Here is a 55,525-nt window from a genome sequence, read left to right on the forward strand (position 1 = left end):
GCGTCGGCCTCGACGTACGCGCGCCAGAGGAACACCGTGTCCTCGATGACGGTCGGGTAGTCCCACGTCACCTCGGCTTCGAGGGACTGCCTGATGGCCAAACCGCCGCCCCACGCGTACAGCGGGACAGTGATGGACGGGAACGCTCGCTGTTCGGCTTGGAACCCGATCCGGGTCACCTCCGCCAAGTAGGTGAGGAGGCTCGACGTCCGGCGCGGGTGTTCGCTGAGTTGGACGATGTCCGCGTCCGGAAGCCCGGCGAACTCCATGACGTGACTGTCCTCGTCGAGGTAGAGCACGAACTCCGCCTCACAGTCGAGGGTCCGTCTGGCCCACTCGAGTGCCCGCCCCTTGTTCGTCGCGGAGCACTCGAAGGAATCGGGGACGACGGCGACCTCCGACCCGGCGATATCCATCGGCTCCTCGGCGACGACGTACCGATCGGTGAGTTCCTCGGGCAACCGATCGACCGACCGCTGGACGACCGACTCGGCGTCGATGGTCAGGAACCGGACTTGGACGTCGTCGCTGCCGTACACCCGCTCGGGGTCCTCGTAGCGCCAGCCGTAGACGGCGATTTCGAACAGCCAGTAGAGGCCGCCGGCGATGTAGAGGCTCATCACGGACCAGAGGAGCGTCGTCGCGACGAGATCGGGCCCCAACGCCTCCCACGGCCCCTGCAGAGGGAGGTCTCCCCCGACCGCCACCGCGCCCTGTACCGGGACGGGGTGAGCAACCGGGGCTTCGGCGAGCGACGTACCCACGATAAATGTGGCTCAGGAAAGATGATGTATATAACTTGTTCCTAATACGACTCATTCCGGGCTGAATTTACGGTATACTGTCGATAACCGATAATCGACGGGGAGAACGCCGAACGGCGGGCGCGGATCGATCCGAGCCGATCAGGAGAGGTCCGACCACGCGCCCCAGAACCGCTGGAGCGCGGTGAGGTGGCCGACCACCGCGAACAGGGCGAGCAGCAGTTCCACGGCGCCGAGGCCGGCGACGAGTTCACCCGGCAGGGCGAAGGCGACGACGCCGACGAGTCCCACGAGCGCGAGGCGGTCCGCACGGCCGAGCAGGCCGCCGTACTCCCGACCCAACCCCACGGCCTGGATCTGCGTGCCGAGGTAGGAGGTGAGCAGGACGCCCGTCACCGCCAGCAGGCCGAGCGCGTAGGCGTCGGCGCCCGCGGCGAGGCCGGCGATGATCAGCACGTCGGCGTAGCGGTCGAGTACGTGGTCGAGCAGGTCCCCGCCCTTCGAGTCGGTGCCGAGCGTCCGGGCGAGCGCGCCGTCGACGAGGTCAAGCCAGCCGTTGGCGAACACGAAGAAACTGGCCGCGAGGTAGAGCCACGCCGGCCCCGACGCGCCGCCGACGTAGAACGCGCCGGCGGCAGCGCCGGCGAAGCCGAACGCGATCACGCTCACGCCGTCGGGAGTCAGCCCCAGCGCCTCGGCGGCGTCGACGAACGGCACGAGCATCCGGTCTGCGACCTCGCGGAAGCGGTGGAGCATCTACAGCGCCCCCGTGAAGTCGACGGTGCCGGCCGACGGCTCGCGCTCGCCCCGGAGGACGGCGACGGCGTCGTCGACGACGGTCTCGACCGGCCGGTCGGTGGTGTCGATCTCGTAGACGCGGTCCTCGCCGTACTGCCGGACGGACTCGCTGAGTACGATGTCGAGGGCCTCGCTCTCGGCGTTCTCGGCGGCCTTGGCCTCCGCCTCGCCGCGCTCGGTCAGTCGGTCCGCCAGTTCGTCGGGGTGACAGCGCAGCACGATGGCCGCGTCGGCCTCGAAGTGGTGGGCGAGGTGGGAGTCGAGCAACCCCGACCAGTCGCCGAGGTGCTCGCGGATCGCATCGAGGTCGGCGACGAGCGAGCCGCGCTGCTCGTCTTCGCCCTCGTGGAGCCCCTCCTCGCGGATCAGGTCGTTGAGGTGATGGACCTCGATCCCGAGGCGCTCGCCGAGGCGCTCGGCGACGGTCGTCTTGCCGGTCCCCGGCGTCCCCGTGAGGACGATCCGGTCGAAGGAGAGGTCGGCGTCGCCGCCGTCGCCGCCGTCGCTCCCGCTCATGCGGTCGCCCCCAGCTCCGCGAGGACCTCGTTCAGCGTCTCGACGGCCCGCCGGGTTTCCGCCTCGGTGCCACAGGAGATCCGGACACAGCCGGGGAGGCCGAAGGAGGTGCAGTCCCGGATGATGACGCCCTCCCCCTGGGCGGCCTCGGCGACGGCGCTCCCGTCGCCCACCTCACAGAGGACGAAGTTGGCCTCGCTGGCGAACGTCGGCGCGTCGAGGTGCTCGTGGATGTGCTCGCGTGCCCACTCGGCGCTGGAGACGGACTTCTCGACGTGTTCGTCGTCGTCGAGTGCGGCGAGGGCGGCCCGGAGCGCGGCCTCGCTGGCGGCGAAGGGCGTCGAGACCTTCGCGTAGGCGTCGCCCCACGCCGAGGGGACGAGCGCGTAGCCGATCCGCAGGCCGGCCAGGCCGTAGGCCTTCGAGAACGTCCGAAGGACCGCGAGGTTGTCGGAGGAGTCGAGGAGGCCGGCGGCGGAGTCGACGTCGGCGAACTCCCCGTAGGCCTCGTCGACGACCACGAGCGAGTCGTCGTCGACACCCGAGAGGAGCGCCTCGATCTCCTCGTGAGCCATCGTCGCGCCCGTGGGGTTGTGCGGCGAGGTGACGAAGACGATCCGTTCGCCGTCGTAGGCGTCGAGAACTGCGTCGGCGGTCATGGCGAACCCGTCGGCCTTCGAGAGTTCGTAGGCGTGGACGTCGCCGTGGTGGTAGCGCGCGCTCATCCCGTAGTAGGAGAAGCCGGGCTCGGGAACGAGCACCGGGTCCTCGGGGTCCAGCATCGCCCGCGAGAGGTAGTCGATGGCGCCGTCCGCGCCGGGGCCGACCCAGACCTGTTCGGTGCCGAGGTCCCACTTCTCGGCCAGTCGGGCCGTGAGGTCGGTGTGGGCGGCCTTCGGGTAGACCGAGATGTCCTCGGCGGCGCCCCGGACCGCGTCGATGGCCGCGGGGCTGGCGCCGTGTGGGTTCTCGTTCGAGGAGAGTTTCACCAAGTCCGCGGGGTCGAGGCCGAGGTCGCGGGCGACCTCCTCGATCCCCCGTCCGGGGACGTACTCGGTGTGGGCGGAGAGGTCCCGTGGTTGCATGGCGCGACGTTCACGGTGATGGGGGATAAGGCTCCCGCCCTCGTTCGGCGGCGTCGGCCCGGAGCGCGGTATCGCGGTGCGACGTCGGTTGTCCTCGGGCCGTCAGTCGGCGCGCTCCTCGATGAGGCGCGTCTCGACGGCCGCCTGCACGACCTCGGAGACGTCGCCGAGGCTGTTTGAGTTGTTCGCCACCACGCCGTTGAGCAGTGCTTCGTGGTCCCGCAGGCCGGCGACGACCAGCGAGTCCTCCTCGGGCACGTCGTAGGCGTCGGCGACCGCTTCGACCACCACGTCACCCTGATCCTGGTCCTCGTCGGCGACGATGTCGAGCAGACCGCCGAAGATGTCGTCGGCCTCGACCTCGATCTTGCGCTTGAGCGTGCCGGGGGACTCCACGTCGCCGCCGAGCAGGCCCGCGAGGTAGCCCTTCACCGAGCCGACGATGTACTCGTCGAGGTTGTCCTCGCCGATCTGTTCGGCTCGGCGTGCCGCGAAGGCACGGACGAACCGGTCCATCTCGATCTCCAGCGAGGATCGCTCGTCAACGTCGGTCGCGCGGGTCTCGACCGGGCTGTCGTCCTCGTCTGCCTCGTCGTCGGCCTCGGCGTCCGACGCGTCGGCTTCCTCGGCGTCGTCGCTTTCGTCGCTTGCGTCGGTACCCTCGGGGGCGTCGTCGGCGAGCGCGTCGGCGTCGGTACCGCTCGACTCGTCGCTCTCGTCGTCGGCGTCGGCGCCGTTGCCGGTCAGCCCCGAACTCACGTCGTCCTCGTCGGCCTCGGTGTCGGCCGAATCGGTCCGGGAATTACGCCGACCGCGGCTGCCCGTCCCCTTCCCGCCCGCGCCGAGCGTGTTGATCCGACCCTCGATGTCGCGTCGCCGATCGTTGCCGCCAGTGTCAGTCATGAGTAGCACCTCGATTGGGAGCGAGAAAAAGTCAGCGGAGGATGCCCCGGGGGCGGCCCGGGCGAGCGATCAGTCCTCGCGGAGTTCGGCCGCCCGGGAGCGTGCCCGTTCGACGACCGCCGGGCGGGCCGTGAACTCGATTTCGACCCGGTCACCCTTGTAGGTGGCACTCGCCCGGCCCCGTTCGTGGGCCCACGCGAGGAACGACTGCGTCTCCCCCGTGTTGGGCAGGTCGAACGTCGCGTCGGCGTCGGGCAACGCGTCGGCGACGGCCTCGCGGAGGCTGTCGGTACCGTCCCCCGCGAGCGCGCTGACGGCGAGCGGGTCGCCGACCCGGTCGTCGGTCACGTCCGCGACGGCCGCGCGTCGAGCGTCGAGGGCGGCGTCGTCAACGAGGTCGGCTTTGTTGAGCACGACCAAGAGCTCCCCCCGCGGGTCGTCGAGTTCCGCGAGCGAGACCCGGAGTTTCTCGCGCAGTTCCGCGAGCGGGTCGCTTGCGTCGACGACGAGAAGTGCGAGGTCGCTGTCCGCGACTGCATCGAGCGTGGTGCTGAAGGCCGCCACGAGGTCGTGCGGGATGCCGTCGACGAGGCCGACGGTGTCGGTCAGGAGCACCCGCCTGCCGTCGACGCTCGCCCGGCGCGTCGTGGTGTCGAGGGTCTTGAACAGCGAATCCTCGACCGTGGCCGCGCCGTCGAGGTCCTCGTGGTCGGGCGCCAGTTCCTCGACCGAGAGGTCCTCGGCGAGTCGGTGCAGCAGCGTCGACTTCCCCGCGTTGGTGTAGCCGGCGATGGCCACGAGGTCGAACCCCTGTTCGCGGCGGTCGGCCCGGCGCTCGCCCGCCCGGTCGGCGACTTCGTCGAGTTTGTTCTCGACGGTCCGGATGCGCTTTTCGAGGTCGACCAACCGGGAGCCGGTCTCGGCGGCCTTCTGCATGTGGGTCCGCTCCTCGGTCTGGCGGACCCGCGGGAGTTCGTACCGGAGCTTCGCGAGTTTGACCTGTAGCCGGGCGGCCTTCCCGCCGGCGCCGGCCTCGAAGATGTCGAGGACGAGTCGGTGGCGGTCGATGATCCGCGTCCCGTCGGGGAGCAGTTCGGTCAGGGAGCTGTACTGGCCGGGGGTGAGTTCGGTGTCGAACAGGGCCGCGTCGGCACCCGTCTCAGCCACTCTCCGGGCCAGTTCGTCGGCCTTCCCGCTCCCGAGGTTGTAGCGGTTGTCCTCGCGGCGGCGCTGGGTGACGGCCCCGACGACGGCGTAGTCCGCCGCGGCGGCGAGCCGTTCGATCTCGGTCGTGTCGGGCTGTTCATCGCGCTTGCGGGCGACGACGATGGCGGTTCGGCCAGCGTCGCTGGTCGGCTGGTCGTCGTCGATGGTCCGGTGGTCGTCCGTCCTTGTGTCAGTCGTCCGTGTGTCGTCCGCGTGGGCGTCGCTGGTCGTGTCGTCGTTCGTCGTCGGTTCGTCGGTTGCCGATCCGTCGGCTGGTGTGTCTTGCAACGTTGGTGAAGGTGGGTCCCCCGGCGTCGGCGGGCGACGACGGCGGCGACGCCTGCGGCCGACGGGAGACCCGAGGCTGTCTGGAAACGGTGCCTCAGTGGGTCTCCCGCCGTCGCTCACGGCGCGGCCGGGTGGCCACGCGTCCAGGGCTCTCGCCTCCCGGCCGTCGTGTGAGCGTCGCGGGCTCAGTAGGAAACGAGCTCCATCGGCTACGCGCTACTGGATCGGCATCCCGGAAAAAAAAAGTTCGGTCGGTGTGGGGTCGAGTCGCTTACTCGTCGTCTTCGAGCTCGTCGACGATCTCCTCGGCGTCCACGTCGGCGTCCTCGAGGTCGGCCTCGATGTCCTCGATCTCCTCTTCGATGGCTTCGGCACCGCCCATGCCACCCATCATGCCGCCCATGCCACCCATCATGCCGCCGGCGCTGCCGTCGAAGACCTCCTCGACGACGACGCGGTCGAGCTCCAGACGGTCCATCAGGTCCTGAGCGACCTGCTGCTTCTGGAACATCCACTGCTGGTTCATCTGCATCTGCTGGCTGGCCTCGATGTAGAGGGTGCGCTGCTCGACCTCCTCGGTCTCGGTGGTCTCCTCGCCGTCGTCGTCCTCGACGGTGACCTCCTCCTCGACGGTCTCGGTCTCGATGCGGAGCTCCGGCTCCATCTGGAGGTACATCCCCAGCAGGCCGGCGGCCTTCTCCTCGTCGTCGTCGACGACGTCGACGACCTCGTACTCGTACTCGAGCTCCTCACCCGCGAGCGGGTGGTTGAAGTCGACGCGGGCGCGGCCACCGATCACGGTCTCGACGTAGCCCTGCTCGCCGTCGATCTGGACCTGCGCGCCGGGGCGTCGGTTCTCCTCGTCCAGCTTCGAGGAGCTGACGGTACGGACCTGCTCCTGGTTGTACTCGCCGAAGCCGTCCTCGGCGGGGATGGTGACGGTGCCCTCGTCGCCGACCTCGCTGCCGAGCAGCGCGTCGTCGACGCCGGGGAACACGTGGCCCTCGCCGACGACGATGATGCGCGGCGAGAAGTCGTACTCGTCGTCGTCGATGCCGGCTTCCTCGGCGACGTCCTGTCGGGTCGTGTCGACGACGCGGTCGTCGCTCGTGGTGCGGACGGTGTAGTCGATACGGACGAAATCGCCCTCCTGAACTCCGGACTCGGTCTCGGCCTCGGCGTCGGCCTCGTTCTCACTCATACCCTTACCGTCTCGTGTTCCACTCTTAAGGACAACGTTTCGGGGCCAGACGGCGCCGAAACGGCTGGCCGACCCGCGGCCCGGGGGTCGGCCTCAATCCCGGCCGTAGCGCCCGGTCAGCGTCACCTCGTCGACGACTGCCCCCGACAGCGCGTCGTCCAGTTCCCCGCGGCCCGCGCCCGCGTCGAGGTCCAACGTCGTCCCCACGGCCGAGAGCCGGAAGCGGTAGCGGTGGGGCTCGTCGCCGACCGGCGGGCACGGTCCCATGTAGCCGATCTCGCCCGCGCTGTTGGTCCCCTGCCGGGCACCCTCCGCGAACGGCGGCCGTTCGGTCTTCGAGACGCTCCGGGGGATCGTCGTCGTGCTCACGGGGACGTTCCAGAGGAGCCAGTGGACGTACGGCTGATCGCCCGCGTCAGGATCGTCGACGACGAGGGCCAGCGTCTCGGCGTCGTCGGGGACGCCGTCTATCGTCAGTTCCGGGTTCACGTCGCCGCCCTCGCAGGTGTAGCGCGCCGGGATCGTGCCGCCGTCGGCAAACGCCGTCGCCGTCAGCGAGAAGCCCGAGTCGGCGGCCGCGCCGTCGCCGCCGCCACAGCCGGCCAGCCCGGCGGCGAACGCGACACTGGTTCCGGCGAGGTAGCGTCGTCGCTGCATGATCCCAGCTACTCACGCGCCCGGCAAGTGTTTTCAGGTTGGATCGTCAAGCGGTCGGCCGGCCGCGATGGGCCAGCCTTTTCGCCGGCGCTGTCGACTCCCGTTTCATGTACGAGGTCGAACTCAAGGTCGCTGCCGATCACGAGCGCGTTCGCGCCGCCCTCGACGACGCCGGCGCCGAGGCCGTCGACCGTATCCGGCAGGTCGACACCTACTACGACGCCCCACACCGGGAGTTCGCCGAGACCGACGAGGCGCTCCGACTGCGCGAGGAAACCGACCTCGACGGCGGGGAGACTACGGTCAAGATGACCTACAAGGGGCCGCTCGTCGAGGCGGCCTCGAAGACCCGCGAGGAACACGAGACCGCCGTCACGGACGGCGACGCCGCGGCGGGAATCCTCGACGGTCTCGGCTTCGAACCGGCGGCGACCGTCGAGAAGCAGCGCGAGCGGTTCGCCCTCGACGGCTACACGGTCACGCTCGACAGCGTCGACGGCGTCGGCGCGTTCGTCGAGGTCGAACGCGAGGCATCCGAGGACGCCGTCGAGTCGGTCCGCGAGGGGGCACAGGCACTTATGCGTGACCTCGGCCTCGACCCCGACGACCAGATCCGGACTTCCTACCTCGGTCTGCTACTGGATAATTCTTCGTAGTAATTTCTCACGGGGCGATCGTTTCCGAAGGTTATAGACCCCGCGACGGGGAAAGAGGAGCAATGACGCGGAACATCCAAGTTTCCGAACTCGACCGGCGGGCCGTCGAGGACCAGCAGGTCGAGATCGTCGAGCGGAAGGGGATCGGTCACCCCGACTCGATCTGCGACGGGATCGCCGAGAGCGTCTCGCGGGCACTCTCCCAGCTCTACCTCGAACGGGTCGGGAAGGTCCTCCACTACAACACCGACGAGACCCAACTCGCTGCGGGCCGAGCGGCGCCGAAGTACGGCGGCGGCGAAGTGATCGAGCCGATCTACATCCTCCTCGTTGGCCGTGCGACGAAGACCTACGAACACGAGGGCGAGGTCCTCGAACTCCCCGTGGACTCGACGGCGCTCGCGGCCGCCCGCGAGTACCTCGAGGAGAACATCCCGGAACTGGAGTACGGGACCGACGTGGTCATCGACGTGCGCCTCGGCGAGGGCAGCGGCGACCTGCAGGACGTGTTCGGCGAGGACGAGGTGCAGGTGCCCATGGCCAACGACACCTCCTACGGCGTCGGCCACGCGCCCCTGACCGAGACTGAAACGATCGTCAAGGAGATCGAGAACGGCCTCAACGGCGAGTACGCCGCCGAGAACCCCGAAGTCGGCCCGGACGTGAAGGTGATGGGCAAGCGCGAGGGCGACCGGATCGACGTGACCGTCGCGGTGGCGATGGTCGACGCCTACGTCGACGACCTCGACGCGTACAAGCGCGCCGTCGCCGAGGTGCGTGCGTACGCCGAGGAACTGGCCCACGAGTACACCGACCGCGAGGTCGGCGTCGAGGTCAACACAGCCGACGACTACGAGGAGGGCTCGGTCTACCTCACCGTCACCGGCACCTCCGCCGAGCAGGGTGACGACGGCTCCGTGGGCCGCGGGAACCGCGCGAACGGCCTCATCACGCCGAACCGACCGATGAGCATGGAGGCGACCTCGGGGAAGAACCCCGTCAACCACATCGGGAAGATCTACAACCTGCTCTCGACGGCGACCGCCGAGGCCGTCGTCGAGGACGTCGACGGGATCCGGGACCTCCAGATGCGTCTGCTCTCCCAGATCGGCCGCCCGATCGACGAGCCCCACGTCGCCGACGCCCAGATCGTCGTCGATGACGACATCGATGTCGCCGACATCGAGGACGACGTGACCGAGATCGTTGACGAGAAGCTGGCGAACGTCACCGAGATCACCCGCGAGGCGATCGAGGGAGAGATCTCGACGTTCTAGCCACCGCGCATTTATCTCGGGCGGTCGAGAGCCATCGGCATGGAAACGTTCGAACTGACCGCCAGACTCCTCGCGGGGGTCGGCCTCATCCTCGCGAACGGGTTCTTCGTCGCCATCGAGTTCGCGCTCACCCGGGCACGCCAGTTCTCGAAGGAGGAGTTCCTCGGGGACGGGGGGAACAAAGCCCTCGAACGCGCCTGGGAGATGACCAACGACTTGGAGCTCTACCTCACTACCTGCCAGGTCGGGATCACCGCCTCCAGCATCGCGGTCGGGATCGTCGCCGAACCCGCGCTGGCGGCCATCTTCGAGCCGGTGTTCGAGCCGGTGTTCGAGGGGACGATGTTCGCCAGCGCGGGGGCCGGCGCGGTGCTCGCGTTCCTGATCATCAACCTCGTCCACCTCACCCACGGCGAGCAGACGCCGACGTACCTCGGCGTCGAGCGCTCGCGGCTGGTCTGTCAGTACGGCGCGACCCCGCTGTACTGGTGTAACCGCCTGATCCTCCCGATCATCAAGCTCGGCGACTGGGTGGCGAAGGGGACGCTGCGCCTGTTCGGCGTCGAGATGACCGGCGCCTGGCTGGAGACAGAGGAGGACGCCATCGAGTCCCGCGCGGACCTCCACAAGCGACTCGGCTCGGTGCTCTCACGGGGCGACCTCTCGGAGGACCGCCGCGCGGAGATCATGAACGCCCTCACCATCGGCGACCGCGCCGTCGACGAGGTGATGGTCCCCGAGTCGGACATCGTCGCCCTCTCCACCGAGGCCGACACGGCGGAGAACTTCCGGCGGATGGAGGAACACCCCCACACGCGCTACCCGCTGATCGGCGAGGACCTGAGTGACTTCCGCGGCATCGTCTACTTCCCGATGCTCGCGCGCTACCGCGACGGTGTCGCCGAGGGCGAGATCGACTTCACGAACCTCTCGGCGCCGCCGATGACGCTCTCGGGAGACACGAGCGTCAGCGACGCCATCGACCAGTTCCAAGTCGAGAGCCAGGAACTCGCGCTCGTCGTCGAAGACGGCGAGGTCGTCGGGATGGTGACGGTGACGGACCTACTGGAGTCGATCACCGGGGAGATGGAGGACCCGCTGGACGCGGTCGACCCCGACCGTTAGGCGATGTCCCGGCTCGTGTCGACCTGCACTTCGCTGGAGAGTTCGAGTTTGATCGTCTCGCCCGGCAGGTCGTGGGCGCGGAACTTCGGCACCGAGAGCACGTGTTCGACCTGCGAGCCGTTGCGCTGTACCGCCACGTCGAGCACGAGGTCGCCGAAGGACTCGGTCACGTCACGCAGCGGCGAGCGCTCGGCGCTGGTCGCCGCGTGGAGGACGCCGACGCTCCCGGTACTGATCAGCGCGTCCTTGAGTTCGTTGAGGAAGGTGACGTAGCTGTCCGGATCGCCGGTTCGTTCGAGGGGATCGACGGTATCGACGACGATGCCGGCCTCTTCCTCGACCAGCGCGATGGCCTCGCGAACGTTCGCCAGCGGCTCGTCCAGGCCGGCGTACTTCACGCTGTAGCCCGGCGCACCGCCGTCGAGGACCTTCCCGAGCGTCTCACTGACCGCGTTCTCGTTGCGCCGTGTCGTGACGTACCGGGTCCGGCGCTCGCGCATCGTCGCGTGCAACAGCGCCTCGCTCTGGCTCGCCGGCGGCGCCAGCACGAGGACGATCGACCCGGGGTCGATCCCGCCGCCGATCTCCCGGTCGATCTCCGGCACGCCCGTCGACAGTCGCTCGCTCACGGTCGACGGACACGCGTAACTCGCAAAAGACTGTGGGCGAGGCCGGTACCGGAGCCGGGGGCGCCCGCGGAGGGAAACACCCATGCCCGCCGGCCGGCTAGGCCGCCCGTGCAGCCGTCACCGGATCTCGCAGTCGTTCGTTTCGGGGAGTTGGGCATCAAGAGCGGCAAGGTCCGCGGGCAGATGCTCGACCGCCTCGCCGACAACGTCCGCGCGATCCTCGACGACCGCGGCATCGCCGGCCGAGTCGAACGCCGCTGGTCGCGCATCCTGATCTGGCCCGAGGAGGGCGACACGGCGGACCGCTTCGGCGCCGACGAGGCCGCCCGCGCCGCCGCCGACGCGTTCGGCGTCGTCTCGACCCGGCCCGCAATCGCCGTCGCCCCCGAACGCGATGCCCTCGAAACCGCCGCCGTCTCGCTCGCCGGCGACCACCCCGAGGGCGCGACGTTCGCCGTCCGAGCCAACCGCGCCGGCTCGGCCGAAACCCACCCCTTCAGCAGTCAGGAGATCGAGCGCGAAGTCGGCGCCGCCGTCGGCGAAACCACCGGCGCTGACGTAGACCTCGACGACCCCGACGAGACTTACCGACTGGAGATCCGCGAGGAGGAGGCGTTCGTCTCCGTCGCCGAGTACGACGGCCCGGGCGGGCTCCCCGTCGGGACGCAAGGCAAGACGGTGCTGCTGTTCTCGGGCGGCCTCGACTCGCCCGTCGCGGCGTGGGAGCTGTTCAAACGCGGGCTGGAGGTCGTCCCGGTCTACCTCGATCTGGGCGCCTACGGCGGCGCCGACCACCTCGCCCGCGCGACCGAGACCGCCGAAGTCGTCGCCCGCTCGGCGCCCCACGTCGACGCCCGACTGCGGGTCGTCCCGGCGGGTGATCTGGTGAACGACCTCGTCGCCGCAACCGAGCCGACGCGGATGCTCTCGCTCCGGCGTGCGATGCTCCGGGTCGCCGAGGGCGTCGCCGACGACGTGGGCGCCCACTCGCTGGCGACCGGCGAGTCCGTCGGGCAGAAGTCCTCCCAGACCGGGCCGAACCTCCGGACGACCGACGCCGCCGCCGACCGCCCGGTCTACCGTCCGCTGCTCACGCGGGACAAGCCCGACATCGTGGAACAGGCCCGCGAGATCGGCACGTTCGTCGACGCGACGATGAACGTCGGCTGTGAGCGCGTCGCCCCGGACTACCCCGAGACGAACGCGACGATTTCGGGCGTCGAAGCCGCCGAGCCGGACGACCTGCTCTCGCGGGCCGAGGCGCTGGCCGAGGAGCGCTACGTCGTCGGCGAGAAGTGACCACCGTCTACTAGGTCTGGGGCCCTCCCGTCCCCCGGTTCGCCCCCACTCTTTTGGCCCGATCGGCCGTCCGTCGTGTCGAGCGATGAGCTACGAGTGGACGAACGTCCGGGCGCCGAAGGCGGCACAGTTGAACGCCGTCGAGTCTGCAGGCAGCATCGCCTTCGCGGCCGGCGCTCGCGGGCTGATGATGGAGCGGAGCGGGACGGGTGAGTGGCGGACGCTGTTCGAGACCGGTCCGCGGGGAAACGGGAGCAACCTTCTCGGCTGCGGGATGACCACCGACGACCGCCGTATCTGGTTCACCGGCGCCGGCGGGACGTTCGGGTACTACGACCGACGGTCCGAGGAGGTCGAGAACTACGCCACCCCCTACGACCTGACGGACGACCTCACGAGCGTCAGCGTGAGTGGCCCCGCAGGGAACGAGACGCTGCACGTCACGACCGACAGCGGCCGGGTGTTCCGGGCGTCGATGGACCAGAACGACCTCACCGTCGACGGCGTCGCCGTCCCGCGCGACGGCGCAACGATCAACGAGGTCGTCCGGATCGAACAGGACCACTACCTCGCCGACGACGCGGGCTACCTCCACTACTCACAGAACGGCAAGCGGTGGCGGAGCCACCGGCTCGCAGAGACGAGCGTCGTGGGGGTTGCGACCGCGGCCAACGGCCTCTGTGCGGTGACCGACAGTCACGGGGTTCACGTCGACATCTCCGTCTTCGGCGAGGAAGGCCGGCGCAAGCAGTTCCCGCCGGGGATCAGCGCGCCTAACGACGTCTCCGCCGGCGGGCGGACGTTCGTCGTCTGTGGCGACTCCGGCGGCGTCTCGACGATGTCGAACAAGGACGCTCCCTTCACCCCACAGGAGACGGGCAAGGACAAGTCCTACCGCGCGGTCGAACTGATGAGCGACGGGACCATCATCGCCGTCGGCGCCGAGGGGACGATCTCCGAAGGCCGGTTCCAGTAGGTTCGAGTTCCCGTATTTCCTGCCCCGGCCCTCTGAACTGACGGCACGGCCGGGTCCGGCGGCTTATCTCGACGACGGAGTCACCGAAGCCGGTACGGTCATCGAGGGGACGCCGACGAACTGATCGCCGGACCGCAACCCACTTCATCGGCGCCGTCGACCGCCCGGTAATGGCGCAGGTCTGTCTGTTGGGCACCCCCGAGAGTACCCTCCGCTACGAACTGCTCTCGCGGGAGACCGCCCGCGAGGCGCTCGCGACCTACGACCTGCGGGAGCCGTACGCGAACAGCCTCGCGCTCGACACCGTCTCCATCGGCGCCGCCGTCTCGCTGTTGAACGACCTGAACTGGTACCTCGTGCGCTTCACCCGGGCGGCGCTGGTGCAGTCGGACTCCGTCTCGGAGGGGGAGTGGCTCTCCCGGGACCTCGCGACGGCGATCCGTGACGGCGAGGTCGATCCGGACGCCACGGGGACGTTCCTCGAAGTCTACGGCGTCGAGGAGGGCCGGCCCGAGGACCCCGTCTTCGTCGAGCGCGAGGGGGAATGGACCCCCGAACGCGAGGGGTACGACGAGGTACTCGTGGTCCGGGTGACCGAAGGGGAGTTCGGCGGCTAGCCGACTCACGGACAGCCACTTCGACCGACAAACTGAGACCGCCGACCGCCGCTCGCGTTCTGTGGACTACTCCTCGCCGCGCCACGGGCAGTCCTCGGCCTCCTCGGCGTCGAACAGCCCCGTGGACATGTAGCGCTCGCCGCCGTCGGGGAATATCGTCACCACCAGCGGGTCCTCGACGCCCTCGTCGGCGAGTCGCTGGACGGTGCGCCGTGCGGCGACGTTGGCGGCGCCGCTCGACTGGCCCACCAGAATCCCCTCCTCACGGGCGAGACAGCGACACTCCCGCTCGGCGTCGTCGAGGGTGACGGCCTCGACCTCGTCGATGAGTTCCACGTCGAGGTTCGGCGAGACGAACCCGGGGCCCATCCCTTGGTAGTCGTCGTGGCCCGACTCCCCGGTCGAGAGGACGGCGTTCTCCGCGGGTTCGACGGCGACGACCTCCATCTCGGGGAACTCCTGGTCGAGTCGGCGGGCCGTGCCGGTGAGCGTGCCACCGGTGCCGACGCCGGCGACGAAGGCGTCGATCTCACGGTCGCCGACCTGGTCGAGGATTTCCGGCCCCGTGGTCTCGAAGTGCGCGCGGGGATTGGCGCCGTTCTCGAACTGCCGGACCTGCACGTACTCGCCGGTGGCTTCGAGTTCGTCGGCCCGGTCGCGGGCGTCGCTGATGTCGCCGTCGACGACCTCGATGTCGGCGCCGTAGGCCCGCATGATCCGCCGCCGCTCGGGCGACTTCGAGCCCGGAATCACGATCCGCACGTCGTAGCCCTTGACCGCGCCGACGAGGGCCAGTCCGATCCCGGTGTTGCCGCTCGTCGGTTCGACGATGGCGTCGCCCTCGCCGAGTTCACCGGCCTCCTCGGCGGCCTCGATCATGTACAGCGCCGGGCGGTCCTTCGCCGAGCCGCCGGGGTTCTTCGACTCCAGTTTGGCGGCGACGGTGCCGGTCGGCGACGCCACCTCGACCAGCGGCGTCCCGATGGTCTCCAGTACGTTCGCGTCCATCTGGTCCCGGGTAGCCGGGTCGGGCCTAAAGGGGTAGCGACAGCGGAGCGATCGGGGGCTCCGGGGATCGGCCACCAGAGATATGCCCGTTCGTGGGAACGGTACGGGGTATGAACGACGACAGCCTCACCGACCGACTCCCGCTCGTCGAGGGCGCCGTCGCCGGCGTCAGCGCGTACGTGTTCGGCTACCTGGTCACCTACCTCGCGACCAGCGGCTCGATGGAGGAGCGGCTCTCGGGGTTCAACTTCATCGCGGAGCTGTTCGGCGGCGAGCCGATATCGGTCTGGCAGGGCGTCGGCTGGCTGTTCTACAACGCCCACTTCGTCCGGACGCGGGCGACGGGCGGCCTCGGCGGCCCGCGCTCGCAGAACTTCATCGCCGCCAGCGACGGCGGCGCCATCGTCCTGCTCTACCTCGTGCCGGTCGTCCTGCTCGTGGGCGTCGGCTTCGTCGTCGCGCGCCTCGCCGGTGCCGACGAAGCCGCCGACGCCGCCGCCGCTGGAGCGGCAGTCACGCTCGGCTACTTCCCGCTCGCGCTGACCGGGCGGTTCCTGTTCAGCTACGACGGCTCGGTGGCGCCGGATCTCGTGACGGCGCTGTTGCTAGCTGGGCTGGTCTACCCGCTCATCTTCGGCGCCGTCGGCGGCGCCGCCTGGAGCGTCTTCAGCGAGGACAACCGCTTCGCGGAGTAGCGGGAATCACACTCGATAAACCGTCGTTACCGCCGGCGGCGTACGACTTATGCCCGCAGGGAGCCGAGTGCGGGTATGTCCGAATCCCCCCCCGAATCGACGCTCGCGACGCTCGAACCCGACCCCGTCTGGGACGCCGAGTCCCACGGCGACGCCGTCGACGCCCTCGGCACAGAGGGACTCGTGTTCCGTATCTGGGGCGGGGACTGGTGTGGTGACTGCCGACAACAGCTCCCGGCGTTCGCCGCGGCACTCGAGGCTGCGGGCGTGCCCGACGAGCGGATCCATGCCCACGCCGTCGAGCGCGAGAACGGCGAGAAAGTCGGCGAGGGGATCGAGGAGTACGGGATCGAACTGATCCCGACCGTCATCGTCGAGAAGGACGGCGAGGAGATCGCCCGATTCGTCGAGAGCGAGGACCGACCGATCGCACAGTACCTCGCCGACGCGATCGAGAACGCCGAGTAGTCCCTAGAGGTTCGCTTCGACCCAGTCCAGCGCCGCCGTCAGATCGGTCTCCGGCGGCGAGCAGGTGAAAGAGCGGCAGGCGTACACCGTCGGTTGACCCTCCCGCGCCTCGCGACCGGCCCAGACCGGCGGCGCCTCCTCCAGCCCGAGTTCGTCCAGCCAGTCCTCGAGCCCCGCCTCAGTCGGCGGCCGACGGGCGACGATGGCGCCCGGCAGGTGCCGCGACGCGAGCGTCTCGCGCCATTCGGTGGGGAGGTCGTCGGCGGCGACGGTGAGTTCGAGCGAGCCCCGAGCGTCGGCGTCGGCGGCGACGGCGAGCGTGCCGTGTTCGACGGGGCTGGCCTCGATCCGACCGCGGTGGGTCGACAGCGTCTCGCGGGCCGTCGACGCGAGGTCGGCGTCGGTGAAGCCGTCCAGATCGAGCAGCAGCGCGACGGCCGCGCCGACGCTCGACGGCGTCGACTGGTCGGTGAGCTCCTGGGGCCGGGCGACGAGGTCCTCGGCGTCGTTCGCCGAGAGGTAGAGCGTGCCGTCGTCGGCGTCGTAGAACGCCTCGACGATGGCCTCGGCGAGGTCGAGCGCGAACGCGAGCGGCGCCACCTCGCCGGTCGCTTGGTAGAGTTCGAACGCCCCGCGACCGAGGAACGCGTAGTCCTCGAGCGCGCCGTCGAACGCCACGTCCCCGTCCTTGAAGCGCCGGGAGAGGCGTTTTTCTTCCTCGTCCCAGAGGTGCTCCCGGACGAACGTGAGCGCGGACTCGGCGCGGTCGATCCGGGAATCGTCTCCCAGCACGAAGCCGGCGCGGGCGAACGTCTCGATGGTGAGGCCGTTCCAGCCAGCCAGCACCTTCTCGTCCCGTGGCGGGCGCGGGCGCGCCTCGCGGGCCGCGAACAGCGTCTCCCGGGCGTCGGCGAGCAGCGCCCGGATCTCGGCCTCGTCGTCGGGTGCCTCGACGGTCTCACCGGCGACCTCGATCTCGGCGCCGATCAGTTCCTCGACGGGGACGGTTTCGGTCAGGACGCTCGTTCCGCCTTCGAAGTTCCCCCCGGAGACGACGCCGTAGCGCCGGCAGAACAGCGTCGCCGACGGCTCGTCGAGCAGTTCGCGGACCTCCTCGGGCGTCCAGACGTAGAACGCGCCCTCCTCACGCTCGGGCTCCTCGCCATCGTCGAGTCGGGAGTCGGGCGTCTCGCTCCGGGCGTCGAGCGTGCTGAAGAAGCCGCCCTCGGGGTGGGAGAGTTCACGCTCGGCGAAGTCGAGGGTCTCGCGGACGATATCGGCGTACCGGTCGTTCCCCGTGACGCGATAGCCCGCAAGTAACGCCGCCGGGACCGTCGCGTTGTCGTAGGCCATCTTCTCGAAGTGGGGAACCGTCCAGTCGTCGTCGACGCAGTAGCGGTGGAAGCCGCCGCCGAGGTGGTCGTAGAGGCCGCCGCTGGCCATCGCGTTCAGGGCGTTCTCGGCGACCGTCAGCGGCTCGGTGTCGCCGGAAAGCGTCGCCACCCGGAGCAGGAGTTCGACCCGGCCCGGCTGGGGGAACTTCGGGCTGCGACCGAAGCCGCCGTTCTCGCGGTCGGCGCCGCGGATCGCCGCCGCCGCGGCGTCGTCAAGGATCTCGGTGCCGGAGGCGTCGTCGGCGCCGGGACCGTCGTTCGCCGGCGAACTCGCGGGGGCCATCCGGTCCCGTGCGGCCGCGGTCCACTGCTCGGCGCGGTTCTCCATCTCGGCGCGCTGCTCGGGGTCGGCCCACGAGCCGGCGATCTGTCGGCACAGTTCGCCGAAGCCGGGGACGTTGCGCTGGGGCGGGGACTCCGGCGGGAAGTACGTCCCCACGTAGAACGGCTCGCCATCGGGCGTGAGAAAGGCCGACAGCGGCCACCCGCCGCCGCCGGTAACCAGCTGACAGACCGTCTGATACACCCGGTCGAGGTCGGGGCGCTCCTCGCGGTCGACCTTGATCGGGACGAAGTTCTCGTTGATCAGTTCGGCGACCGCCGGGTCCTCGAAGGACTCCTCGGCCATCACGTGACACCAGTGGCAGGCCGAGTAGCCGACCGAGAGGAAGATCGGCACGTCCCGTTCCCGGGCTTCCGCGAGCGCGTCGTCGTCCCACGGCTGCCAGTCGACCGGGTTGTCGGCGTGCTGTTTCAGGTACGGGCTCGCCTCGTCGGCCAGTCGGTTGCGACCGTCGTCGCTCCGCGGTTCGCTCATTAGCCGAACGCTGGGTACGGACGGGGAAGTAGCCGGTGGTCGCGGCGCTACTCAGCGTCGAGGCTGTCGACGACGCCCGGCAACGACTGGCTCTCGGCGTGGCCGTGGTTGACCGTCAGCGGCGACACGGACACCTCACCCTCGACCATCGCCCGGCGGTCGCTCCCGTGGGGGTAGCGCGTCGCGTGGTCGTCGGCCAGCGGGAAGGGGTTCTCGAACCCCTCGGTGTCGGGCCAGACGGAGTCGTCGAGCGAAACCGCCGTCGATCCGTCGCCGAGGTCACGCTCGACGGCGTCGGCGTCGTGACCCACGCGGAGGTCGTAGTCGGCGGTCGGCCGCGTGATCCGGGCGTGGGGGTCGGCGGTATCGACGGGCGCGTTGACGTTCAGCAGGTCCACCTCGTCGAACGTCTCGGTCGCTAGCGCCCGTTCGAGCAGGTCGGCGCCAACGCGGGCGGGGCGCGCGAAGTCGTACTCTTCGGGCGGCTGCGGGAAGAAATCGACCGCGTGGTACGCCGAGACGGCGACGGCGGGGAGGCCGAGGAACGCCGCCTCGATGCCGGCGCCGACGGTGCCCGAGCGGCCGACCACGTAGTTGCCCGCGTTGGGGCCGTCGTTGACGCCGGAGACGACGGCGTCGAACTCGGTGCCCAGCCCGCAGAGCGCGTAGGCGACGCAGTCGGCGGGCGTGCCCTCCAGCGAGTAGCCCCACGGGTGGTCGTGGCGGACGGCCGTCGAGTTCCGCGTGCGGCCGACGCCGCTCTGGTTGTCGTGCGGGGCGACGACGGTCACGTCGCCGACGGCCGTGAGTTCCTCGCGGAGGGAGGCGAGGCCGGGCGCGTCGATGCCGTCGTCGTTGGTGAGGAGGATACTGGGGTCGCTCATGGGCGGGAATGCACGACTGCGGGTAGAAACGGTTGCGGTACGGATCGGGGCGGCCGATCAGGAGCCGAGCCACCGAGCGAGCGCGCCCGCGAGCAACACGAGGGCACCGGCGACGAACGTGCCGGGGATCGGGAGCACGAACAGGACGGCGCCGAACACGAGCACGAGTGTCGAGGCCTTCATGGCTCGACCGTGGGGCCAGCGCTCAATAGGCGTTGGGTCAGTCTGGAGCAACTGGTGCCGGATGTCGGCGTCGCTCGGCGAAAATTGAGGCGTGTACGATCGCGGCGAGTGACCGCCGCGATCGGCCTACATATCGTTCCAGGCGTGCATCCCCCGGCCGAACGAGGAGATGGACGCGATCCACCGAACTGCGGCAGCCTTCTTCAGGAACTTCGCGCCGGTGCCGCCGAACGTGCCGAACGGCAGGGCGTCGATGTCGTGGGCGACGGCCTCGTCGCCGACGGAGATGAGGGTCCCCTTGTCCTCGTAGGTCCACTCCGAGAGGGGCTTGCCCTGCACGGCGTTGACGAGGTTCTCGCCGGCGACCTCCGCGGCCGTCCAAGCGGCGACGGCCGTCGGCGGCGCGACGTTGTCGTCGCCCTGGTCGATCAGGGCGGTGTCGCCGATGGCGAACACGCGGTCGTCGCTGGTGCGGAAGTCCTGTGCGGCGAAGACGCGCCGGGAGCGCTCGTCCTTGTCCAGATCGGTGTTCTCCAACTCCTCCTGGCCGGTGATGCCGCCGGTCCAGACGAGCACGTCGTAGGGCATCTCCGCGGGCTCCTCGTCCTCGCCGCCGCCGAGGTAGACGGTGTCCTCGTCGACCTTCGAGATGAACTCCCCGCACTCGATGTTGATCTCCGCGTCCTCGATCCGGGTCCGGAGGGCCTGCTGGACCTCGGAGTCGTTACCGGGGAACACCTCGTCGAGCCCTTCCACGAGGTGGACGTCGATGTCGGCGTCGTGTTCGTCGCGGTAGGCCGCGATCTCGCCGGCCGACTGGATGCCCGAGAGGCCGGCACCGCCGACGATCACCTGCGCGGGGTCGGCGATGGAGGCGTCCGCGGCGGCCTCCTTGATCGACTGGTGGATCTCGCGGGCGTCGGCGAGGCTCTTGAGCGTGAGCGAGTGCTCGCGCAGGCCGTCGATGCCGTAGAACGCCGTCGCGCTGCCGATACCGAGCAGGAGGTAGTCGTAGTCGACCGCGCTTCCATCGTCGAGTTCGACCGACTGGTCCGCCTCGTCGAGGCCGACGACGCGGCCCTGTCGGAACTCGCCCCAATCGGGCAGGAGCGACTCACAGGGGATGGTGATCTTCGAGGCCACGTCCGGGTTCCGGATGACGCGGTGGGACTCGTGGAGCACGAGGTGGTAGTCGTGTTCGTTGATCCAGACGAGTTCGACCTCCTCTTCGAGGTCCGCCTTCGGGACCTCCTGTTTGAGGGCGTCGACGGTTCCCGCGCCCGCGTAGCCCGCCCCGACGACGACGATCCGGTGGGTCATGGCCGGAGGTGACACGGGCAGGGCTAAAGTCGCTACGGAACGCTCGCGGAAACAACGACGCCGTGAGCGTTCGGCGGCGACCGGCGCCGACGGCGCCTACGCCGACGCCGTCGGCTCCCCAGTCTGGTGGTCTCGCAGCGCCGAGTTCACGTCGACGATGGCGCTGTAGGTCTCCTTCAGACCGATGATGTCCCGACCGCTGGCCAGCAGGTCGGCGTCCATCGAGTGGATCACGTTGCCGTAGTGGGCCACCTGATTGCGCAGGTCGCGGATCGCTCCAAGCTTCCGGACCGCGCGGTCCTGGGAACTGAACGGCAGCAGCGTCCAGAGGTCGTCGTGTTCCTCGACGACCCGCTCCAACTGCCAGAACGTCGTGTAGTCGACGGGCCGGAGGTGGAGGTCGGCGTCGACGTACTCCTCGTACTCAGCGCGGAGTTTGTCGTACTCGGTGCTGTGGCCGTCGCCGTCGTAGCCGACGTTGCGCAGGATCACCTCCCAATCGGTCCGCTCGTCGATCAGGTCCCGTAGCCGCGCTTCGAGTTCGTACACAAGCGTGTAGAGGTGGGCGTGGGCCGGCGGCTTGTTCAGGTCGGCGCGGCTGATGACGCCGACCACCTCGCCGTCCCAGCCGACGAAGTATATCGGCTCCTCGCGGAGCGCGTCGAGCATCCCACCGAACCCCAACTTCGGGGAGAGCAGCCGCGAAAGCGACACCGGTTCGGCGAGCGTCGCGAGCGTCTCGTCGGGAGTCTCCTCGGCGGCGTCAGCGACGGCCGCGGCGGTGACCGACGCGGTCGGCGAGGTATCGGCGACCGGCGCCGCCGTGTACCCCCGTTCCTCGAACCACTCGAGGGCCGTCGCGGCCGTCGCCTCCGCCGGCACACGCTCCACCTCCGTCGTCATGAGGTCCGAGACGACGACGTCGTGCTGTTCGTTGAGCATCGCCACTACTGGGCCGTTCTCCCCGGATGGGGTAGTGATTTATGGGCGATGGGTGGACCGCTCCGCCTCCCGGTCGGCCGGGAACGCAGGAACCAACAGCCCCGGCCGCGAGGGTTCGGTAATGACCGCACCGAACCGGAACACGCTCTGGGCCCGGGCGCTGGTCGACGAACTCGCCCGCAGCGGCGTTACCGCGGCTTGCGTCTCGCCGGGGTCGCGTTCGACGCCGCTGACGGCCGCATTCGACGCCCACGAGGACATCCACGTCTTCTCACACCTCGACGAGCGCGCCGCCGCCTACTTCGCGCTGGGCCGTGCTCGCCGTACCGGCGAAGTCACGCCCCTCGTCTGTACCTCCGGCACCGCCGCCGCGAACTACCACCCCGCGGTGCTCGAAGCCGACCAGTCCCGCGTCCCCCTCCTCGCACTCACCGCCGACCGACCCCCGGAACTCCGTGACTCCGGGGCGAACCAGACCGCCGATCAGGAGAAGCTCTACGGCGATGCCGTCCGGTGGTACAAGGACCTCCCCGAACCCGAAGCCGAGGCCCGGAAGCTCCGCTCCCTGCGGACAACGGTCGCCCGCGCGCTGGCCGAAGCCGAGGGGACCGACCCCGGCCCGGTCCACCTGAACGTCCCGTTCCGCAAGCCGCTCGAACCGGTCGATGTGCCCGGCGACGTGCCCGACGACCTCGACCCGCTGGCCGCCGAGGGGCGGACGGATGGGAACGACGGCACCGCACCCGCCGGCGTCGGCGGCGCGTCGCCGCCGGCGTTCGTCGAGCGCTCGCAGGGCGTTCCCGAACTCCCCGACACCGCGGTCCGCGCGCTCGCGGACGACCTCGGCGTCGAGCGTGGCCTGATCGTCGCCGGGCCGGCCGACCCCCACGAGGTCGACCCCGAGGCGGTCGTCGCGCTCGCCCACGCCACCGGCTTCCCGATCCTCGCGGACCCGCTCTCGGGCCTGCGTTTCGGCGGCCACACCCGCGTCGCTCCCGTGCTCGGCGGCTACGACGCCTACCTCGACGAAGCGGTCACGGAGAACTGGCCCGACCCCGAGGCAGTCCTGCGCATCGGCGCCTCGCCGACGTCGAAGCCGTTGCGGAAGTACCTCGCCCGCACCGGCGGCGACCAGTTCGTCGTCGACCCCGCGGGGAAGTGGCGCGAGGCGGAGTTCACCGCGACCGACCTCGTCGTCGCCGACCCCTCACGGCTGGCCGAGACGCTCGCCCGGGTCGTCGCCGGCCCCGATTCGGCGGACTGGCGGAGCCTGTGGGCCGACGCGGAGCAGGCACACTGGGACGCCGTCGAGGGCCACGATGGGCTGTTCGAGGGGGGAATCGTCGCCGACGCCGTCGCCGAGGCGCCGGACCCGACGACGCTGTTCGTCTCGAACTCCATGCCGGTCCGGGACCTGGATCGCTTCGCCCGGCCCAGCCCCGACGCCGTGACCGCGCTCGGGAACCGCGGCGTCTCGGGAATCGACGGTATCACGTCGACGGCGCTCGGCGCCGGTTCGGCGACGACGGACCACCTGACGCTCGTGATCGGCGATTTGGCGTACTACCACGACATGAACGGGCTGCTCGCGATCGCGCGCTGTGACGTGGACGCGACCATCGTCCTGCTCAACAACGACGGCGGCGGCATCTTCCACATGCTGCCGATCGAGTCGTTCGACCCACCTTTCACCGGCCAGTTCAAGACGCCCCACGGGATCGAGTTCGAGCCGACGGGCGACCTCTACGGGCTCGATTACGAGCGCGTCGACTCCCGCGAGGGCTTCGTCGACGCCTACAGCGAGGCGGTCGCGAGCGAGGGGAGCACCGTCGTCGAAGTCGTCACCGACGCCGCCGACTCCCACGGCACCCGCGACCGGCTACGCGAGCGGGTCGTCGAGGAACTCACGTAGGTCAGTCGTCGCGGTCCGATCGGGTGGTACCTCTTTGTGCCTGTCCTGAGTAGGCCACGCTAATGCCTTCGACGGGGTGGAACGTGTTCGTGGCGAGTGGGGTCGCCATCGTCGTCTACCTCGGGTTCCGCATGGGTCAGGTGCTGCCGGCGCTCGTCGCCGGCACGATGCTGTTCATCGGCGGCTGGATGACCGGCTACGCCATCAATCAGGGCCCACCCATCAGCCTCCCGCGGATGCTCATCGCCGGCGGGATCTGTGGGTTCGTCATCGTCTGGACGCTCCTGATCGAGCAGGGCGACTACGTCATCGGCGGGATCGTGATCGGGCTCGTCTCCTTCGCCGCGTGGTTCACCAGCGAGCTGGGGCCGATCAAGGGCGACGCCAGCCCGACGGCGCCCATCGACGAGCCGAAGCCGCCGGAGGGGCCCCGACCGGGGACGCCACTGGACCTCGGCGGCGACGAACCCGCACGGCGACAGTCCGAGAGCAACGGGAGCGACGGCAGCGGCCTGCTGGGGAAGATCCGGAGCTTCGCCACGCCGCCGGAGCCCGAGCCCCCGGATTCGGACGCCCCCGGACCGAACGGCCCCGACCCGGACGATCTCACCACGCACGACTCGCCGGACGACGGCGGACCGACCTACTCGACCCGGGAGCGCGACCGCAGCGAGGCGCCGCCGACGACCGGCGAGCGCGAGAGCATCTTCGGCCTCGGGATCTTCTACGAGGGCGACCCCGACGGCCCCACCGACGCCGGCGCCAGCGCCGACCCTGAACCGTCCTCGACGGCGACCGAGCCCAAAGGTGGCGACCACACCAAGCCCGGCGCGGCCGACCCGCGACCGGACCCGAGCGCCGACGGTGCCCCGGAGGCGGTTGCGCGGGGGCCGGCCAGCGCCGAGGAGCCGGTCGAAGTCGATCGATCGAGGAACCACGAGCCCGCAGGGCAGACCGCCGCGCCGGCTGGCGAAGGTGGGGAACCGACCGAACGGCTCCGCGAACCGCGTGACAGCCCGCTTCGGCCCGGCCAGGAGCCCGCGACCGAGACCGGTTCGGGCGACGAACTGTACCGTGGCGACGCCGCGGCGGCGAACGGTGCCGACGCCAACACCGGCGACGACGGCCGGGACGGGGAGACCGGGGAAGCGGGCGGGGAGAGCGGCCAGCCGGAGGAACACCGCGTCGACGTCGACGAGGGCGGCTTCATGTTCGGCTGAACCGATCGGCGGCTTTTTGCGCGACGGCGTCGCCGTAGGGGCATGGTCTCAGAGCTGTTCGACCCCGACCGCTGGGAGCAGGTCGACGGCGCCGGCGAGTTCGACGACATCACCTACCACCGAGGGGTGGACTTCCCCGCCGTCCGCATCGCGTTCGACCGGCCCGAGGTCCGGAACGCGTTCCGGCCCGGGACCGTCGACGAACTCCACGCCGCGCTGGATCACGCCCGCAAGCAGGCCGACGTCGGCGCCATCCTCCTGACCGGGAACGGTCCCTCCGAGAAGGACGGCGGCTGGGCGTTCTGTTCCGGCGGCGATCAGTCGGTCCGGGGTGGCTCGGGGTACGAGTACCGCGGCGACGACGAAGCCGCCGACGACGAGTCCGAGGCCGTCCGGTCGGCCAAAGCCGGCCGACTCCACATCCTCGAAGTGCAACGCTTGATCCGCTTTACCCCAAAGCCAGTCGTCGCCGTCGTCCCGGGCTGGGCCGTCGGCGGCGGTCACTCGCTGCACGTCGTCTGTGACCTCACGCTCGCCAGCGAGGAGCACGCGAAGTTCCTCCAGACCGACCCCGACGTGGCCTCCTTCGACGGCGGCTTCGGCTCGGCATATCTCGCCCGACAGATCGGCCAGAAGAAGGCCCGCGAGGTGTTCTTCCTCGGGAAGACCTACTCCGCAGAGGAGGCCGTCGACATGGGGATGGCCAACGAGGCGGTTCCCCACGAGGACTTGGAGGAGACGGCCATCGACTGGGCCGAGACGATGACGAGCAAGAGCCCGACGGCGATGCGGATGCTGAAGTTCGCGTTCAACATGGCCGACGACGGGATGGTGGGTCAGCAGGTGTTCGCCGGCGAGGCGACCCGACTGGGCTACATGACCGACGAGGCCGCGGAAGGCCGCGACGCGTTCCTCGAGGGCCGCGACCCCGACTTCTCACAGTACCCCTGGCACTACTGAGCGCGGAGACTCAGGCCGGCCCGGCGCGCTCGAACAGCGCTTCGGCGTGGTCGCGGGCGAACAGCGCCTCCGGGAGGTCAGTGAACCACCCGGCGTCGGTGATCGACTCGTCCCCGACCCCGAGGTCCGAGCCGACAGCCGTCGACAGCGGCGTCGCCTCGAAGCCGACGACGGTGAACGTCGCCGAGCGCTCGCCGTCGGTGCAGCCGACCTCGATGGCGCTGTGGGGGCGACCCGGCTCGATGCCGACGCCGGCCTCCTCGTCCACCTCGCGGACGACGCTCTCGGTCAGTGACTCGCCGGGTTGGAGGGTACCGCCGGGGAGCATCCACGCCTCGTCGTCTTCGTCGTAGATCAGCAACATCCGGCCGTCGTCGTCGAACACCGAGGCGACGGTGACCCAGCCGGTAGTGAACGGCTCGCCCCCGATCAGTTCGTCGTAGCGGCCGGGTTCGACCTCGTTTACGCTCTGGGTCTCGTAGAGGTCGTCGTACGCCGCGCGGGGGTCGGCCCGGTTCATGGCTCGACGTTCGGCTCGGCCCCCGAAACAGTTCCGGGTCCGGAGCGGCCCGGAGCTACGGTCGCGGGTCCCAGCCGACGAACTCCTCGCCGTCCTCCAGCCCCACATCGAGCGCGTCGAGCACACCCGAGAGCGACGTGTAGCCGCTCGCCAGCGAGGCGGTCCCGACGGCCGTCGATTCGTCGTAGGCGGCGACGAACGCGTCGTGGAGGTCGTCGTCGACTTCGCCCGCGAGGACGGCGGCGGCGTAGCGCAACAGCAGCGCCTCGTCGGCGTCGAACCCCCCGAAATCGCCGTCGGCGATGGCAGCCATCTCGGCCTCGGTGACGCCGGCGTCGCCGCCGATGCGGACGTGCTGGTGCCACTCGTAGCGGGAGCCGTTCTCGGCGGCCGCGAGCAGGATCACCAGTTCCCGCTCCCGGTCTTCGAGGCCGCTCGACTCCCAAAGCGAACCGAGGAAGGCCCGCATGCCCGCGAGCACTTCGGGGTTGTTCCCCAGCGCCGCGTAGACGTTCACCGGCTTGCCCTGTAGCTTCGAGACGACCAGATCGCGGTACTCCTCGGGGAGGTCCTCCGGGTCGACGTAGGGTACGCGTGCCATACGGCGCCGTCACACGGCGGGGGTATAGCTCCCTCGCCCATCGCCGACGGGAGCCAGCCACCCGGGGGCCGCCGCCGGAGAACCCACCCTTCATGGCCCCGCCGCCCGCATCTCCCGACAATGAGTACGGAGACGAATCAGGCCGCCGTCTCGAAGCGGCGCGCGTGGGTGATGGCCGCCCGCCCCCAGACGATGCCGGCGGCGATAGCGCCGGTGCTGGTCGGCGTCGGCGTCGCCGTCCACGAGGGGCTGTTCGCGCCGCTGCCGGCCGCGGCGGCGCTGCTCGGTGCGGTCCTGATCCAGATCGGCACCAACTTCGCGAACGACTACTACGACGCCGTCAACGGGGCCGATACCGCCGACCGGGAGGGGTTCACTCGCGTCACAGCCGGCGGGCTGATCGAACCCGAGTCGGTCAAGCGTGCGATGTGGCTCACCTTCGCCGCCGCAATCGTCAGCGGCACGTACCTCGTCTGGGTCGGCGGCGTCCCCATCCTCGTGATCGGCCTGCTCTCGGTCGCGTCGGGGATCGCCTACACCGGCGGGCCGTACCCGCTGGGCTACCACGGCCTCGGCGACCTGTTCGTCTTCGTCTTCTTCGGCCTCGTGGCCGTTACCGGAACCGTCTACGTGCAGGCCGCCGCGGCCGTCGCCGGTATCCCGACGACGCTCCCCGCGGGGACGGTGCCGACGCTGGCGCTGCTCGCCAGTCTGCCGATGGCCGCGCTCACGACGAACGTACTCGTCGTGAACAACGTCCGCGACAAGGAGGAGGACGCGACGACTGGCAAGCGGACGCTCGCGGTTCGATTTGGCTACGGCGTCTGCCGGGCCGAGTACGTGGCGATGCTCGTGCTGGCCTACGCCGTCCCGGTGGTCCTGTTCCTCGGGGAGTTCGGGCCCCTGGCCCTGCTACCGCTGCTCTCGCTGCCGGTCGCCGGCCTGGTCACCCGGACAGTCCTCACGGAGACCAGCGGGGCGGCGCTCAACCCCGCGCTCGAGCGGACCGGCCAACTGCTCGCGCTCTACGCGGTGCTGTTCACCGCCGGACTGATCCTCGGATGAGTCCGACGGTCCGCCCGTTCGCGCTCGACCTCTCGACCCCACTCTCGACGGCCGACGGGGAGATAACCGAGCGCCGAGGGTTCCTCGTTGGCGTCGACGACCCGGCACGCGGTCTGGGCGAGGCGACACCCCTCCCGGGCTGGACCGAGAGTTTCGACGCCTGTGAGGCCGCGCTCCGGAACCCCCCGGCTGCGTGGGACCGCGTCGACGACGCACTCGGCGACGGCCGACCGGCGACGCCAGCGGCGCGCCACGGCTACCGACTCGCCGTGCTGGACGCCGCGGCGCGCGACGAGGAGCGACCCCTCTCGGCGCACCTCGCCGACCGCGGTGGTTTCGAAGCGCCCGCCGACACGGTGCCGGTCAACGCGACGGTCGGTGACGGGAGCGTCGAGGACACCGTCGCCGCGGCTCAGCGGGCCGCCGAGGCGGGCTTCGACACGGCGAAGCTCAAAGTCGGCGCGAGGTCGTTGTCGACCGACATCGACCGCGTGCGGGCCGTGCTCGACGCCGTCGACCTCGCGGTCCGCGTCGACGCCAACGGCGCGTGGGACCGGGAGACCGCGAGCGAGGCGGTCGAGGCTTTCGCCTCATTCGGCGTCGAGTACGTCGAGCAACCGCTCCCGGCCGGGGCGCTATCGGGACTGGCTGCCCTCCGCGGACGCGGCGTCGGGATCGCCGCCGACGAGTCGCTCGGCGAGCACGGGGTGGGTGCCCTGCTCGACGCCGACGCGGCCGACGTGGCCGTGCTGAAGCCGATGGCACTCGGCGGCCCGGACGCGGCCATCGACGCCGCGAGGCGGCTGCTCGACACGGGTGTCGATCCCGTCGTCACCACGACCATCGACGGCGCCGTCGCTCGGGCGGCCGCGGTCCACGTCGCGGCCGCCGTCCCCGACGTTCGGGCCTGTGGGCTCTCGACCGGCGACATGCTCGTCACCGATCTCGGCCCGGACCCGTCCCCGACCGTCGACGGCGCGGTTCGCGTCCCCGAGGGCCCGGGGAACGTCGGCTCATCGTTCGACGGCTGTCTCCGGGACTGAGCCGTCGGTGGCCGTTGTGAGCGAACAGGCGACACGAACGCTCGCGGCGCGGTGTGTCAGACTTCCGCCTCGGCCGCCTCGCGGCCACAGTCAGGGTATCGCGGGCGTGGTCGCCCGATGAGTGAAGAACGGTTGCCGAGGTCAGTCGTCGCTCGGCGCCGCGCCGCGGGCCCGTTCGGGGTCGACGTTCCGCCACGTGCCGCGCTGGTACCAGAAGTACGCGAGCGTGGCCCCGAAGACGTTCGAAGCGGCGAAGGAGAGCCAGAGCCCGTCGGAACCGAGCCCGAACGTCTGGGAGCCCAGCCACGCGACCGGCAGTCGGAACACCATCAGGGTCCCGACGGAGATGACCGCCGCGACGGCCGTCTTGCTCGCGCCGCGGAAGCTACCGTTGTAGGCGCGCATGATCCCCATGAAGCCGAACGTCGGCGCGACGAAGCGCATGAACTGTGCGCCCACCTCGACGACGCGGCCGGCGTTCTCCTGATCGGCGCCGACGAAGATCGAGACGATCGGCTCGGCGAAGACGAACGCGACGACGCCCACCGCACTGAGGATCAGGAACGACGCCTTCGCCGCGAACGCGGTCGTCGCGGCGGCGCGGTCGGGCTTGTCGGCGCCGATGTTCTGTCCGCTCATGGTCTCGACGCCGCGAGCCATGGCGATGGCGGGCATGAACACCACCGAGAGGACGCGGGTGCCGATCCCGTACGCCGAGACGACGGGGGTCGCGAACAGCCCCACGACGATCAGCAGGAGGTTGACCGAGAGCGCCCGCCCGACCCCCTCGATGGAGGCCGGGATACCGATCTGGAGGATACGGCGGGCGAAGTCCATGTCGGGAACCATGTTCCGCAGTCGGATCGTGACACCCTGGTTGCCGCGGAACATGATTCCCAGTCCGATGATGAACGCCAGCGCCCGCGAGAAGATCGTGGCGATGGCGGCGCCACGGAGACCGTCGCCGGTGTAGCCGGTCATCTGGAACAGTTGGTCCTGCAGCCCCGGCATCCCGATGATGGCGAAGAAGGGGTTGTCGACGAACCCGAAGATGAGGAACGGATCGAGGATGATGTTGATGACGACCGAGACGAACATCACGACCATCGGCGTCACCGTGTCGCCGGCCCCGCGCATCAGGGAGATGAACATGATGAAGCCGAACATGAACACTAGTCCCAGCGAGATCACCTCCATGTAGTTCACCGCTAGCGGGAGCACGTCGGGGGAGGCGCCGTAGATGGTGATCAGCCACTCGACGCTGAAGTAGCCCGCGACGCCGAGGATGATCGAGGCGATGATCGAGAACGAAACCGTCTGGGAGGCGGCGTACTCCGCGTCGCGTTCGTTGCCGGCGCCGATGTTCTGGGCGATCATCACGCTCCCGGCGACGGAGAGCCCCATCGCCATCGAGATCAGCAGGAACACCATCGGGAACGCGAAGCTGATCGCCGCCAACGCGTCGGTGCTGTAGCGACCGACCCAGAACGTGTCCGCGAGGTTGTAGGCGGTCTGGAACAGGTTCGTGATGACGATGGGGATCGCCAGCACGAACAGCGGCTTGCCGATCCCGCCCTCCGTCAGGTCGAGGTCCTCCTGGTTGAACGCACGGTGGATGAGCTGTCGGGCACCCGCCAGTCGCTCGCGGAGGCTCACTCGCAACCCCCGTCGGCGACGATCATCGAGTCGATGTGGGCCGCGAGGGTCTCACGGCTCTCCTCGATGGGTCGGCCGACAGCAACGCTCCGGGTCTGGGCGCCGTTGAACACCGTCACGAGGAAGTCCGCCGAGGCCTCGATGTCGAGGTCCTCGCGGAACTCCCCCGACTCGACGCCGTCGGCGAGGTGCTCCTCGACGTGCGTCCGGAGGGTGCGGTCGTGGTCCTGCAGGTGCCGGCGGAACGCCTCGTCGTAGGGGCCCTGCGCTTTGAGTTCGAGCACCGCCGTCTGGAACTGGCGGTCGGGGTGGGCGTCGTCCGGCGGGAACAGGATCGTGTCGATCAGGTCCAGCAGGCGGTCGTGGGCCGTCTCGCCCTCGACCGCGTCCAGTCGGTCGGTGAACTGCTCCAGCAGACCGTCGAAAAAGGAGACCAGCAGGTCGTGCTTGCTGTCGTAGTGGTAGTGGAGCGCGGACTTGCTGCGGTCGGTCTCGGCCGCGATGTCCTCCATGGTCACCTCCGCGTAGCCGTGCTTGCAGAGGGCACGATAGGTACCGGCGGTGATGTCGCTCGCAGTCTCTTCCGTACTCATACTGACTGACTAGTTAGTCAGACCGTTGGGTCAGTCATAAGCCCAACGGTCCCAGCAGTTCGGCGTACGAACACCCCGCAATCGCCGGGGTTAGCCCATGAGTCCGGAACACGCGGTTCCGGGAGTCACCGGACCGCGCCGTGTCGAGTCGCCGTCGCGCTCGGCGGCGTCCGGTTCCCCGTCGGTTCCGTTCGGGTCGTCGTCGGTCCTGTTCCGATCGACGTCAGTCAGGTTCCGGTCATCGTCGCCCCGCGCGTCCGCCGTCATGTCGCTCTCGTCGTTCGCCAAGCGGTCGGCGACGTCCTCGGCGCTCCCGGCGAGGAACGTCCGGAGCGGCGGCCCGACCGCTGCTGGCTCGACGAGGAACGCATCGTGGCCGTGGTCGGAGTCGACGACGTGGTGGGTGGCGGTGCTCCCGGCGGCCTCGAACGCCGAGGTAAGCGCCGCCGCGTCCGCGACGGTGAAGTGCCAGTCCCCGGTGATCGAAAGCACCAACGCCTCGCCGTCGAAGCCCGCGAGCGCGTCGGCGTCGCTCGCGTGGCCGTCCGCGAGGTCGAAGCCCTCCATCGCCCGCGTGAGATAGAGGTAGCTGTTGGCGTCGAAGCGCTCGACGAACCCCGCGGCCTGATAGTCGAGGTAGTTCTCCACCTCGCGGTCCGGGACCGCCTCGGCGGCCGGGGGGGCCGGGAACGGGGAGTCGATCCCCCGGTCGCGCTCCTCGCGGCCGAACTTGCGCTCCATCGAGTCCTTCGAGAGGTAGCTCAGATGGCCGAGTTGACGCGCCAAGGCGAGCCCCTGATCGGGGTGGGTCCCTTCGGCGACGTACTCGCCGCCGTGCCACTCGGGGTCACCCCGGATCGCACGGCGTGCAACGGCACTCATGCCGAGCAACTGGGCGTCGAGGCGGGCCGCGGTCGCGACCGGAGCCACTCGGTCGACGGACTCGGGGTAGCGTCGCACCCAATCGAGGGCGTTCATTCCCCCGACGCTGCCGCCGACGACCGCGTGGAGTCGCTCCACGCCGAGCGAATCGAGGAGCCGCCGCTGGGCGCGGGTCCAGTCGCCGACGGTGACCGCCGGGAACGAACTCCCCCACACGCCGCCGTCGGGGTGGGGACTGGCCGGTCCGGTCGAGCCGTAGCAGGAGCCGGGGACGTTGACACAGACGACGAAGTACTGGTTCGTGTCGATGGCGTTCCCCGCGCCGACCACGTCGTCCCACCACGCCCGGGCTTGGTCGTCGGCGCCGGCGGTCGGGTCGCTCGTCGTTCCGTCGTCCCCCTCGCCGGGACTGCTGGCGACGTGTTGGCTCCCGGTGAGCGCGTGACAGACGAGGACGGCGTTCCCGCGCCCGTTCGGGCCGCCCTCGGGGTCGTACTCGCCGTAAGTCTCGTAGGCCAGTTCGAGCTCCGGAACCGAGCCGCCGTGTTCGAACTGGAAGGGACCGAGTGCTCGGGTGTCGGCGGTGTGGCGGGCCGTCGACGTGTCGTCGACGCTCCCGTGTTCCTCGTTCCCGCAACCGTCGTCGTTCATGCTGTGGCCTCCCTGATCGCGGCGTCGATGTCCGCGATGATGTCCTCGGGTTCCTCGAGCCCGACCGAGAACCGCAGGAGGTCGGGCGAGACGCCGGCCGCACGCTGTTCGGCCTCGCTCAGTTGGGCGTGGGTCGTGCTCGCGGGGTGGATCACCAGCGTCCGCGCGTCGCCGATGTTGGCGACGAAGCCCGCGAGGTCGACGGCTTCACAGAACCGCTTGCCCGCGGAGAAACCGTCTTCGAGGCCGAACGCGAGCATCCCGCCGAACCCGTCGAGGTAGCGCGCGGCGTTCCCGTGGGTCGGGTGCTCCTCGAAGCCGGGGTAGGTCACCCACGCGACTTCGGGGTGGTCCCGGAGGTGCTCGGCGACGACCCGGGTGTTCTCGCAGTGACGGTCCATCCGCAGGTCGAGCGTCTCCAGCCCCTGCAGCGTCGCCCACGCGTCGAAAGGGGTCTGCTGGCCGCCGGTGGGCCGGATCCCGCGCTGCCGGACCGCGTGGGTCAGCGCCTCCTCGCCGAAGCATTCGGTGAAGTCGATGCCGAAAGCCGGGTTCTCGCCGGCGAGTTCGGGGTAGTCGGCGTCGGGGTGGTCCCACGGGAACGTCCCGCCGTCGACGACGACGCCGCCGACGGTGGTGCCCGAGCCGTGGATCCACTTGGTCGTCGACTCCCAAACCGCGTCGGCACCGTGTTCGAGCGGCCGGCAGAGCGCGGGGGTGGCGAAGGTGTTGTCGACGACCAGCGGCGTCGCGCGCTCGTGGGCGATCTCGGCGAGGCGCTCGAACTCCGGGGTGACGAGCGAGGGGTTGGCCATCGTCTCGACGTGGACGAACGCCGTGTCCTCGTCTATCGCGTCGGCGTAGGCGTCGTAGTCGAGCGTGTCGACGGTTCGGGTCTCGACCCCGCGCCGACCGGCGGTGTGAGCGAAGTAGGCAGTCGTGCCGCCGTAGAGGTCCCCCGCCGTGACGACGTTGTCCCCGACCGTCGCCAGCACGGTCGTCAGCGCGTCGATGGCGGCCATGCCGGCGTTGGTGGCGACGGCGCCGACGCCGCCCTCGACGGCCGCGAGGCGCTGTTCGAGCGTCCGCACGGTCGGGTTCGAGACGCGACTGTAGATGTCGCCGTCGGCCTCCAGCGCGTAGCGAGCGGCCGCGGCGTCGGCGCTCTCGAAGCGGTACGAGGTCGTCTGGTGGATCGGCGGCGCGTACGAGCCGTTCCCCTCCGGTTCGTGGCCGCCGTGGAGCGTCCGACTCCGGAACCCGCAAGTCATGTGTCTAACGCATAATCTGGTGAGTGAAAAATGCATCGCAGTATTTCCGTCCGGGCGGACGGCGCGGCCGCTCACGGGGCGCATTTCGGAAGAGAACCGACGATGAGGCTACCTGAGCGCCGTCAACACGGCCGCGAGCGCCTCGCCGAGTTCGGCGTCGTCGCCGATTCGGACTCGGTGGTCGTCGACGACCGGCTTGCCGTCACGGATCATCGACAGCCACCAGTCTGTACCGGTCTCGCCCGCGTTCCCGCGACTGACCAGTAGCTCGGCGTCCGCGGATCGGAGCTGCCAGACCGACTCGGTGCGCTCGACCGAGCGCCAGCCCATCGGCTCGCCGGTCCCCTCGACCGACCACACACCGTCGAGTTCGTTCCACGAACCCGCGACGTCCGGCTGCATACGTGGTGACACACGAGCGAGAGGAATATAGTTTCGCGCCGGTCTCGAAGGGCCTTTATTTCCCAAGGTAATTCGTGGCCATACGATAATGAGTTCAGGGAATACTGCTAGCGACGTTGAAAGCTCGTCGACGGCGGACCCGACGCTGAAGCAGGCGCTCGTGCCGACGTTCGGCGTGATCGTCTTCCTCGCGGTCGGGTCGGGCGTGCTCGGGATGTCCCCACACGCCCCGCTGCTGTGGAGCGTGGTGCTCGCCGGACTCGTCGGCCGGTTCTGGATGGGGCTGGACTACTCGGCGATCTCTGATGGGGTCGAACACGGCGTGAAGATGGGGCTGCAGGCGATCCTGATCCTGTTCACCATCTACGCGCTCATCTCCACGTGGATCTCCGCGGGGACGATCCCGGGCCTGATGTACTACGGGCTGGGAGTCCTCACCCCCGAGACGTTCCTGCCGGCGACGGCGGTGCTGGCCGCCGTCGTCGCCTTCTCGATCGGTTCCTCGTGGACGACTGCCGGCACGCTCGGCGTCGCCTTCGCGGGGATCGGCTCGGGGCTGGGCATCCCGATCCCGATGACTGCCGGCGCGGTGCTGTCGGGGGCGTACGCCGGTGACAAGCAGTCACCGCTCTCGGACACCACCAACCTCGCCGCCGCCGTCACCGAGACGGACCTGTACGACCACATCCTCTCGATGCGGCTCGGGACCGCCATCGCGTTCGGGCTCTCGGTCGTGCTCTACGCCGCGCTGGGCCTCCGTGCCGGCGGGGCCATCCCCGTGGGGCGCGTCGAAACGATTCGGGGCGCGCTTGCGGGCACGTACGACCTCGGCTTGCTCGTCTTCCTCCCGCTGCTCGTGACCTTCGCCCTCGCAGTCAGGGGGATTCCGGCGCTCGCCTCGCTCGTCGCGGGCGTGTTCGCCGGCGTCGGGACGACCGTGTTCGTCCAAGGGCGACCGTTCACCGACGCCTGGGGCGTGTTCCTCAACGGGACGGCCCCCGAGACGGGCGTGACGCTCGTCACCGACCTGCTGGCCAGCGGCGGCCTCGCTGGGTCGGCGTGGACCGTCTCGGTCGTCGTCCTCGCCCTCTCGCTCGGTGGGCTGCTCGACCGCCTCGGCGTGCTTTCGACGCTCGCCGAGGGGCTGGCCGGACTGGTCACCGGCCAGCGCAGCCTCGTCATCGGAACGGGCGCGTCGGCGTTCCTCGTCAACGCCTTCTCCGCCCAACAGTACATGAGCATCGTCGTCCCCGGGCTGACGCTCCGGGAGCTGTTCGACGACTACGACCTCGACAGTTCGGTGCTCTCGCGGGCCGTCGAGTCCGTCGGGACCCCCACGGGCGCGCTGCTGCCGTGGCACGCCGGCGGCGCGTTCATGCTCAGCGTGTTCCCGCTGCAGAACGAGACGTTCCTGTACGTGCTCACGGGCTACGCGCCGTACTACTTCTTCGCGTTCCTCTCGCCGCTCGTGCTGGTCGTCCTCACGCTGGCCGGCGTCGGTCTCTCGGCGGAGCCGCCCCGCGCCGACGCGAGCACGACGGCCGCCCCCAGCGACGACTGAGCGTCGTCGCCACTCGCCGTCGTTCGTGCGAGCCGGAGAAGAGCCCTTATCGGACGATGCGACAGGTGTCGCCGCGCCGGTCGACGTAGTCAGCGCGCTGCAGGGACCGCAGCGTCGGCAGGAGTTCGATCAGCTTGAGGTCGAGTGCGTCGGCGATACCGTCGACGGTCGCCTCGACGACCGACGAGAGATAGACGTAGACGAGCTTCCCCGCCGTCGAGTCCACGTCGTCGGGCGGTTCCGTGCTCAGTTCCGTCGTCGGCTCGCTCCCCGCGGGCTGTGTCTGCGTCATTGAATAGGTCCATGAGTTCGACGGTCGTAAAGGTTGGCTACAACGATCGTCGAAAACGGCCCCTCACCGGCCCTCGTTCCGGCCCGTTCCGGAGTCGATGCCCGACTGCATGAACTGGGCGAGGATGCGGCCGATGCTGCTCTCGGCGGTCCACATCGCCTCCTCGCCGACGGCGTCGTCGGTCGTCACCGAGAGCAACACCGTGTCGTCGTCGATCATCAGCGCCCGCCCCGCGAAGTCCGCGGGGTTGTCCTCGTCCATCACGAACACCTGCACCGGGTCGCCGGCGAACCGCTCGCGTTCCGACGCCTCGGCAGTGACGACGACGACGGCGACGCCCTCGGCGGCCCGCTCGCGCAGCGTCGCCGCAAGCGACGACGGGATCGATCTGGACTCGGGAGCGACGAACACCACCCGGCGCTCGGCCGCCCGGATCAGGTCGCCGATCCGGTCGTCGATGGGCTGGCGCCCGCGGAGCGTCGCCACCGCACCCCCGGAACTCGGGTCCTCCGTCTCCGTCCGCAGTTCGGCGAGGTTCTCGAACGCCCGGTCACGCTCGCGGGCGAGCCGTTCGGTCAACTGTTCGCGGGCAGCCTCGAGGCTCACCGGGCGGTACTCCTTGGGCGAGGAGGCGACCAGTTCCACCAACCCGCGCTCGACCAGGTCGTCGGCGGCACCGTAGACCTGCGAGCGGGGCACCTCGGAGACGTCGCTCACGGCCTGTGCGGTGCCCGTGCCGAGGCGTTGGAGCGCGACGAACACGCGTGCCTCGTAGTTCGACAGTCCGAGTCGTTTCAGTGCGTCGACGGCGTCTGGTGTACTCATGGCAGGTCCGGACCCCCCCTCCGGTCGGTCGGTAGTTACCGGCCGCCCCGTATGAGTCGTGTGGGTCCGGGGTTTAGAGATTTAGTAGAACTCTACAATATTTATATCCGTACGCTCGTACCATCGAGCAGATGAAACTCGCCGAGCGCTACGCGGCCACAGTCACCGACCACAGCAAACTGGTGATCGTGGCCGTCCTGTTGCTGACCGTGGGGATGGGTATCGGCGCCGGCGCCGTCGACGGCGGCCTCACCATCGCCGGCTTCAGCAGCGACTCGCCGGAAGCGGCGGCCCTCGACGAGATCGAGCGGAACTTCTCGGTCGCGGGGGAGAACACCACGACCGCACAGGTCGTCGTCCGCGGGGAGAACGTTCTCACGCGGGAGTCCCTGCTCGAGACACTCCGATTCCAGCGGGCGATCACCGAGGACGCATCAATCAACGAGACGCTCCGTGCCGAACAGCCCGTCATCGGCCTCTCGAACGTCGTCGCCACCGCCGCCTACTACGAGGAGCGCGGCGGGGGCGGGCCGCCGCCGTCGCTCGACGCCCAGATCGACCAACTGGAGTCGATGTCCGACTCGGAGGTCGAGTCGACGGTCGAGCGCGTACTCGACCCCGACGCCGATACGCAGGGGGATCCCTACGCCCTCCTCTCGACTGCCTACGAGCCCGGTTCGACGACCGCGCCCGCGCGGATCATGCTCGTCTACCAGGACACCAGCGACGGGCCGGCTGACAGCCTCTCCGAGGACGTGATCGCCGCACAGGTCGAACTGCAGGACCTCGCCGAAGCGTCGATCACCTCGACCGACTACTTCGTGTTCGGCCCGGGTGTCGTCGACGAGGAGAGCGGGCAGGCCACCGGGGAGAGTTTCGCCATCATCTCGCCGGCCGCGCTGCTGTTGATCCTCGGCGTGCTCGGGTTCGCGTACCGTGACGCCATCGACGTACTGCTCGGCCTCCTCGGCGTGGCGCTCGTGCTGGTCTGGATGGCCGGCTTCCTCGGCTGGGCCGGCATCGGCATCACCCAGATCCTGATCGCGGTCCCCTTCCTGCTGATCGGGCTGAGCATCGACTACGCGCTCCACGTGGTGATGCGCTACCGCGAGGCCACCCTCGACGACCCCGATCTCGCCCCGCAAGCGGCGATGCGCCGTGGGCTCGCCGGCGTCGTCGTCGCCATCGGCGCCGCGACGTTCACGACGGCGGTCGGGTTCCTCTCGAACGCGGTCAGTCCGATCTCCTCGATCCGGGAGTTCGGCCTCGTCAGCGGCGTCGGCATCGTCGCCGCGTTCATCGTGTTCGGCCTGCTGTTCCCCGCGCTCAAACTGGAGGTCGATCGCCTGCGTGAGCGACTGGGGCGCAACCCCGAGCGGACGCCGTTCGGTCGCGGCGAGCGCGTCGGTCGGCTGCTGAGCGTCGGCGCGACGCTCGCCAACCGCGCCCCGTACGTCGTTATCGCGATCGCGGTCGTCCTCGCCGCCGGGGGCGGCGTCGCCGCCACGGGGATCGACACGACGCTCGACCAGTCGGCGTTCCTCCCGGAGGACTCCCCCGAGTGGATGAACCTCCTGCCGGCAGCGTTCCAGCCCAGCGACTACGACCTGAAGGAGAACGCCGACTACCTCAACGAGAACTTCGTGCAGTCCCGCGGGAGCGCACAGGCCGAGTTCCTGATACGCGGCCCCGTCACGGACCCGGGGACGCTCGACGTGATCGCCGCCGCCCGGGACGACCTCCGCGAGACCGACTCGGCGGCCGTCCGCGCCGACGGCAACCTCCAGAGCACCGACCCGCTCTCGACGATCGAAGCCGTGGCCGCACAGAACGAGACCGTCGCGGCGATGGTCGAGGACGCCGACACGGACGGCGACGGCGTCCCCGACGAGAACCTCGCGGCGATCTACGACGCGGTGTACGACGCCGACCCCGCCGCCGCGGCGACGACGATCCACCGCGAGAACGGCGAGTACCGCTCGCTCCGGGCCACGGTAGCGCTCACGGGGACGACGAACACGCGCGTCATCACCGAGGAGATGCGCGCCGTCGCGTCCGGGATGGAGGCGGGGAGTAGCCTCGACGTGGTCGCGACCGGGTCGCCGATCACCACCGAACTGGTCCAGCGCTCGCTGCTCCGCACGCTCGTCGAGGGGTTCCTGATCACCTTCGGCGTGATCCTCGCGTTCCTCGCGGCGATCTTCCGGGTGCGCTACCGCTCGGCGAGTCTCGGGGCGGTGGTGCTGTTCCCGGTCGTGCTCGCCCAAGCGTGGCTGTTCGGCACGATGTACCTCGCGGGTATCGCGTTCACGACCGAGACGGCGATCATCGCCGCCATCGGCATCGGGATCGGCGTCGACTACGCGATCCACATCGGCGAACGGTTCGTCGAGGAACGCGACGGCGGGCGGGACCCGATCGCGGCGCTCCAGCGGACCGTCCGCGGCACCGGCGGCGCCCTGCTCGCCAGCGCGGCGACGACGGCCGCCGGCTTCGGCGTGCTCATGCTCGCGCTGGTGCCGTCGCTCCAGCGCTTCGGCTTCATCACCGCCATCGCCATCACCTACGCGTTCCTCGCGAGTGTGCTGGTGCTCCCGAGCCTGCTGGTCCTCTGGTCGCGGGTCCGCGGCGAGGACGAGGTCAGCGCCGAACCGGCCGCCTGAGAGGCTCTCGGCGGCACGAAGCGCTCAGGCCTCACTGGCGCTCTCCCAACGCGTCCATGATCCGGTCGCGCCGGACGTACGCCCACGCCGAAACACCCGTGAGCAGGAACAGGAGGACGATCGTCAGCCGGCGGTCGCCGTTGGCCAGACTCGCCCCGGAGACGTTGACGAGGATGTACCCCGGAGCCCTGCCGACGACCGTGATGGCGATCAGTTTTCGGATGTCGATGTCGGTCAGCCCGCCGACGAAACAGAGCACGTCGTCGGGGAACCCCGGAATCAGGAACAGCACGAACAGGCTCAGCAGCCCCGCGTCATCGACGAACGCGTCGAATCGGTCGACCACGTCGGTCCGAACGACGCTCTCGACGAACGGGCGGCCGTACCGCCGGGACAGGAGGAACGCGATGGCGCTCCCGATGGTGACGCCGACCATGCTGTAGACCGTCCCGAGGAAGCCGCCGAAGAGGTAGCCGCTCACGAACCCCGTCAGCTGTCCGGGGATGGGGGCGACGACGACCTGTGCGGCGTGGAGGACGACGAAGACCAGCGGCGCGAGGACGCCGTAGCCGTCGACGAACGCCCGCAGTTCGTCGCCGTCAGTGAGGAAGGGGAGGTACTGCCGGACCAGCATGTAGAGCACACCGAACCCGACGAGCACCCCGACAGCGGCGATGAGGAACCGGTTCCGGTCCGGCCGCGACTCGAAGACCTGCATCCGCCCGTACGTTTCGCGCCCCCCGTTATCAAGACGAGGGTGCCTGCGAACTCAGCAGGGCAGCGAGCGCGCCCCACCTGCGCTGTGGAAGTTCGGGGGCGTCATCGAGGGCCGGTCTCCCTATTCACGGCAGGTCCACGTCGCGTTCGAACTCGGGGTCGAACAGCCGTGCGGACATCGGCGCCGGATCGCCCTCGGTGACGTTGTACCGCGAGAAATCGGTGACCCCGGCCTCGTGGAGCAGCGCTTCGTCGTAGAAGCTGTTGCCGGTACACGTAGCGGGATCGCGGGCCAGTATCTCCAAGACGGCGTCGGCGACGATCTCCGGGGTGCGCCAGTCGTCCTCGGTCCCAAGCCCGAAGTAGCGAGTCGCACGGGTGTCGATGGTCGTCACCGGCCAGAACGTGTTACAGCCGACGCCGTCGGCTGCCAACTCCTCGGCGAGCGAGAGCGTGACGAACGACATCCCGAGTTTCGACCAGGCGTAGGGCGCCTTCCCCGGCGAACGGTCAGTGACGATCGGCGGCGAGTTCGACAGCATCCACGCCTCATCGAGTCCCGCGAGGTGGTCGGCGAAGGCGTGTGCGACGAGGTGGGTCCCCCGGACGTTCACGTCGGTCAGGAGGTCGAACCGATCTGCCGGCAGGTCGGCGATGTTCGCCAACTGGATCGCGCTGGCGTTGTTGATGACGATATCGACCTCGCCGAAGTGGTCGATCGCTTCCTCGACGACGGCGTCGACGCGAGCCTCGTCGCGGAGGTCGAGTTCGAGCGCGAGTGCCTCGACGCCACGGTCACGCACCTCGCGGGCCGTCTGCTCGATCGACCCCGCGAGATCCGAGTCGTCGTCGTCGGTGGTCTTACCGGTCGAGACGATGTTACAGCCGTGTTCGGCGAGCGCGAGTGCCAGCTGTTTGCCGATGCCGCGGGTCGTTCCGGTGATGAACGCCGTCGAACCGGAGAGGTCGGGAGCCGCGAGTGCCATGCCGTCGGGTCGGGCGACGGGCGTATAGTTCCCGGTGACCGAGCGGGCGCTACTGACCGGGGGGTGTGCGATTCTCGACGCATCCGGGTTGTCAGGCCGATTGGCCGCCCCTCGGTAAACTGGACTACGGGCCTTTGCTCGGGTGGTTGTGGGTTTCAGCCAACGCTACGGGGTCTATGAGGCGAGTCAAAGAAATGCGGTTGGAAGTGAGTTACTCGACGTCGACTGTTTCGTCGAGCACGATGGACTCGCTCGGCACGTGGATCACACGAACTCGCCAGTCGCCATCGAACTCGTAGTCACTAGTGGTACTTCCGACTTGTACAGTCATCGTACTGCCGACGCCGAATTCACCTGGGTCGGATGTGAGTGACACGTTATTGCTCGAACCGAAGGTAACTGTCGGGTTCGCGTTGGTCCCGTTGTGGACATCGATCGACGACTCACCCGGTGGCGTAATGACCACTCGGTAGTCACCGTCAGCGAGTGCATCGCCACCATTGTGACTGATTTCGAGGAGCTCAGCCGTGTTACCAACCGTTACCGGGGCCTCATCAGAAGCGTCGCTAGCCCCTAATGTCGCCTGCGGTGCCTGCTGTAGGCTGTCACCGAGGCCCAGGACAAATGTCCCGATCACAGCCGCCAGAATCACCGTGATGGCGACCATAAGGATGACGCCAATAACCGGGGAGACCCCACGGTCGCTATCTCGAAGCTCGATAATGCGGTCCATCATTGTTCTAGCTCGGGATTTGGACCGTCGTGTCTACGAGGATCGACTCAGATGGCGTGTGGATGATCCGAACACGAACTTCGCCCGTAGCGATCTCAGATATCTGGCTTTGGAGGAACGTAGCAGTGTCACCAACGCTGAATTCATCGCCACTGCTGAAGTCTGAACTCACGCTAAAGTCGCTAGTGTTCCCCTCGACGGAAATATCGAGATCACCAACTGCGATCCCGTTACCACCGTTGTGGGACACGTTAAGGGAAGTGGAGTTGCCGGAATCGACCCCGATTGTGGACTGCGGTGCCTGCTCCAGACTGTCGCCAAGGCCCAAGACGAACGTCCCGATCACGGCGGCGAGAATAACGGTAATTGCAACCATTAGAATAACGCCGATGACAGGACTGACGCCCCGGTCGTCGTCGAGTACCGATTTGATCTTGTTTATCATTTGCCAATAGCGCGCGTAGGGCGCGCTTAGTCAAGTGGTACTCATGTAGTACGTATAAAGCCGGTGGCCTGATTCTCAGTTTCGAAAGCGTCGGCTCCTGGACGAAAGTGTCTCGGCCGAGAATCCCGGCCGAGGCGCGCTATTGGACAGTCCCAGATCAGGGGGACACGTGGTAATTCACACCCCATCGCTAAAACGTCATCGGCAAAATCTCTGCACCACCGACTGCTTCTCTCACCGGGGCTTATCCCATCTCGCCGCAACCCTGCCGGTAGGGGAGGTTAAACTGTGGTAGAAACGCGCGCGGGCATCACCGAATCGCAGGACGAGTACTTGGAACACGAGTTCGGTGATGACTGCGAATCGGACGCTGAGGTATCCCGGACCTCATCCATGAACACCGGCGTATGTCCCGACTCCTCGATCTTGACGAACACGCCAACGACGTGTTCGACCAATAGCCAATCGGTGCGGCTCAAGTAAACAGTATTGCCGTGGTTTTGGTCGGTTTAGCGGAGTCTTTGATTTCTTTCAGGCATACAATCTGACAGAACCCGTCACAGGGGATTCCCGGCTGTTGCGATGGCGTGTGGCCCGGGCTGACCGTCGCCGACAGGGCGCCGATCTCTTCCAGATAGCGCGCCGCGTGCTTAAACAGGCTTCAAGTTCAGTAACAGCAGCGTGAGCCGCACGTCCACGACCCACAGGGACCACCCCGTGAACAGTTGTCCTAACCTGAGGTCAGCGAGGTTATTAGCGCCTACAGAAATCCCTAATGACATTTGTTTCGCAACCGTTAAGACTGGAATGGGGACGGAGGGATTTGAACCCCCGGTCGACTGATATCTCCGGTGCGCCTCGGTCCTCCAGAGGGTCGTCGTCGCCGGCGATGATCAGTCGCCGACTCGGTATATCAGTCTGGAGTTCGTCACCGGGCGCGTGGCCTCTGGAGTCAGTCGCCATCCCGGGCTTGGCCACGTCCCCTTGCACCCGGTCCTACACCGTATCGCCCTAAAGGGATTTCGATCCGCCTCAGTCCCGGTCGACCTCGGCCCAGTCACACTCCTGGCACTTGTAGGCCGTGACGAACTCCGTGACGCTCGGCATGTAGCCGACGCTGATCACGTCGCCGCCACAGTCCGGGCAGTCCCGGTCGGCGTCCCGAATGGGTTCGGCCTCCAGCACGGAGTCGCCCTCTACCTGTTCGGCCAACGATTCGGGGGTCACCATTCGTCCTTGCACGACGCGATTGCTCATGCCCGGGGCGATGTACCGGGAGCCGTAATCATTGTCGGTCTGACTCTGTTCCCCGCGGGAACGTGCCCCACAGCGGCGATAGGCCCACAAGGTTTTCCTGCTCCACCCCGTCGCTCCGAGTATGGGATTTGGCTCCTACGATGAGTCCGAGCAGGAGAACCAGAACATGGACAGCGACGACGACGCCGAAGGGGTCGACGTCGACGGCGGCGAGGAGGGGAACCTCTCCTTTGAGTCCACGGAGTCCACCGACGAACTGGTCGGCAAGCTCGAGGAGATGCGCGACGACGACGAAGACGACGAGTAACGGCCCGTGACGCTCTCGCGAGCCCCTCTCCGTTCTTGACCGGTCGAACCGGATTCAGAGCCGCTTCAGCAGCTTCGATATCTCCTCGCCATCGGCTTCCTTCCTGAGCACGCCGAGCGCGCGCCGCAGCGAGCCGTGCTCGGCCAGGTACGTCACCCCGACCGCGGACTTGAGCGCGTTGGCGGCGCTCCCGGTCACGACGCTCGGACCGATCTGAGCGACCGCGTCGTCGCCCACCGAGATGAGCCAGCCGGGGCTCTCCCAGTTCCACTGCTCGATGTCCACGAACCCGCCGTCGGCGGTGACGCTCGCGGTCACGTTCTTCGCGGCCGTCTCGGCGGCGCGGACGGCCGCCGAGGCACTCGCCGGGACGGGCTCGCCGTCGGCGTCGACGATCCGGACGGCGTCGCCCAGCGCGAACGTGTGGGCGTCGAGGCGGAGGTCAGCGCGCACCTGCGGACGGTCGCCACCCATCGCGTCGTTCCCCCGGATGCCGCCGGTCCAGACGAACTGGTCGTAGTCGATCCCGCCGGCCTCCGTAGAGATCTGTCGTTCGTCGACGACGGTCACGGTCGTGTCCGTCCGGACGGTCACGCCCTGTGCCTCCAGTCGCTCGTGAGTCGCGCGCTGGAACGGTTCTGGGAACCCCGGCGCGACGGTCAGAAGCTGTTCGAGCAACAGGACCTCGATGTCGTCCTCGACCCCACGGTCGCGGGCCATCGCCGCCAACTCACCGGCGACTTGGACCCCCGAGAGGCCGGCACCGCCGACAACGACCCGACCGGATCGCTCGGTCGTCGCTTCGGGGTCGTCGTGGCCCAACTGATCGATCACAGCTTCGAACTCCCGCCGGATCGCCGCGGCGTGTTCGAGCCGCTTGAGCGGCGTGGCGTTAGCTCGGAGCCCCTCGATGTCGTAGTAGGCCGTCTGGGCGCCGAACGCGACCACACAGTAGTCGTAGCCGAGTTCGTCGCCGTCGGCCAGCGAGACGGTCCGGGCCTCCCGGTCGATGTCGGTGACCTGCGCCTCCCGCAGCGAGGCACGCTCCAAAAGCTCCGTCAGCGGGACCGAGATGTCGTCGGTGTACTCCGGGTTCCGGATCGCTCGATGAAGCTCGTGCTGGACCAAGTGGCTCCCGGTGTCGTCGACGAGCGTGAGTGTCGCCGAGTCCGGGAGGCGTCGCTCGAGCTTTCGCGTCACGAGTAGGCCCGCGTAGCCGCCGCCGAGCACGAGAACGTCCATGACCGGTGTTGGAGTGCCGACGGGAAAACGGTGTCTCCCGCGGCCCCTACTCCGCGTCGGCGGACTCGACGCCCGTCACCTCGAAGCGGGCGCCGGCGTCGCCGTCGCCGAGCGCGACCGACCAGCCGTGGGCCTCCGCGACCCGCTCGACGATGTCGAGACCGTAGCCCGTCCCCGTCTCGGCCGTGGAGTACCCGGACTCGAACACCAGGTCGTGGCGCGTCGCCGGGATGCCCGAGCCGTCGTCCTCGACGGCGAAGCCGTCCTCCAGCGCCTCCACCGTCACCGAGACGTCCCGGCCGACGTGCTCGACGGCGTTCCGGAACAGGTTCTCGAGGAGCCTGATGAGCTCCCCGCTGTCGGCCCGGACGCGGGCGTCGGTATCGGCCTCCAGAGAGGCCTCCGGCTCCGAGACCGACGACCACGCGCGTTCGGCCGCCGTCTGTAGCCCCACCGGGGCGACGGTCAGGCTCCGCTCGTCGGTCCGGGCGACCGTGAGCAGGTCCTCGATGAGGTCGTTCATCCGGCCGGTAGCGCTCCCGGCGGCCGCGACGTGTTCGCGGACCGCGTCGGGGTCGTCGGCGACGGATTCTATCAGCTCCAGGCGGCCCTGCACGACGTTGAGCGGGTTCCGGAGGTCGTGAGAGACCATCGAGGCGAACTCGTCGAGGCGCTCGTTCTGGGCTTCGAGGCGCCGCTCGTACTGGCGCTGGGTGGTGATGTCCCGGGCGACGACCACGACTTCCGACGCGTCAGCCACGGGGAAAGGGGCGACGTGGGCTTCGAACCAGATCTCCCGAGCGTTCACCTCGACGGCGTACTCGACCTCCTGGGTCTCGCCGGTCGAGAGCGCCTCCCCGATGGCGTCGGTGAGCGTCGCCGCGGCGGCATCGCTGATCCGGTCACAGACCTGCGTGCCCTCCAACTCGGACGGAGGTTTCCCGCCACGCTCCTCGTGGTGGGGTGACACCCAAACTTCCTGGTACACCCCGTCGGCATCGAGGAAGAAGACGTAGTCGGGGAACGCCGCCGCCAGCGAGTCCCGTCGCTGAGAGCGCTCGCGGAGTTGGGCCTCGCGCTCGGCCCGGTCGAGCGCGACCGCGGCGTGGGACCCGAGCGTCTCCGCGAGTTCCCGTGCGTGCTCGGTTGTCGGAGCGTACCCGCGGAGACAGAGCACGCCGTGGCCTCCGAGCGGCACACAGAGCACCGAGCCGGCGTCGGTCTCGTAGGTTTGGGTCTCGCCGGTCTCGACGGCGTCCCACTCGGGGCGCTCCGTGGTCGGGAGAGTCTCCCCGGGTTCGTCGGCCTCGCGCCCGCCGACGGCGACGGGGACGAGCCGGTCGTCCTCGCGGCTCACGACGGCACAGAACGCCGGGTCGAACACCGACTCGGCGGCCTCGAGGACGCCGTCGTACACCGCCTCGCAGCCCTCGGCGCCGAGCAGCCGGGTCGCGGCGGTGTGTAGCTGTTCGAGGTGGCGCTTGTGCCGCTCCAGCGCCGCCTCCCGACGCTTGCGCTCGCTGATGTCCCGCACCGTCGCGAGGACCCGCCCCGCACCGGCCACCTCCATCCGCCTGAGCGTCACCTCGACGGGCACGCGCTCGCCCTCGGCGGTCACGTTCACCCACTCGAAGCGCTGGGTCTCGCCGTTTGCGGCCGCGTCGATGCGCGCCATCGCCCGCTCGACGGTGTAGGGTTCCTCGCCGAGGATGAGCTCCGAGAGCTCCATCTCGGTGGCTTCCTCGCGGTCGTAGCCGAGCAGTTCCGCGTACGGCGGGTTCGCGTCGATCACCTCCCCCGTCTCGGCGTCGTGGACGACCATCGCGCCGGCGCCGTCCGCGAACAACGCACGGTATCGCTCGGCGGATCGGTAGCGCTCGCCGTGGGTCCGGACCCGCTCGGCCAACGCCCCGAAGCGCTCGCTCGCGCCCTTCCGGACGTAGTCGTCGACGGCGCCCGAGGCGGTGGCGTCGATGCGCTCGCGTTCCTTCCCGGTCAACAGCACACACGGCGGGCCACCCTCGGTAGCCTCGATCAGCGGGCGGAACGCTCCCGGCGTCTCCGCGTCGTAGTCACTGACGACACAGTCGAACTGTTCGGCTTCGAACCGCGCGAGGGCGTCCTCCGGCGTCGCTTCCGATACGACCTCGACGTCCGACGCCGACCCGAGGAGGTCGGCGACCAACTCCCGAAACGAGGCGTCGTCCTCGGCGTGGAGCACCCGGATCGACACCCCATCCGGCTCATGCATTACGGCCGGCTATGACGACTCGGCACAAAAGTATCGCGGTGCCCCGATCCCCGAACGACTACGAAACGCCCTCGCTCGCGGCGAAGGTCTCGTGTTCGCCCTCGTCGACCACGGCCCGGAGGTGTTCGGCGACGGCGTATACGTCCTCGTAGCCGACGTACAGCGGCGCCGGACAGATCCGGATCACGTTCGGGGGGCGGTAGTCGACGACGACGCCGCGCTCGCGCAGCGCCTGGCTCACCCGGTCGGCGTCGGGATGCTCGACGGCGACGTGGCCGCCACGGCGTTGGCCCTCGGACGGGGTCCCGACCCGGTACTCGTAGCCCGCCTCGGCGAGGTCCTCGACGAGCGTCGCGAGCATGTCGGTCAGTTCGAGGGACTTCTCCCGAACCCTGTCGAGGCCCGCCTCGTCCAGCAGGTCGAGGGAGCCTTCGAGCGGCGCCGCCGAGAGCATCGGCACGGTGCCGACCTGCCACGCGCCCGCCGACTGCTCGGGCGTGTAGGTGAGTTCCAGGTCGAACTGGCTCTCCTTCTCGTTGCCCCACCAACCGGGCATCGCCGGCGTGAGCCCGTGGTAGCGTTCGTTGACGTACAGCCCCGCGATGGCGCCCGGGCCGGCGTTGAGGTACTTGTAGGAGCACCAGACCGCGAAGTCGGCGTCGGCGCCGCCGAAGTCGTGTTCGACTGCGCCGACGCTGTGGGCGGCGTCGAACCCCGCGAGCGCGCCGTGGCCGTGGGCCAGTTCGGTGAGCGCTTCCACGTCGAACAGTTGGCCCGAGCGGTAGAGCACGGTCGGCATGAACAGGATCCCCACGTCGTCGTCCATCGCCGCCGCGATGTCCTCCTGCTCGATGGTTCGGCCGTCGCGGCTCTCGACCAGCCGCAGGTGTTCGTCGGGGTCGAGGCCGCGCTGGCGGAACTGCGCGCGGATCGCGTAGTGGTCGGTCGGGAAGTCGAGTTCGTTGGCGACGACGACGTCGCCCGAGGCCTCGACGGGCGACTCCTCGGGGTCAACGGCGCCGGGGGTGTCGGCGACGTGATCGAGGAACGTCCCGATCAGCGTGTGGATGTTGACCGTCGTGGAGTTGGCGATCACGACCTCTCCGGGGTCGGCGCCGACGTAGGGCGCCAGCCGGTCCCCGAGGTACTCGGCGTAGTTCCACCAGGGCTGCTCGGCCTCGGTCCAGCCCTCGATCCCGCGGTCGCGCCACTCCTCGACGACGCGGTCGAGGGTCCGTTCGGCGTCCTCGGAGACGGGGCCGAGGGAGTTGCCGTCCATGTACAGGTCACTCGAGAGGTCGAAGCGCTCCCGGAACCCTGAGAGCGCGTCGTCGGCGTCCAGCGCGGCCGCCTCCTCGCGGGAGACGGAGAAGATGCTCATGGATCGGGGTCGGTGCGGCGGGACAAAGGCGTTGTCACACCGGCCTACCCCGACTCGGCGAGCGCGGCGTAGGCGTCCCACGAGGGGTCCCGCGGCGGCTCGGTCCACTCCTCGTCACGGAAGCGAACCCCGGTACCCTCGACCACCTCACCCACCTCCGCGACGGGCGTCCCGCGGGCATCGATGGCCCCTCGGACCGCCTCGGCCGCCTCGGGCGGGGCCGCGATGACGAGCGTCCCCGAACTGGTGACCGTCCACGGGTCGACGCCCAGCGCGTCACAGACCGCCGCTACGCCGGACCGCATCGGTGCCGCGGACTCGTCGATTTCGAAGCGGACGCCCGCGCTCTCGGCCATCTCACAGAACGCCCCCAGCAGGCCGCCCTCGGTCGCGTCGTGCATCGCCGACACCTCGCCGGCCTCGGCGGCCGTGACGGCGTCGCGGACCAGTCTGACCTCGTCGAGGCCCTCGGCGGCATCGGCGACGGTTTCGGGAGAGAGCCCTCGTTCACCCAACTGTTCGGGGTACAGCGAGGCGAACAACCCCGCCGTCTCGACGGCCGGCCCCCGCGTGACGAGCAGGCGGTCGCCCGGCCGGGCGCCGTCCGGGCGAACGACCTCGGCTGGGTCACAGGCCGCCATCGCCGTCGCGGCACCCACCCACGGGAACTCGGCGCCGGGGTAGCGGGCGGTGTGACCAGTGACGATACTGGTGCCGAGCGACTCGCACTCCTCGTGGATGCCGGTCCAGAGCGCGTCGAACTGCTCATCAGTCACGGAGTCTGGCAGCGCGAAGGAGATCGCGAGATGGGTCGGAGTGACGCCGGCGACGGCCACGTCCGAGAGCGCGACGTGGAGGGCGAACCGGCCTGCGCGCTCGAACCCCAGCGCCGGTAGCACCGAGATGGGGTCGGTGGCCAGCGCCAGCCCCGTTCCGTCGAGGTCGAGCAAGCCGAAGTCGACGCCGTGGGTCGGCTCCACGGTCACGTCCTCCCGCTCGGCGCCCAGCCGCGGGGCGATGTGGTCGGCGAAGAACGTCCGGTCGATCTTGCCGCGGTCGGTCATGCACGAGGCTGCAGCGGGGAGGGACGTATGCTTGCCGACCTGCCGAGACATGCGACCTGCGGCGATCCGCCCGACCGACTGCGGTCCCTCGGGCGCCACCGTGTGCCGAGCGTCGAGCCCCGTCGGACACGTTTCCGTTCCCCGAAAGGTGTCTGCCGGAGCCTTATGTCGATCTGTCGCGTTACTCGCGTATGTCCTCGGGCAAGGGTCCGTACGCGGACTCCCGAACCGTGCAGGAGTCCAACGGCGGCTACATGGTGTCGATACCGAAACAGATCGCGGAGCGCTACGACATCGAGAAGGGCGACGAAGTCTGGTGGACCGACGGCGCCGACACCGACCGGCCGACGTTCATCCCCCCCGACGAACTGTAGCCGGCTAGCCGTCCGTGACGGCTTTCTCGGCCCGCAGCGGCCGCTCGCTCACGAGTCGGCAGTCGAACGCGGGGTGTTCCGCGAAGTGGCGCACGAGCAGGTGCCGCCGCGAGCCAGTGAGTCCCCGCTCGCCCACGTCTTCGGCGCCGAACTCGCTCGGCAGCGACCGGAACAGGTCTCGGAGTTCCTCGACGGAGTCGAACACCTGTTCGTTGCCGGGCGTGTCGGCGCTCCGTCGCCCGACGGCGTAGCTCCCGTCGCGCCGGTAGTGACCGACGGTTCTGAACAGTTCCAGCCGGCGGTCCAGCGCGTCCCCGACGGCCGCGCGCAGCGAGAGCGCCTGCTCGCGGGGGAGCTCGTACCGGTCCCCGTCGATGATCAGTCTGACGGCGCCGTCAGTCGCTTCGACGGTCAGTGGGGTTCCGTCGGCAGGGGAGAACCCGATCAGGAGGGTGGCTACTCCGCATGGTTGGGGCGACGGCCGGCCGCGCGAAGAACGTGGCGGGACGTAGCTGTGTGTTGACACACCACCTACGCAGTCGGCCCGTCGACGGCGAGCAGAGTGTCGGTCTCGGTTGGTGTCGGCGTGGCGGTGGTCGTGTCGTCGTCGGCTGGAGTCGGTGTCGTGGTGCCGCCGTCGGAACCGCCCGTATCGCCCGCGGACTCCTGCCCGAAGATGTCCGTCTCGATGGTCCGCTCGATGCTGTCGAGCGGGATCTCGATGGTGCCGCCGCCGATCGCCGAGAGGTCGACGCGCGCGTAGAACTCGACTTCGAGTCGGGTGGTCTGATCGTTCCGGAGGTGGCTCACCCACCACTCGTCGAGGTTCTCGTTTTGGAGGGCCGTCGTCGCCCGGACGGTTTCGAGTTCACCCGGCCGGATCGTGACCGTGCTGTCGGTGGCGCCGGCGCCCATCGTGACGTTGTTCATTCTGATCTCGTAGCCGATCTCGGAGATGGCGATCGGGGTCGGGTTGGGGTTGTACAGTTCGAAGGCCGTGTCGATCTCCGTGGTGTCGTTGCTCACCTCTCCCCACGAGCCGCTGGTACTGTTGAGCCAGAGCACCGGACTGGGCGCCGCGGGCTCGTCGATATCGATCGGCCGGTCCTCGTCGCTGTTGAAGCCGCCGATGATGTTCGTGTTGACGTTGCGGGTGACCTGTGGGTTGAACTCCCGGCCCAGCAGGTCCGAGTGGATCGAGGCGTCGATGACCAGCGTGGTGTTCTCGCCGTTCGCAACGTGGCTCGTCCACCACGGCGGGATGCGGTCGTTGCTCATCAGCGTCGTGACCGGGATGGTGCTGTTGCCGCTGGCGTTCAGCCCGAGCCCCTCGCGGCCGCCGGTGGCCATCCGGACGCCGTTCATCTCGACGGCGTAGTCGATACTCAGGCCGCCAAGCCTGACCCCGAAGGGGTTGGGGTTGTTGACCGTGATCTCGGACTCGATCGTCGTCGTGGACTCGTTGACGGGGCCGAACCCGTTGTCGACGCCGACGACCGAGGGCGCGCCGATGATTCCCAGCGCCCACGCACCGCCAACCGAGACCGATACCACCCCCAGTACCGCGACGACGGCCTTGATCGCCGTCGCGGTCGCGAGCTTCCCACCGAGCATACCTCCCTGTGCACGACGACGGCTCTTAGTGCCATCGGGGTTCGGACCGGAAGCGGGGGCCTCATGGCCTCGGAGGTGATAGCTACCGACATGAACGAACGGACGAGAACGATCATCGGGCTGGTGGTGGGCGGTGCCCTCGTCGTCGGGGGGAGCCTCGCGACGGGCTACCTCACCGGCCCGCGCTCGCAGCTGATCGCCGGCGCGATCATCGTCGCCGGCTTCGCCGTCGGCTTCCTCGTGCTCGGGGAGTTCGAGTTCCCGGAGTGATCAGGCGACCCGGGTCTCCCGGAACGCGTTGCCGGCGATCAGCCCACAGCACAGCACCGCGGCTGCCATCGTCAGCAGGGGGTTGAGGAGCCCGACGACCGCCAGCGGGATCGCGGCCGCGTTGTACAGCAGCGCCGCTCGGTCGTTCCAGCGGCGCCGACTGTAGCTCTCCGCCGAGAGGTCGAACGCCGCAGCGACGCCGTCGAGGTCGTCCTCGACGACGGCGAGGTCCGAGGCCTCCGCGGCCAGCGCCGTCCCGCTCCCCAGCGAGATACCCAGGTCGGCCGCGGCCAGCGCGGGCGCGTCGTTCGTCCCGTCGCCGACCATCGCCACCGGCCCCTCGGCGCGGAGTCGGCGCACCGCGGCGGACTTCCCGGCGGGAGGCACGCCCGCGAAGACGTGCGTGACGTGCGGGCTGTCGGCGAAGCCGGCGGCGGCGGACTCGTCGTCGCCGGTGAGGATCACCACGTCCAGCCCCCGGTTGGCCAGCCGTTCGAGCGTGGCCTCCCAGTCCGGCCGGGCTTCGTCGCCGACGACGACGACGCCGGCCGGCTCGCCGGTCTCCGGTCCGTCCTCGACGGCATCAGTCGAGCCGACGATGACGGGGAGGTGCCCCGACTGGCGCGCCTCGGTTGCCCGGTCACGGACTCGGTCGGGGACCGTCCAGCCGCGTTCCCCGAACAGTTCCGGGTTCCCCACCAGCACGCGCCGCCCGTCCACGACACCTTCGACGCCGGTCGGGTGGCTGGTGAAGGAGTCGACGGTCGGCGCCGTCTCGCCGAACGCGTCGACGAGCGCGGCTGCCGCAGGGTGGGAGGCACGGCGCTCCAGCGCGGCGGCCGCGGCCAACAGCGCCTCGCTGTCGGCGCCCTCGCCGGTCACGTCGGTGTCGAGGACATCCATCCGGCCGGTCGTCAGCGTCCCCGTCTTGTCGAAGACGACGGTGTCGACGCCGCGGAGGCGCTCGAACACCGTCTCGTCGAAGACGGCGACGCCGCGGGAGAGCGCCCGCGAGACGCTCGTCCCCGCCGAGAGCGGCGTCGCGAAGCCCAGCGCCCACGGCGAGGCGGCGATGAACGTCGTCAGGAGTGCGACGATACCGACGGCAACGCGGCCGCCGCTCAGGACGAGGGCGCCGGCGCCCGCGACCACCGCGACCGCGACCAGCGGCGGCGTGACGCGCTCGGCGATGCGGTTCGCCCGGCGCTGGCCGCCGTGTGTCGCGCTCTGGAACCCCCAGACGGAGGCAGCGAGGCGGTCGACGCTGCTGCGCACGTCGTCGCCGACGGCGAGGACGGCGGCGCCGGTCGTGATGACGGAGCCACCGATGAGGTCGTCGCCTGCACGCTTCCGAACCGGCGTCGACTCGCCGGTGACGACGGCCTCGTCGACGGTACACTCACCCTCCGTGAGCGTCCCGTCCACGGGCACCCGTTCGCCCTCCGGCACGAGCACCCGGTCGCCCGGTTCGAGGTCGGCGACGGGGACCGTCTCGGTCCCCGATTCGGTCTCCCGCTGGGCGTGTTCGACCCGGGAGACCGTGAGGTCGGTCAGTTCGCTCGCGGCCTCGCGTTTGGCGAGGGACTCGTAGAACGTCGCCCCGGTGACGGTGGCGACGCCGACGACCGCGAGGTCGTAGTACGCCCCGGAGACGCCGGCGAAAAAGCCCGGGACGCCGAAGAGGAACGCGGCCATCGCCGTCAGGGTGACGAGCAAGCCGGTGTTCGGTTTCCGGAGGACGATGGCGATGTAGGCGTCGCGCAACACCGGCGCGCCGGTGACGACGATGATGACGAACGTCAGGACGATGAACACCGGCAGTACCGTGGCGATGCCGGCCTCGCCGGCCAGCGGGTCGGCGAAGCCGAGCAGCGCCGCGAGGTGGGACGGGTAGAAGACGACGGCGTAGGGGATCAACAGGAACGAGGCGAACACCACGCCCGCGGCGTAGCGGTAGCCGAGCGCGCCGTCGACGATGCCGCCGTCGGTGTCGACTGTGGGGCCGGGTTCGCGGTCGTCGCGGCGGGTCGCGTCGTAGCCGAGGCCGCTGAGGGCTTCGGTGAGACGCTCGGTCGGCGGGTCGCCCGTACAGTCGACTCGGACAGACTCGGTGACGTAGCTCGCGTCGGCGTCGACGACGCCGTCGATCCGGCGGGCGACCGTTTCGAGGTACGCCTCGCAGGTGGCCGAGTGCATCCCGTCGACCGAGAAGTAGACCGCGGTGGTGTCGGCGTCGGCGGCCGGTTCGGGCTCGGCCTCCTGCTCCGGGGGCTCCGGCAGCGTCTCGGCGACCGATCGACAGCCCGCCGAGCAGAACGCCCCCTCGCGGTGCTCGGGGATCGGGCCGTCACACAGCGCACAGGCTGGCGATCCGTTACTCACAGTCGTAGGTACCGCTGCGGCGTAATGTCGGTTCCGAAGCGCCGCGAAAACCGGGGCGGGCTCAGTCGCTCCGGTAGCGCTGCTCGATGACCGTGTCGGGGTCGGTGTACTCCTCGCGGTGGCGGAGACACCGGCTGGTGCGCCCGTCGCCCACGTCGGCGGCCTCGGGGTGCTCGGTGCTACATACGCTGCCGAACTCGGCGTCCAGCCGGGCTGCAGCACCCGACTCGTCGCCGGCGCGGGCCATCTCGGCGGCCTCGTAGACCACCGCGGCGGCGTCGTCGGGCATGTTCAGCGCGATGCCGTCGCCGGCCCGCTCGGCGTCGAACAGTTCGAGCAGGAGTTCGTCGACCGTCGACACGTCCTGGATCCCGAGGCGCTCCTTGAGCTGGTCGAGCAGCCCCTTCTCGGCGTTCGCCCGCGCGTGGAACACCGAGTAGAGTTGGTCGAGCGCCTCCCAGTGTTCGCCGCTGACGCTGTACTCGTCGGGCCGGATCTTGGCCGGACAGCGCGTCGAGAACCGGCAGCCGCTCGGCGGGTCCCGTGGGCTGGGGGGTGTCCCGCGGAGCGTGATCCGCTCGCCGGTCTCGACCATCGTGCCGGGGATGGCCGACAGCAGCGACTCAGTGTAGGGGTGGGCCGGCTCCCGGAACACCTGCTCGGTCGGGCCGAGTTCC

The 55,525-nt window shown here is 69.4% G+C and carries 55 protein-coding genes and 1 tRNA gene (2 of these 56 cut by a window edge); 18 read left to right on the forward strand and 38 right to left on the reverse strand.

Going from position 1 to position 55,525, the window contains the following annotated elements:
- From NO998_RS08305 to NO998_RS08340, 8 genes are all read right to left on the reverse strand, one after another.
- Positions 1–764: the 5' portion of a glycosyltransferase family 2 protein gene (locus NO998_RS08305; RefSeq protein WP_267646640.1), read on the reverse strand. Its footprint begins 460 nt before the window's first position; 764 of the gene's 1,224 nt are visible here — the first part of the coding sequence; it begins with the start codon at positions 762–764; its stop codon lies beyond the left edge, outside the window.
- A gap of 141 nt (positions 765–905) precedes the next feature.
- A complete protein-coding gene (locus NO998_RS08310; protein ID WP_267646641.1) occupies positions 906–1,520 on the reverse strand; it encodes a CDP-alcohol phosphatidyltransferase family protein in 615 nt (204 codons plus the stop codon).
- Positions 1,521–2,078 carry an adenylate kinase family protein gene (locus NO998_RS08315; RefSeq protein ID WP_267646642.1) on the reverse strand — a complete coding sequence of 186 codons (558 nt, stop codon included), beginning with the start codon at positions 2,076–2,078 and terminating at the stop codon, positions 1,521–1,523. It lies immediately after the preceding gene.
- Positions 2,075–3,163: a histidinol-phosphate transaminase gene (gene hisC / locus NO998_RS08320; RefSeq protein ID WP_267646643.1), complete on the reverse strand. Its 1,089-nt coding sequence runs from the start codon at positions 3,161–3,163 to the stop codon at positions 2,075–2,077. The genes NO998_RS08315 and hisC overlap by 4 nt, the downstream gene beginning before the upstream one ends.
- Before the next feature lie 102 nt (positions 3,164–3,265).
- Positions 3,266–4,066, reverse strand: a complete 801-nt coding sequence (locus tag NO998_RS08325; RefSeq protein ID WP_267646644.1) for a hypothetical protein — start codon at positions 4,064–4,066, stop codon at positions 3,266–3,268.
- Positions 4,067–4,135: 69 nt separating this feature from the next.
- Positions 4,136–5,560 carry a GTPase HflX gene (gene hflX, locus NO998_RS08330; protein ID WP_267646645.1) on the reverse strand — a complete coding sequence of 475 codons (1,425 nt, stop codon included), beginning with the start codon at positions 5,558–5,560 and terminating at the stop codon, positions 4,136–4,138.
- A 271-nt stretch (positions 5,561–5,831) separates the two neighbouring features.
- The gene (locus tag NO998_RS08335) at positions 5,832–6,761 is read right to left on the reverse strand and encodes an FKBP-type peptidyl-prolyl cis-trans isomerase (protein WP_267646646.1); all 930 of its coding nucleotides are present in this window, start codon (positions 6,759–6,761) and stop codon (positions 5,832–5,834) included.
- A 93-nt stretch (positions 6,762–6,854) separates the two neighbouring features.
- On the reverse strand, positions 6,855–7,418 hold the full coding sequence (locus NO998_RS08340) for a YbhB/YbcL family Raf kinase inhibitor-like protein (RefSeq protein ID WP_267646647.1): 564 nt from the start codon (positions 7,416–7,418) through the stop codon (positions 6,855–6,857).
- A 107-nt stretch (positions 7,419–7,525) separates the two neighbouring features.
- On the opposite strand from NO998_RS08340, the gene cyaB reads away from it, so the two are divergent.
- From cyaB to NO998_RS08355, 3 genes are all read left to right on the forward strand, one after another.
- Positions 7,526–8,074 (forward strand): class IV adenylate cyclase, encoded by a 549-nt coding sequence (cyaB, locus tag NO998_RS08345; protein ID WP_267646648.1) that lies wholly within the window; start codon positions 7,526–7,528, stop codon positions 8,072–8,074.
- Positions 8,075–8,136: 62 nt separating this feature from the next.
- Positions 8,137–9,351, forward strand: a complete 1,215-nt coding sequence (locus tag NO998_RS08350; RefSeq protein ID WP_267646649.1) for a methionine adenosyltransferase — start codon at positions 8,137–8,139, stop codon at positions 9,349–9,351.
- Between the two features lie 39 nt (positions 9,352–9,390).
- Entirely contained in the window at positions 9,391–10,476 is a 1,086-nt protein-coding gene (locus NO998_RS08355) for a hemolysin family protein (RefSeq protein ID WP_267646650.1), read from the forward strand.
- On the opposite strand, the gene NO998_RS08360 is transcribed toward NO998_RS08355, so the two are convergent.
- Complete coding sequence (locus NO998_RS08360) at positions 10,473–11,105, reverse strand: RAD55 family ATPase (protein WP_267646651.1); 633 nt, start codon at positions 11,103–11,105, stop codon at positions 10,473–10,475. The two genes, NO998_RS08355 and NO998_RS08360, sit on opposite strands and share 4 nt — an antisense overlap.
- A 108-nt stretch (positions 11,106–11,213) precedes the next feature.
- On the opposite strand from NO998_RS08360, the gene NO998_RS08365 reads away from it, so the two are divergent.
- From NO998_RS08365 to NO998_RS08375, 3 genes are all read left to right on the forward strand, one after another.
- Positions 11,214–12,404 carry a tRNA sulfurtransferase gene (locus NO998_RS08365; RefSeq protein ID WP_267646652.1) on the forward strand — a complete coding sequence of 397 codons (1,191 nt, stop codon included), beginning with the start codon at positions 11,214–11,216 and terminating at the stop codon, positions 12,402–12,404.
- Between the two features lie 85 nt (positions 12,405–12,489).
- Positions 12,490–13,380 carry a hypothetical protein gene (locus tag NO998_RS08370; RefSeq protein WP_267646653.1) on the forward strand — a complete coding sequence of 297 codons (891 nt, stop codon included), beginning with the start codon at positions 12,490–12,492 and terminating at the stop codon, positions 13,378–13,380.
- A 170-nt stretch (positions 13,381–13,550) separates the two neighbouring features.
- A complete protein-coding gene (locus tag NO998_RS08375) occupies positions 13,551–13,997 on the forward strand; it encodes a DUF5804 family protein (RefSeq protein ID WP_267646654.1) in 447 nt (148 codons plus the stop codon).
- Positions 13,998–14,063: 66 nt separating this feature from the next.
- Here NO998_RS08375 and NO998_RS08380 read toward each other — a convergent pair whose 3' ends face one another.
- The gene (locus NO998_RS08380; protein WP_267646655.1) at positions 14,064–15,005 is read right to left on the reverse strand and encodes a PLP-dependent cysteine synthase family protein; all 942 of its coding nucleotides are present in this window, start codon (positions 15,003–15,005) and stop codon (positions 14,064–14,066) included.
- 110 nt (positions 15,006–15,115) lie between these two features.
- On the opposite strand from NO998_RS08380, the gene NO998_RS08385 reads away from it, so the two are divergent.
- The gene (locus NO998_RS08385; protein ID WP_267646656.1) at positions 15,116–15,700 is read left to right on the forward strand and encodes a DUF7978 family protein; all 585 of its coding nucleotides are present in this window, start codon (positions 15,116–15,118) and stop codon (positions 15,698–15,700) included.
- Between the two features lie 75 nt (positions 15,701–15,775).
- Positions 15,776–16,168, forward strand: a complete 393-nt coding sequence (locus tag NO998_RS08390; RefSeq protein WP_267646657.1) for a thioredoxin family protein — start codon at positions 15,776–15,778, stop codon at positions 16,166–16,168.
- Positions 16,169–16,171: 3 nt separating this feature from the next.
- Here NO998_RS08390 and NO998_RS08395 read toward each other — a convergent pair whose 3' ends face one another.
- From NO998_RS08395 to NO998_RS08415, 5 genes are all read right to left on the reverse strand, one after another.
- The gene (locus NO998_RS08395) at positions 16,172–18,379 is read right to left on the reverse strand and encodes a thioredoxin domain-containing protein (protein WP_267646658.1); all 2,208 of its coding nucleotides are present in this window, start codon (positions 18,377–18,379) and stop codon (positions 16,172–16,174) included.
- A 47-nt stretch (positions 18,380–18,426) separates the two neighbouring features.
- Complete coding sequence (gene surE / locus NO998_RS08400; RefSeq protein WP_267646659.1) at positions 18,427–19,263, reverse strand: 5'/3'-nucleotidase SurE; 837 nt, start codon at positions 19,261–19,263, stop codon at positions 18,427–18,429.
- Between the two features lie 57 nt (positions 19,264–19,320).
- A complete protein-coding gene (locus tag NO998_RS08405) occupies positions 19,321–19,446 on the reverse strand; it encodes a hypothetical protein (RefSeq protein ID WP_267646660.1) in 126 nt (41 codons plus the stop codon).
- Between the two features lie 126 nt (positions 19,447–19,572).
- On the reverse strand, positions 19,573–20,766 hold the full coding sequence (locus tag NO998_RS08410; protein WP_267646661.1) for an NAD(P)/FAD-dependent oxidoreductase: 1,194 nt from the start codon (positions 20,764–20,766) through the stop codon (positions 19,573–19,575).
- A 96-nt stretch (positions 20,767–20,862) separates the two neighbouring features.
- A complete protein-coding gene (locus NO998_RS08415; RefSeq protein ID WP_379821450.1) occupies positions 20,863–21,714 on the reverse strand; it encodes a hypothetical protein in 852 nt (283 codons plus the stop codon).
- Positions 21,715–21,829: 115 nt separating this feature from the next.
- Between NO998_RS08415 and menD the strand changes: the two genes are divergently transcribed.
- The 3 genes from menD to NO998_RS08430 all read left to right on the forward strand — a co-directional run bounded on the left by menD (position 21,830) and on the right by NO998_RS08430 (position 25,800).
- Positions 21,830–23,620 carry a 2-succinyl-5-enolpyruvyl-6-hydroxy-3-cyclohexene-1-carboxylic-acid synthase gene (gene menD / locus NO998_RS08420; RefSeq protein ID WP_267646662.1) on the forward strand — a complete coding sequence of 597 codons (1,791 nt, stop codon included), beginning with the start codon at positions 21,830–21,832 and terminating at the stop codon, positions 23,618–23,620.
- Positions 23,621–23,682: 62 nt separating this feature from the next.
- The gene (locus tag NO998_RS08425) at positions 23,683–24,840 is read left to right on the forward strand and encodes a hypothetical protein (RefSeq protein WP_267646663.1); all 1,158 of its coding nucleotides are present in this window, start codon (positions 23,683–23,685) and stop codon (positions 24,838–24,840) included.
- Between the two features lie 42 nt (positions 24,841–24,882).
- The gene (locus NO998_RS08430; protein ID WP_267646664.1) at positions 24,883–25,800 is read left to right on the forward strand and encodes a 1,4-dihydroxy-2-naphthoyl-CoA synthase; all 918 of its coding nucleotides are present in this window, start codon (positions 24,883–24,885) and stop codon (positions 25,798–25,800) included.
- A gap of 10 nt (positions 25,801–25,810) precedes the next feature.
- Here the strand turns inward: NO998_RS08430 and NO998_RS08435 are convergent, their stop codons facing one another.
- Positions 25,811–26,320, reverse strand: a complete 510-nt coding sequence (locus tag NO998_RS08435) for an NUDIX hydrolase (RefSeq protein WP_267646665.1) — start codon at positions 26,318–26,320, stop codon at positions 25,811–25,813.
- Positions 26,321–26,375: 55 nt separating this feature from the next.
- Positions 26,376–26,921, reverse strand: coding sequence for a carboxymuconolactone decarboxylase family protein (locus NO998_RS08440; protein ID WP_267646666.1), 546 nt, complete (start codon positions 26,919–26,921; stop codon positions 26,376–26,378).
- Between the two features lie 120 nt (positions 26,922–27,041).
- On the opposite strand from NO998_RS08440, the gene NO998_RS08445 reads away from it, so the two are divergent.
- Complete coding sequence (locus tag NO998_RS08445; RefSeq protein WP_267646667.1) at positions 27,042–27,986, forward strand: 1,4-dihydroxy-2-naphthoate polyprenyltransferase; 945 nt, start codon at positions 27,042–27,044, stop codon at positions 27,984–27,986.
- Positions 27,983–29,029 (forward strand): mandelate racemase/muconate lactonizing enzyme family protein, encoded by a 1,047-nt coding sequence (locus tag NO998_RS08450; RefSeq protein WP_267646668.1) that lies wholly within the window; start codon positions 27,983–27,985, stop codon positions 29,027–29,029. Before NO998_RS08445 ends, NO998_RS08450 begins: the two co-directional genes overlap by 4 nt.
- A gap of 141 nt (positions 29,030–29,170) precedes the next feature.
- On the opposite strand, the gene NO998_RS08455 is transcribed toward NO998_RS08450, so the two are convergent.
- The 5 genes from NO998_RS08455 to NO998_RS08475 form a co-directional block, all read right to left on the reverse strand.
- Entirely contained in the window at positions 29,171–30,685 is a 1,515-nt protein-coding gene (locus tag NO998_RS08455; RefSeq protein WP_267646669.1) for an MATE family efflux transporter, read from the reverse strand.
- Entirely contained in the window at positions 30,682–31,278 is a 597-nt protein-coding gene (locus NO998_RS08460; protein WP_267646670.1) for a TetR/AcrR family transcriptional regulator, read from the reverse strand. Before NO998_RS08460 ends, NO998_RS08455 begins: the two co-directional genes overlap by 4 nt.
- A 90-nt stretch (positions 31,279–31,368) precedes the next feature.
- Positions 31,369–32,811, reverse strand: a complete 1,443-nt coding sequence (gene metX, locus NO998_RS08465) for a homoserine O-acetyltransferase MetX (protein ID WP_267646671.1) — start codon at positions 32,809–32,811, stop codon at positions 31,369–31,371.
- Entirely contained in the window at positions 32,808–34,082 is a 1,275-nt protein-coding gene (locus NO998_RS08470; protein ID WP_267646672.1) for an O-acetylhomoserine aminocarboxypropyltransferase/cysteine synthase family protein, read from the reverse strand. Before NO998_RS08470 ends, metX begins: the two co-directional genes overlap by 4 nt.
- 108 nt (positions 34,083–34,190) lie before the next feature.
- Positions 34,191–34,484 (reverse strand): hypothetical protein, encoded by a 294-nt coding sequence (locus NO998_RS08475; protein WP_267646673.1) that lies wholly within the window; start codon positions 34,482–34,484, stop codon positions 34,191–34,193.
- Between the two features lie 88 nt (positions 34,485–34,572).
- Between NO998_RS08475 and arcD the strand changes: the two genes are divergently transcribed.
- Complete coding sequence (arcD, locus tag NO998_RS08480) at positions 34,573–36,045, forward strand: arginine/ornithine antiporter ArcD (protein WP_267646674.1); 1,473 nt, start codon at positions 34,573–34,575, stop codon at positions 36,043–36,045.
- Between the two features lie 46 nt (positions 36,046–36,091).
- Here the strand turns inward: arcD and NO998_RS08485 are convergent, their stop codons facing one another.
- Both NO998_RS08485 and NO998_RS08490 read right to left on the reverse strand, forming a co-directional pair.
- Complete coding sequence (locus NO998_RS08485) at positions 36,092–36,337, reverse strand: hypothetical protein (protein WP_267646675.1); 246 nt, start codon at positions 36,335–36,337, stop codon at positions 36,092–36,094.
- Positions 36,338–36,400: 63 nt separating this feature from the next.
- Positions 36,401–37,162: a TrmB family transcriptional regulator gene (locus NO998_RS08490; RefSeq protein WP_267646676.1), complete on the reverse strand. Its 762-nt coding sequence runs from the start codon at positions 37,160–37,162 to the stop codon at positions 36,401–36,403.
- A 131-nt stretch (positions 37,163–37,293) separates the two neighbouring features.
- Between NO998_RS08490 and NO998_RS08495 the strand changes: the two genes are divergently transcribed.
- On the forward strand, positions 37,294–39,825 hold the full coding sequence (locus tag NO998_RS08495) for an efflux RND transporter permease subunit (RefSeq protein WP_267646677.1): 2,532 nt from the start codon (positions 37,294–37,296) through the stop codon (positions 39,823–39,825).
- 31 nt (positions 39,826–39,856) lie between these two features.
- On the opposite strand, the gene NO998_RS08500 is transcribed toward NO998_RS08495, so the two are convergent.
- The 6 genes from NO998_RS08500 to NO998_RS08525 form a co-directional block, all read right to left on the reverse strand.
- Positions 39,857–40,543: a TVP38/TMEM64 family protein gene (locus NO998_RS08500; RefSeq protein ID WP_267646678.1), complete on the reverse strand. Its 687-nt coding sequence runs from the start codon at positions 40,541–40,543 to the stop codon at positions 39,857–39,859.
- Positions 40,544–40,667: 124 nt separating this feature from the next.
- Positions 40,668–41,528: an SDR family oxidoreductase gene (locus NO998_RS08505; protein WP_267646679.1), complete on the reverse strand. Its 861-nt coding sequence runs from the start codon at positions 41,526–41,528 to the stop codon at positions 40,668–40,670.
- Positions 41,529–41,739: 211 nt separating this feature from the next.
- Positions 41,740–42,264 carry a type IV pilin N-terminal domain-containing protein gene (locus tag NO998_RS08510; protein WP_267646680.1) on the reverse strand — a complete coding sequence of 175 codons (525 nt, stop codon included), beginning with the start codon at positions 42,262–42,264 and terminating at the stop codon, positions 41,740–41,742.
- Between the two features lie 4 nt (positions 42,265–42,268).
- Positions 42,269–42,706, reverse strand: a complete 438-nt coding sequence (locus tag NO998_RS08515) for a type IV pilin N-terminal domain-containing protein (protein WP_267646681.1) — start codon at positions 42,704–42,706, stop codon at positions 42,269–42,271.
- Between the two features lie 808 nt (positions 42,707–43,514).
- Positions 43,515–43,690: transfer RNA gene (locus tag NO998_RS08520), tRNA-Trp, on the reverse strand.
- 48 nt (positions 43,691–43,738) lie between these two features.
- The gene (locus tag NO998_RS08525) at positions 43,739–43,963 is read right to left on the reverse strand and encodes a DUF5795 family protein (protein ID WP_267646682.1); all 225 of its coding nucleotides are present in this window, start codon (positions 43,961–43,963) and stop codon (positions 43,739–43,741) included.
- A gap of 121 nt (positions 43,964–44,084) precedes the next feature.
- Here NO998_RS08525 and NO998_RS08530 point away from each other — a divergent pair, with 121 nt between their 5' ends.
- On the forward strand, positions 44,085–44,270 hold the full coding sequence (locus NO998_RS08530) for a DUF5786 family protein (RefSeq protein ID WP_267646683.1): 186 nt from the start codon (positions 44,085–44,087) through the stop codon (positions 44,268–44,270).
- Positions 44,271–44,324: 54 nt separating this feature from the next.
- On the opposite strand, the gene NO998_RS08535 is transcribed toward NO998_RS08530, so the two are convergent.
- Genes NO998_RS08535 through NO998_RS08550 form a run of 4 tightly spaced genes read right to left on the reverse strand, consistent with a single transcriptional unit; the run spans position 44,325 to position 50,208 of the window.
- On the reverse strand, positions 44,325–45,512 hold the full coding sequence (locus NO998_RS08535; protein ID WP_267646684.1) for an NAD(P)/FAD-dependent oxidoreductase: 1,188 nt from the start codon (positions 45,510–45,512) through the stop codon (positions 44,325–44,327).
- 46 nt (positions 45,513–45,558) lie between these two features.
- Positions 45,559–47,763: a PAS domain S-box protein gene (locus NO998_RS08540; protein ID WP_267646685.1), complete on the reverse strand. Its 2,205-nt coding sequence runs from the start codon at positions 47,761–47,763 to the stop codon at positions 45,559–45,561.
- Positions 47,764–47,821: 58 nt separating this feature from the next.
- Positions 47,822–49,144: a kynureninase gene (gene kynU, locus NO998_RS08545; RefSeq protein ID WP_267646686.1), complete on the reverse strand. Its 1,323-nt coding sequence runs from the start codon at positions 49,142–49,144 to the stop codon at positions 47,822–47,824.
- A gap of 44 nt (positions 49,145–49,188) precedes the next feature.
- The gene (locus tag NO998_RS08550; RefSeq protein WP_267646687.1) at positions 49,189–50,208 is read right to left on the reverse strand and encodes an AIR synthase family protein; all 1,020 of its coding nucleotides are present in this window, start codon (positions 50,206–50,208) and stop codon (positions 49,189–49,191) included.
- Positions 50,209–50,399: 191 nt separating this feature from the next.
- Between NO998_RS08550 and NO998_RS08555 the strand changes: the two genes are divergently transcribed.
- Positions 50,400–50,582: an AbrB/MazE/SpoVT family DNA-binding domain-containing protein gene (locus NO998_RS08555; RefSeq protein ID WP_267646688.1), complete on the forward strand. Its 183-nt coding sequence runs from the start codon at positions 50,400–50,402 to the stop codon at positions 50,580–50,582.
- A 4-nt stretch (positions 50,583–50,586) separates the two neighbouring features.
- On the opposite strand, the gene NO998_RS08560 is transcribed toward NO998_RS08555, so the two are convergent.
- Positions 50,587–51,108: a DUF7528 family protein gene (locus NO998_RS08560; RefSeq protein WP_267646689.1), complete on the reverse strand. Its 522-nt coding sequence runs from the start codon at positions 51,106–51,108 to the stop codon at positions 50,587–50,589.
- 5 nt (positions 51,109–51,113) lie between these two features.
- On the reverse strand, positions 51,114–52,196 hold the full coding sequence (locus NO998_RS08565; protein ID WP_267646690.1) for an LEA/WHy family protein: 1,083 nt from the start codon (positions 52,194–52,196) through the stop codon (positions 51,114–51,116).
- Between the two features lie 90 nt (positions 52,197–52,286).
- On the opposite strand from NO998_RS08565, the gene NO998_RS08570 reads away from it, so the two are divergent.
- Entirely contained in the window at positions 52,287–52,466 is a 180-nt protein-coding gene (locus NO998_RS08570; RefSeq protein ID WP_267646691.1) for a hypothetical protein, read from the forward strand.
- On the opposite strand, the gene NO998_RS08575 is transcribed toward NO998_RS08570, so the two are convergent.
- The gene (locus NO998_RS08575) at positions 52,467–54,848 is read right to left on the reverse strand and encodes a heavy metal translocating P-type ATPase (RefSeq protein WP_267646692.1); all 2,382 of its coding nucleotides are present in this window, start codon (positions 54,846–54,848) and stop codon (positions 52,467–52,469) included.
- Positions 54,849–54,909: 61 nt separating this feature from the next.
- Positions 54,910–55,525, reverse strand: the 3' end of a protein-coding gene (locus NO998_RS08580) for an ABC transporter ATP-binding protein (RefSeq protein WP_267646693.1). The gene runs 890 nt beyond the window's last position; 616 of the gene's 1,506 nt are visible here — the last part of the coding sequence; the start codon falls outside the window, past its right edge; its stop codon occupies positions 54,910–54,912.

It is taken from the genome of Halolamina litorea, assembly GCF_026616205.1.
GTDB lineage: Archaea > Halobacteriota > Halobacteria > Halobacteriales > Haloferacaceae > Halolamina > Halolamina litorea.

Coding starts and splice junctions, on each gene's coding strand:
- cyaB (WP_267646648.1), top strand. CDS start 7,526: ATGTACGAGGTCGAACTCAAGGTCGCTGCCGATCACGAGCGCGTTCGC.
- NO998_RS08340 (WP_267646647.1), bottom strand. CDS start 7,418: ATGCAGCGACGACGCTACCTCGCCGGAACCAGTGTCGCGTTCGCCGCC.
- NO998_RS08425 (WP_267646663.1), top strand. CDS start 23,683: ATGCCTTCGACGGGGTGGAACGTGTTCGTGGCGAGTGGGGTCGCCATC.
- NO998_RS08490 (WP_267646676.1), bottom strand. CDS start 37,162: ATGAGTACACCAGACGCCGTCGACGCACTGAAACGACTCGGACTGTCG.
- NO998_RS08350 (WP_267646649.1), top strand. CDS start 8,137: ATGACGCGGAACATCCAAGTTTCCGAACTCGACCGGCGGGCCGTCGAG.
- kynU (WP_267646686.1), bottom strand. CDS start 49,144: ATGAGCATCTTCTCCGTCTCCCGCGAGGAGGCGGCCGCGCTGGACGCC.
- NO998_RS08315 (WP_267646642.1), bottom strand. CDS start 2,078: ATGAGCGGGAGCGACGGCGGCGACGGCGGCGACGCCGACCTCTCCTTC.
- NO998_RS08530 (WP_267646683.1), top strand. CDS start 44,085: ATGGGATTTGGCTCCTACGATGAGTCCGAGCAGGAGAACCAGAACATG.
- NO998_RS08525 (WP_267646682.1), bottom strand. CDS start 43,963: ATGAGCAATCGCGTCGTGCAAGGACGAATGGTGACCCCCGAATCGTTG.
- NO998_RS08375 (WP_267646654.1), top strand. CDS start 13,551: ATGGCGCAGGTCTGTCTGTTGGGCACCCCCGAGAGTACCCTCCGCTAC.
- NO998_RS08355 (WP_267646650.1), top strand. CDS start 9,391: ATGGAAACGTTCGAACTGACCGCCAGACTCCTCGCGGGGGTCGGCCTC.
- NO998_RS08430 (WP_267646664.1), top strand. CDS start 24,883: ATGGTCTCAGAGCTGTTCGACCCCGACCGCTGGGAGCAGGTCGACGGC.
- NO998_RS08435 (WP_267646665.1), bottom strand. CDS start 26,320: ATGAACCGGGCCGACCCCCGCGCGGCGTACGACGACCTCTACGAGACC.
- surE (WP_267646659.1), bottom strand. CDS start 19,263: ATGAGCGACCCCAGTATCCTCCTCACCAACGACGACGGCATCGACGCG.
- NO998_RS08550 (WP_267646687.1), bottom strand. CDS start 50,208: ATGACCGACCGCGGCAAGATCGACCGGACGTTCTTCGCCGACCACATC.
- NO998_RS08370 (WP_267646653.1), top strand. CDS start 12,490: ATGAGCTACGAGTGGACGAACGTCCGGGCGCCGAAGGCGGCACAGTTG.
- NO998_RS08405 (WP_267646660.1), bottom strand. CDS start 19,446: ATGAAGGCCTCGACACTCGTGCTCGTGTTCGGCGCCGTCCTGTTCGTG.
- NO998_RS08470 (WP_267646672.1), bottom strand. CDS start 34,082: ATGACTTGCGGGTTCCGGAGTCGGACGCTCCACGGCGGCCACGAACCG.
- NO998_RS08535 (WP_267646684.1), bottom strand. CDS start 45,512: ATGGACGTTCTCGTGCTCGGCGGCGGCTACGCGGGCCTACTCGTGACG.
- NO998_RS08410 (WP_267646661.1), bottom strand. CDS start 20,766: ATGACCCACCGGATCGTCGTCGTCGGGGCGGGCTACGCGGGCGCGGGA.
- NO998_RS08460 (WP_267646670.1), bottom strand. CDS start 31,278: ATGAGTACGGAAGAGACTGCGAGCGACATCACCGCCGGTACCTATCGT.
- NO998_RS08445 (WP_267646667.1), top strand. CDS start 27,042: ATGAGTACGGAGACGAATCAGGCCGCCGTCTCGAAGCGGCGCGCGTGG.
- NO998_RS08555 (WP_267646688.1), top strand. CDS start 50,400: ATGTCCTCGGGCAAGGGTCCGTACGCGGACTCCCGAACCGTGCAGGAG.
- NO998_RS08395 (WP_267646658.1), bottom strand. CDS start 18,379: ATGAGCGAACCGCGGAGCGACGACGGTCGCAACCGACTGGCCGACGAG.
- NO998_RS08510 (WP_267646680.1), bottom strand. CDS start 42,264: ATGATGGACCGCATTATCGAGCTTCGAGATAGCGACCGTGGGGTCTCC.
- menD (WP_267646662.1), top strand. CDS start 21,830: ATGACCGCACCGAACCGGAACACGCTCTGGGCCCGGGCGCTGGTCGAC.
- NO998_RS08310 (WP_267646641.1), bottom strand. CDS start 1,520: ATGCTCCACCGCTTCCGCGAGGTCGCAGACCGGATGCTCGTGCCGTTC.
- NO998_RS08500 (WP_267646678.1), bottom strand. CDS start 40,543: ATGCAGGTCTTCGAGTCGCGGCCGGACCGGAACCGGTTCCTCATCGCC.
- NO998_RS08505 (WP_267646679.1), bottom strand. CDS start 41,528: ATGGCACTCGCGGCTCCCGACCTCTCCGGTTCGACGGCGTTCATCACC.
- NO998_RS08380 (WP_267646655.1), bottom strand. CDS start 15,005: ATGGACGCGAACGTACTGGAGACCATCGGGACGCCGCTGGTCGAGGTG.
- NO998_RS08485 (WP_267646675.1), bottom strand. CDS start 36,337: ATGACGCAGACACAGCCCGCGGGGAGCGAGCCGACGACGGAACTGAGC.
- NO998_RS08440 (WP_267646666.1), bottom strand. CDS start 26,921: ATGGCACGCGTACCCTACGTCGACCCGGAGGACCTCCCCGAGGAGTAC.
- NO998_RS08450 (WP_267646668.1), top strand. CDS start 27,983: ATGAGTCCGACGGTCCGCCCGTTCGCGCTCGACCTCTCGACCCCACTC.
- NO998_RS08570 (WP_267646691.1), top strand. CDS start 52,287: ATGAACGAACGGACGAGAACGATCATCGGGCTGGTGGTGGGCGGTGCC.
- NO998_RS08390 (WP_267646657.1), top strand. CDS start 15,776: ATGTCCGAATCCCCCCCCGAATCGACGCTCGCGACGCTCGAACCCGAC.
- NO998_RS08515 (WP_267646681.1), bottom strand. CDS start 42,706: ATGATAAACAAGATCAAATCGGTACTCGACGACGACCGGGGCGTCAGT.
- metX (WP_267646671.1), bottom strand. CDS start 32,811: ATGAACGACGACGGTTGCGGGAACGAGGAACACGGGAGCGTCGACGAC.
- NO998_RS08475 (WP_267646673.1), bottom strand. CDS start 34,484: ATGCAGCCGGACGTCGCGGGTTCGTGGAACGAACTCGACGGTGTGTGG.
- NO998_RS08565 (WP_267646690.1), bottom strand. CDS start 52,196: ATGCTCGGTGGGAAGCTCGCGACCGCGACGGCGATCAAGGCCGTCGTC.
- NO998_RS08495 (WP_267646677.1), top strand. CDS start 37,294: ATGAAACTCGCCGAGCGCTACGCGGCCACAGTCACCGACCACAGCAAA.
- arcD (WP_267646674.1), top strand. CDS start 34,573: ATGAGTTCAGGGAATACTGCTAGCGACGTTGAAAGCTCGTCGACGGCG.
- NO998_RS08540 (WP_267646685.1), bottom strand. CDS start 47,763: ATGCATGAGCCGGATGGGGTGTCGATCCGGGTGCTCCACGCCGAGGAC.
- NO998_RS08385 (WP_267646656.1), top strand. CDS start 15,116: ATGAACGACGACAGCCTCACCGACCGACTCCCGCTCGTCGAGGGCGCC.
- NO998_RS08325 (WP_267646644.1), bottom strand. CDS start 4,066: ATGACTGACACTGGCGGCAACGATCGGCGACGCGACATCGAGGGTCGG.
- hisC (WP_267646643.1), bottom strand. CDS start 3,163: ATGCAACCACGGGACCTCTCCGCCCACACCGAGTACGTCCCCGGACGG.
- NO998_RS08335 (WP_267646646.1), bottom strand. CDS start 6,761: ATGAGTGAGAACGAGGCCGACGCCGAGGCCGAGACCGAGTCCGGAGTT.